The following is a 56,505-nucleotide window of genomic DNA, read 5'->3' on the forward strand; positions in this document are numbered from 1 at the left end:
AGCGGCAGGGAGAACTTGCCGGTAGACCAGATGTCAAACACCATGCCCTCAGGGATCAGGGTCTTGTCCAGCGTCACGGTCACTGTTGCGCCTTCCGGTACAGAGTAGGTCTTTTTGCCGGTGGTCTCGTCAGTAGTAACAGTCAGGGTATCGGTCACATCCTTGTCACCGTTTTTCACGGTAACAATGCCGCCGGTCACGGTCAGCGGGTGGCAGTCCAGAGCATTGGGGTCGAACTCCCAACCGGCATAGAGGGTGGTGTCCTCCATAATTGCGGTATCTTTCACATTAAAGAGCTTGCTATCCTTGCCATCTTCGGTGTACCAGCCGGTGAACTTGTAACCCGCACGGGTGGGATCATGGATGGCAGTCAGTTCGTTTGCCAGGGTCTCAGTGATTTTTTCGGTCCTATAAACCGGCACCACAGCGTGGTCGGTCAGGTTGCCATCGTAGTCGTTCAGTTCGCCGCCATTGGCATCAAAGGTCACCTTGCAGAGGTAAAGAAAATTGCGGTTTTTCAGTTTACCATTGTCATTATAAAGGTACCAACTGTTATCATTGTCTGCAAGCAGATCTTTTGCGTGGTCCCAGTCGTTGTTGTAGTAGATGACACAATCAGTCGGACAATCTCTCAGACTGGCTTCGAAAGACTTAAATCCAGCAGGGAGTATAATGCATTTCAGATGGGAGCAACCTTCAAAGGTTTTGCGATAGTAAATATTCTCACTGTACCCGTTTTTAATTTCTTTTACATTTTCCGGGATGGTGATCTCGCTCAGGTTGGAGCAATGCCAAAAGGCACCCCCGCCGATCGTCTCAATATTCTCACCTAACGAAAGCGTTGTAAACTTACAACAACCAAAGGCTACGTCTCCGATGGAAGTAACGCCTTGTGGAATGTCGACGGAGCGAATGTTGCGACCAATTTGGTACGAGTTGTGGGGGTAGGGAGAAGCACTCGCATAGCCGGAAAATGAATATGCTCCCAAACCGGTTACAGGGTGGTGGTCCAACTCTGAGGGTATGTCGATGTCGTAGGGGCCATTGTTTGCTGAATCAACATTGCCTTCTGAATCAACAGGGCCAAGAAATTCTGTGATGGTTGCATTACCGTCATTTACCTTATAGGCATACTTGTAATCGCCAACGATCTCTTCTGGGTCAGGTGACGATGACGTGTCTGCTGCAAATGCCGTGACTGCCGACAGGGGCAGCATGGTGATCATCATGCAGACCGCAACCAATAAGCTGATCAAACGCTTGGGTTTCATAATTCTTTACTCCTTTCAATGATTTCCCAAAAACTCTCTCTATTTCAGCCAAAACAAAAGAGCGCCGCACCGGCCAAACGGCTGGTACGACGCTCTGAACCCTTGTAGGCCCGCTGTGCGCTCGCTCTCCTGAAGGGAAGCCGACGCATCTTCACAAGGAGGTGCAAGGTTTCGTATTACCTTACCCGGAGAGGATAACGTGCAGCTGGCTGCCATGTTACAGGCCCTGTAGCTTTGCGTCGCAGCCTTTCGACTGGTTTGCCGATTCTTCAGTTTTTAGCGGGAATAGCATATTGCACAGGATAAGATACTCTTTTTTTTTTTTGTCAATATGACGAAAATAGATTTGGAAAAGTACACAAAAAGGAATGTACAATGTGGAAAACAGAATGAAAACAAAATCGTGCGGCGGCGCAAGATCTGCCTGATCTTATGGAGGACGCGGCAAAATGAAAATGCCCCTGACCGAAAGAAGCCGGTCAGGGGCATTTGGGGTTGCTGCAACGGTCAGGGTCAGTGCCTGCGCTCGTACTTCAGGCGTTCCCGCAGCTCGTCCAGAGAACGGTGCTTTTCGCCGTGGCGCAGCTTGGGGTAAGCGCGGAGCATACGGCCCTTGCCAAAGTACTTGGAGCTCCGGGTGCGGGCGCGCATCTCCTCGCTGCGGGCCTGCAGCTCTTCGGCCAGCTGTTCCAGACGGAGCAGCTCTGCCGTGCGCTCTGCGGTGCCCTTGGCAGCCAGCTTGACGGCAGTGGCGGCCTCAGAGGCATTGAGCCGGGCCTCCTGCGAGGACTTGCGGGCGGCCTCCATGGCCTCGTCGGCCTTGGCGCGCAGGGCGGCAGCGGCATCTCGGGGGCTCAGTTTGGCGGCATTGTTCCGGGCCTCGGCAGCCGCCAGCTTGAGCTGCAGGCGGCTCTCGTCCATCTTCTGGTCCACATCCATGGCGGTGGTGCCCAGCAGCTCGGTCATGGCATCGGACACGGCGTGCATACTGTCGGCCACCTTTTCCAGGGCATCCAGCTCACGGGCCAGGTCAGAGGCCGCAAAGGCGGTCACCACCACGTCGGCGGCGTAGCAGGCGTACAGGATGCACATGAGGACAAAGCCCACCATCTGGGGGACCATCTCCACAAAACCCGCGATCACGGGGTGAACGGCCTTCATCACCACAACGGTGCCCACGCCCCACAAAAGGGAGAACTCCAGGCAGATATATCCGCCGATGTTGAAGGGGAAGTCGCTGTAATCCCACCACCGGGTGTGGTAGAGCTTGTAGAGCGCCCAGCCGCCCACCAGCTCCAGCACGCTGGGCAGGATCACGCCGCCGAGATAGAGCAGCAGCAGGTTGTCTGCCAGCGGCGAAAGGGTGAACAGCACGATGATCATGCCAAAGCCGTAGATGGGGCAGACCGGGCCGTTCAGAAAGCCGCGGTTCACCAGCTGGCCGGTGGAAACGGCGGCATAGATGACCTCCAGGCACCAGCCCAGGCAGGAGTAGATCAGGAAAAACGCCAGGATCTGATACAGCGAAAAGCCGCAGACCATGGTGTTGACAAAAAAGGACATCTTACTCCTCCTTTGCGGCGGCGGCGGCTTCCTCCGCAGCCTTCCTCTTTTTCAGGATCTTGGGCTCGATCCAGGTCACGGCGGCATCGCCGGGCAGCTTTCTGGCGATCAGGGCCTTGATCTTGATGCCCATCTCGGTGAACATCCCCTCGTGCTCGGTGCGGATGTTCCACTCCGGCTCGTTTTCGTGCAGGTCAAAGGTCTTCCAGGTGATCTCGTAGCCGGAAGCGGGGAAATACTCCAGGCTGTCGCGGAACAGGTCGTCGTCATCGGTCTTGAAGTAGATCTCGCCGCCATCCTTGAGGAATTCGCGGTACTGGATGAGCTGGCGGGGATAGGTGAGCCGGTGCTTGTTGGAGGAAGCGTTCTTGCTCCACGGGTTACAGAAGTTGATGTAGATGCGGCTGACGGTATCCTCAGCGGTGAGCACGCCCTTGATGCGCTCGATGTCGGTGCTCATGATCTTCACGTTGTCGATGGGGTGGCCTGCCTCGGTGTAAGCGGCCTCGATCTTGCGCTTGGCAAGAATCAGCACCTTGTCGGTGATGTCGATGCCCAGATAGTTGTTTTCCGGGTGGGCGCAGGCCAGCTGGGAGATAAAGCCGCCCTTGCCGCAGCCCAGCTCCAGCACAAAGGGCTGCTCCGGGCGGGCATACTGTGCGTGCCACTTGCCGCCCCAGATCAGGGGCTCGTGGACGTGGAAATCGGCGGCCATCAGCTCATCGTGGGCGTAGGGTTTGAAACGCATTCTCATAGTTTGTTGTTCTCCTTAAAATTAACGTGGCTCGCCCTCTCAGGCGCTGACGCGCCAGCTCCCCCAAAGGGGGAGCCTTTGGCAAAAACGGATGGTTTTCCGCACTGCCAAAGCCTCTCCCTTTGGGAGAGGTGGCTTTGCGAAGCAAAGACGGAGAGGGCGAGGATGCTTACCGGTCTTTCTTCTGCAAAAATTCTTCCACCTGTTCCGGCTCTGCGGCGCAGCTTCCCTGACAGATGCCGGGTTTGCCGCCGCCGCGGCCATTGAGGGCGGCGTTCAGGGCTTTGGTCAGGGCACGGACATCACCGCCCGCCTGGGCGATACAGTAGCCGGTGCCCTTTTCGTTGGGGGTCAGGGCCGCGCACAGGCCGGTGGTGGCTTCGGTCAGGCGGCTAGCCAGCCGGTGCAGGCCGTCCGGGTCCAGCCCCGGCACGATGCGGATGGCATCCGCACCGGGCGTTGCCTGCGCGGCCAGCGCGTCAAAGAGCTGGCTGCACAGCCCGAAGTGGGTGAATTTCAGGGCGGTGTACTCGTCATACACCCGGTGCACGGCGTTGGCTGTCTCGCTGGCCTTGGCGCTGAGCAGGGCACCGATCTCTGCCTGCCGCGCCCGCATGGCCTGCGCGGCTTCCAGCGCGCGCCCGCCGCAGACGATGCTCAGGCGCACGCCGCCCTTATAGTTTTCAGCGGCCAGGATCTTGATCTGGCCCACCGCACCGGTAAAGGCGGTGTGGGTGCCGCAGCAGGCACAGACATCCGCCCCGGGGATGGTCACGATCCGCACCTGCCCCTCGATCTCCTTTTTGGAGCGGTAGGTCAGGGCGGCCAGCTCCTCCCGGGTGGGGTAGGTGATGTTCACCGGCACATTCTCCCAGATGATGCGGTTGGCGGCAGTCTCGGCCGCTTTCAGCCCCTCGGCGGAGATGGGGATGTTCGTGTCCATCCGCACGGCATCGGAGCCGATGTGGAAGCCCACGTTCTCGGCCCCGAACATGCTGTGCAGGATGCCGGAGAGGATGTGCTCGCCGGTGTGCTGCTGCATCTTATCGAACCGCCACGCCCAGTCGATGGCCTGAGCGGCTTCGGCCCCGGGCACCGCCCCGGCGGGCAGGGAAGTGACCGTATGCCAGATGACACCCGCCTGCTCGTGGACATCGGTGACGGTCAGCACCGTGCCGTCGGCAAGGGTCAGGGTGCCCCGGTCGGCAGGCTGGCCGCCGCCTTCGGGGTAGAACACCGTGCCGTCCAGCGCGATGCGCCCGCCGCCGGTCCGGCTGTCCGGCTCTGCGGCTAAAATATGCCCCACCGCCTCCCGGCGGTAGGCATCGTGTTCATAGTATTTTTCGGTTGGCTGCATAAGCACCTCCTAATATAAAAACAAGTATACCACGTTTTTTGCCTGTGGAAAATAGTCTGCAGTTATGTTATGATAGAAAACAGACAAGCCCCAGCAAAAAGTTTGAGACGAGGAAGGATTTACAATGCGTGAAAGTGGTATTCTGATGCCGGTGTCCAGCCTGCCCGGCCCCTACGGGATCGGCTGCTTTGGCAAAAAGGCAGAAAAATTTGTGGATTTCCTTGCGGCGGCAGGCCAGAAGATCTGGCAGATCCTGCCCCTGAGCCCCACGGGCTATGGGGACAGCCCCTACCAGAGCTGCTCTGCCTTTGCGGGCAACCCTTATTTCATTGATCTGGATGCTCTGAAAGCCGAGGGGCTGCTGACGGCTGCCCAGCTCAAGGCCGAGCCTTGGGGCAAGGACCCGCTGAACGTGGATTACGGCACCCTGTACACCAGCCGCTACAAGGTCCTGCGTGCCGCCTATGCCGCCTGGCGCAGGCAGTGTGCAGGCCGGCACGGCTGTGCCCATTACTATCCGGATGCGTACTATGCCTTCACGCTGGAAAACGAGGGATGGCTGGAGGATTATGCCCTCTACATGGCCCTCAAGACCGCCAACGGCATGAAGAGCTGGACCCAGTGGCCCCGGGAGTACCGCAAGCGGGAGCCGCAGGCGCTGGAAGCTTTTAAGGCAGAGAACGAGGAAGAGATCGGCTTCTGGAAGTTTCTGCAGTACGAGTTCAGCATCCAGTGGAAGAAGCTGAAAGCCTACGCCAACGCCAACAACGTGCAGATCCTGGGCGATATCCCCATCTATGTCTCGGCAGATTCCGTGGATGCCTGGGTGGGCGGCCCGCTGTTTGAGCTGGATGCAGACGGCGGCTTTGCCCGGGTGGCAGGCTGCCCGCCGGATTACTTCTCGGCAGACGGCCAGCTCTGGGGCAACCCGCTGTACAACTGGCCCTACCATAAGCAGACCGGCTATGCCTGGTGGATCCAGCGTGTCCGCCATGCGCTGGGCATCTATGACCTGCTCCGCATCGACCACTTCCGTGGTTTTGACACCTACTGGGCCATCCCGGCAGACAGCACTACCGCCAAGACCGGCAAGTGGGAGACCGGCCCCCGGATGGAGCTGTTCAACGCGCTGGAAGGTGCGCTGGGCAAGCTGCCCATCATCGCCGAAGATCTGGGTGAGCTGTTCCCCAGTGTGCGGGAGCTGCTGGCAGACAGCACCTTCCCGGGCATGAAGGTGCTGCAGTTCGCGTTCGGCGGCGGGGACAGTGAGTACCTGCCCCACAACCACGTCAAGAACAGCGTGGTCTACCCCGGCACCCACGACAACACGACGCTGACCGCCTGGTGGGACGAGAGCGCATCGGCCAAGGAGAAGGCTGTGGCCGCCGCCTACCTGCATCTGACCGGCTGTCAGCCCACCGCAAAGGAGGTGGCCGCTGTCAAAACAGAGGCGGCCCGCACCGCGCTGCTCCGGGCTGCGCTGGGCTCTGTGGCCGACCGTGCCATCATCCCCATGGCCGACTGGCTGGGCCTGGGCGAGGAAGCCCACCTGAACAGCCCCGGCAAGCTGGGCGGAAACTGGAGCTGGCGCGCCGCCGATGGGTTCGACACTGCCGCGCTGGCCAAGCGCATTCTGGCGGAGTGCGCCGTGTACTGCCGTACAGAACCGGGCCGGAAACCTGGAGCGTGTTTAGCAGTTTGACGAAAATGTAAAAAATTACGTTAAAGTTTGTGCGTTTTGCTGGAAACGCCCGGCACGAGATGGTATAATTCCGGTAATGAGGGCTGCGCTTTCAGCGGCCGTGTGGCAAAGCTGTGCCGGAAGGGAGAGAGTCCGGCACCGGATAGTGGGGAAAAACGCATGAAAAAAGAATGGACGGAACAGGATCTGCGCGCCTTTGCAGAAAACGCACAGACCGCCTTTGAAGACGTGACCCTGACGGAAGCCGATGAGGAGACCGCGGACACCTGGCAGGACGATGGCCTGCAGGTGGATTATGTCCTGCGCAATGGGCAGGTGGACTGCGTGCTGCGCCGCCTGATCGAGGCGGACGGCAAGCTCTGGCAGCTGCAGATGACGGCTCCGCTGGCGGGCAGCGACCTGCCGGAGGATCGGATGACCGCGCGGGAGCGGGAGCTCTGCCGGGACGATATGAATCACGATTTTCTGACCGGCGTGTTCAACCGCCGCTATTTTGAAACGGAGTTCTGCACCCGGCTGGATGAGTGGACGGATGCCCACCGCTGTGCTTCGCTGGCGCTGGTGGCGCTGGACGATGAGGACGGGATGCGCGCCCGGCAGGGCGATGCCGTGATGAACCAGCTGGTCTGCTTTGTGGCCAACCAGTGGAAAAAGCACTACGACCGCCCTGCAGAGCGGGTGGTCTGCCGCCTGACGGACACGCTGTTCGCCATCGGCTGCGCGGATAAGAACTGCGCAGAGCTGGCCGAGGAGCTGAACGGCATCTATGCCGAGATGCCCCGCGCGTGTGTGGCATCGGTGGGCCTGATGCGCCGGGTGCCCTTTACCCAGTCCATCGGCTGCGCCTGCACCGGCGAGGTGCGGGGCAAAAACTGGGACGCACTGTATCAGCTGTGTGAGCAGCGCCTGAAGGCGGCCCAGACCGCCGGCGGCGACCAGATCTGCAGCAAATAAACCGAATGCATAAAATCCCCCTTTGCGGTACAAGCTAGTGCCACAAAGGGGGATTTTTGTATGGAAAATCAGAAAAATGATAACCTGAATCTGCTGGAAGCGGTGGTGCAGAACACGGAGATGGGCAAGAACACGCTGGAACAGATCGTGCCCATGACCGAGGACCCTGCCTTCCGGGCCGAGCTTCTGCGGGAGCGGAATCTCTACCGGGAACTGAATCAGGAGGCCCACACTGCCATTGAGGCCTGCGGCGGCACGGCTCAGGGCCAGAGCATCATGGCAAAGCTCAACACCAAAATGGGCATCGGGATGAAAACGCTCACCGACAGATCCACCCGCAATCTGGCCGAAATGCTCAGCGAGGGAAGCAGCCAGGGCGTGATGGACTGTATCAAGAGCCAGAAAGACTATCCCGATGCGGCCCCCGGCTCCAAGCGCCTGATGCAGAAACTACAGGATCTGGAGGAAGAGAACCGGCTGAAACTGGAGCAGTTTCTGTAAAGGCCGCTCCGGCTGCTCAGAGTGCTTCTACCATGGCCGCCACGATCCGGGTGGCGGTAGCCACGTACTCGGCGATGCTGAACTTCTTCACCACCAGCACCTCGTGGCCGTCCTCGTCGGCGTTGTCGCTCATGGCGCGCAGGATGACGCAGGGCACATCGTTCTTGGCGGCGATCTGGCTCACGGCAGCACCCTCCATCTCAACGCAGTCGGGGGCGCATTTGGCCTCAATGGCGGCCTTGGTCTCGCTGTCGCCCACGAACAGGTCGCCGGTGGCGATCTTGCCGGTCAGGGCCTTGACCCCGGCCTCGGCGCAGGCTTTTTCAGCGGCGGCGATGAGGGCCGGGTCACCGGCGTACTCCTTCAGGTAGGGCGGGTTCTGGCAGATCATGTCCAGCTGGGCATCGTGGTAGAGCACCGTCTTGCCAATGACCACATCACCAATGCCGATCTTGCTGGTCATGTTGCCTGCAATGCCGGAGAAGATGATCTTCTCGGCACCGTATCGGGTGATGAGCACCTGAGTGGTGGCGGCGGCATTGGCCTTGCCCATGCCTGCACAGCAGACCACGACCTGCTTGCCTGCCAGCGTGCCCCTGTGGTACTCCACGCCGCCGTAGGGCTCCACGGTGACATTTTCCAGTTTTGCACACAGCTGATCGACTTCATCGGGCATTGCGCCCATAATTCCGATAATCATATAGATGTCCTTTCTCCCGGGCAAAAGTGTCTCCCACGCGCCGCGCGGGAGACACTTTTATCATACATCAGACGTTGAACAGGAACTCGATCACGTCGCCGTCCTTCACGACGTACTCCTTGCCCTCGGTGCGCTGCAGGCCCTTGGCCTTGACAGCGGCATAATCGAAGTTGTTGGCTTCCAGGTCGCCATAGCCGATGACGCTGGCGCGGATGAAGCCGCGCTCAAAATCGCTGTGGATCTTACCGGCGGCCTGAGGAGCCTTGGTGCCCTTGCGGATGGTCCAGGCACGGCACTCCTTTTTGCCGTCGGTCAGGAAGGAGATGAGGCCCAGCAGGTCGTAGCTGGCAGTGATCAGGTTGTCCAGGCCGCTGGCCTCGATGCCCATCTCGGCCAGGAAAGCCTTCTTCTCTTCGGGGGAGTAGTCGGCAATGTCCTCTTCGGTCTTGGCGCAGATGGGAATGTAGCGGGCCCCCTCCTCGGCGGCGCGGGCGGCCACCAGCGGGACATAGCGGTTATTCTCAATGCCCTCCATCAGGTCATCCTCGCCCACGTTGCAGGCGTAGAGCACGGGCTTGGAGCTCAGCAGGCCCATCTCATGCAGCACGGCCTGCTGCTCGGCATCCCCCTCGTCAAAGTCAAAGCTGCGGGCGGGCTTGCCTGCGCTCAGGTGGTCGGCCAGCTTCTGCAGCCAGGCGGCTTCAGCGGCAGCGCCCTTGTTGTTGCCGCTCTTGGCAGCCTTGGCCATCCGGCCCGCGCGGTTCTGAACGACCTCGAGGTCGGAGAGGATCAGCTCGTAGTCAATGGCATCGATGTCAGCGATGGGGTCCACGGCCTCGGCCTTGGTCACGTCCTCCACCACATGGATGATGTTGTCGTCATCAAAGCAGCGCACCACATGCACGATGGCATCGCACTCGCGGATGTGGCCCAGGAACTTGTTGCCCAAGCCTGCACCCTGGCTGGCACCCTTGACCAGACCGGCGATGTCTACAAACTCAACGATGGCAGGTGTCTTTTTATTGGTCTGCCAGATCTCAGCCAGCTTGTCCAGCCGCTTGTCCGGCACGGCCACGATGCCGCTGTTGGGCTCAATGGTGCAGAAGGGGTAGTTGGCGGCTTCCGCGTTCTTGGTGGAGGTGATGGCGTTGAACAGAGTGGACTTGCCGACGTTCGGCAGACCGACGATACCTAACTTCATATAAAATACGCTCCTTACACGTTTTTTGGCATAACGATACAACTATCATTATACGCGATGAAAACCCGGAGCGCAAGGGGATGGGCGCAAAACAACGGATTTACACGGCGGGAGTTCTATATTATACTGTTCTTAAAATACGAACCGATTTCCGGAAGGGAAGGCAGGAGGATGTTATGGAACGCAACGACCCGCGCTATCAGGCTTATGTGGAGATCCTGAAGGAGGAGCTGATCCCGGCGATGGGCTGCACCGAGCCCATCGCGCTGGCCTATGCGGCGGCAAAAGCCCGCGAGGTGCTGGGGGTGCTGCCGGACAGCGTGCAGCTGCAGGTGAGCGGCAGCATCATCAAGAACGTGAAAAGCGTCATCGTGCCCAACACCGGGCACCTGAAGGGCATGGAGGCGGCGGTGGCGGCAGGCATCATCGCCGGTTCCGCCGAGAAGGAGCTGGAGGTCATCTCGGAGGTCAGCGAGGAAAAGAAGTCTGCCATCCGGGACTATCTGCAGACAGTGCCCATCACCATCGAGCACACCGAGCAGGGGCATGTGTTTGACATCGTCGTCACCGAGCGCTGCGGGCAGGACTACGCCCGAGTGCGCATCGCGGACTACCACACCAACATCTGCCGCATCGAGAAGAACGGCACGGTGCTGTACGAGGTGCCCCTGCTGGACGAGACCGTGCAGGAGGACACCCGCGCCGACCGCAGCCTGCTGAACATGCAGGACATCTGGGACTTTGCCGAGACCGCCGACCTGCGGGACGTGGCAGACCTGCTGGAACGGCAGATCCGCTACAACAACGCCATTGCAGAAGAGGGCCTGCTGGGCGACTACGGTGCCAACATCGGGCGGGTGCTGCTGACCACTTACGGCAACGATGTCTCCAACCGCGCAAAAGCCAAGGCCGCCGCCGGCTCCGATGCCCGCATGAACGGCTGCGAGCTGCCGGTCATCATCAACTCCGGCAGTGGCAATCAGGGCATCACCTGCTCGGTGCCCCTCATCGAGTACGCCAAGGAGCTGCACAGCGGCAAGGAAAAGCTCTACCGCGCCCTCATCATCTCCAATCTGGTGGCCATCCACGAAAAGACCGGCATCGGCACCCTGTCTGCCTACTGCGGCGCGGTCAGCGCGGGTGCGGGTGCAGGCGCAGGCATCGTGTACCTGTGCGGCGACGGCTATCAGGCTGCCATCCACACGGTGGTCAACGCCCTTGCCATCGTGTCCGGCATCGTGTGCGACGGAGCCAAGGCTTCCTGCGCCGCAAAGATCGCATCTTCGGTGGATGCGGCGCTGCTGGGCTACAACATGTACAAGTGCAATCAGGAGTTCAAGGGCGGCGATGGCATCGTGATGAAGGACATCGAGACCACCATCAAGGGCATCGGACGTCTGGGCAAGGACGGGATGCGGCAGACCAATGAGGAGATCATCCGGCTGATGATGAGCTGAGCGGCGGAGCCTGCGTCCCAAAAATCATACAAAACCTTCTTTATTTTGTCATAACTCTTCCGTATAATAAGAAGTGGAATACTTTGTCACAAGGCCCGAAAGGGCCGGAACATACAGAATTGGGGAGGAAACCACTATGGCCAACGAAAAGATCCTCGTCGTGGACGACGATACCAACATCTGCGAGCTGCTGCGGCTTTATCTGACCAAGGAGGGCTATCAGGTCACCACTGCGAACGACGGCGAAGAAGGTCTGGACAAGTTCAACCAGGTCAAGCCCGATATGGTGCTGCTGGATGTGATGATGCCCAAGATGGATGGCCTGGAGGTCTGCCGCCGCATCCGCAAGCTGGGCAACACCCCCGTGATGATGCTGACCGCCAAGGGCGAGACCTTTGACAAGGTGCTGGGCCTGGAGCTGGGCGCGGATGATTACATGGTCAAGCCCTTTGATACCAAGGAAGTCGTGGCCCGCATCAAGGCGGTGCTGCGCCGCTGCACCACCACCACCGCCCAGACCGAGAGCACTGAGGGTGTGATCGAGTTCGACAACCTGCGGCTGGACATGAACAGCTACGAGCTGCGGGTCAAGGGCAAGGTGGTGGAAGCTCCCCCCAAGGAGCTGGAGCTGCTGAACTGCCTGGCCTCCCACCCCAACCGTGTTTACACCCGCGACCAGCTGCTGGACGAGGTGTGGGGCTTTGAGTACTACGGCGACAGCCGCACCATCGATGTTCATGTCAAGCGCCTGCGCGAAAAGCTGGCGGGCGCTTCCGACAAGTGGGAGCTCAAGACCGTCTGGGGCGTGGGCTATAAGTTCGAGGTGCGTCAGTAATGCGCAAAAGTATTTCGGTCACCTTCTTTTCGATGGTGGCCACCCTGCTGGTGCTGGGCACGGCGGTGCTGGGCTGCTCCGAGTGGCTGCTGTTCAGCCGTTATTTTGCCCAGGAGCGGTACGACACGCTGGACAGCGTGGCGGATGTGACCCAGCGCGCGGCGGATTATATCGTGCAGCAGGCGGCTCTGCCTAAGGGGGCCGAGCTGGATGCCCTGAACACCAAGCTGGAGATCATCGGCGAGAGCGCCGAGGCTTACCTGTTTTTTACCGATGAAGAGGGCAGGGTCCTCATTGCCTCCAACCCCGAGATGGTGGGAACAGATATTGTGGGGCCGGAGCTTATGAAAAAAGTTGCCGGGGATCAGCCCTACCACACCCTGAGCACGCTGGATGGTGTGCTGACCGAGAAGAGCTATGTCTCGGTGCGGCACATGCAGGATGCCCAGGGCAACAACAGCGGCTATCTCTTCCTCTGCTCCTCCGGCGCGCGACTGACCGACTTCAAGGAGGAGTTCTGGTCGAACTTCTTCTTCTCGGCCTGCATCATGCTGCTCTGCGCCAGCGTGCTGACCTCCTTCCTGATGCGGAAGCTGACCGACCCGCTCCAGAAGATCACCGATGCCGCCCAGCGGTTTGGCGGCGGGGACTTCTCTGTCCGTGTTGAGGGCGTGGATGGTGAGGGCGAAGTGGTGGATCTGGCCCGCACCTTCAACCAGATGGCGGAGAACATCCAGTCCAACGACAATTCCCGCGGCCAGTTCATGGGCAACATCGCCCACGAGCTGCGCACCCCCATGACCACCATCAAGGGCTTTGTGGACGGCATTCTGGACGGCACCATCCCGCCCGATATGCAGAACCACTACCTGCAGCTGGTCAGCGAGGAGACCGGCCGCCTGGCCCGGCTCATCCAGAACATGCTCGATCTCTCCAAGCTGGAAAGCGGCGAGTATCAGGTGAACGCCCGGATGTTCAACATCTGGGAGACGCTCACCGGTGTGGCCCTTTCGGCGGAGCAGCGCATCAACGACGGCATGATCGATCTGGAAGGCCTGACCATGGATGAAAAGGTGCTGGTCTACGCGGACCCCGACCTCATCCATCAGGTGGCTTATAACATTCTGGACAATGCCATCAAGTTCACCCCGGCGGGCGGCACCATCAAGTTCCATGTGGAGAAGCTGGGCCCCGAGGTGGAGATCTCGATCTGGAATTCCGGTCAGGGCATCAGCCCCGAGGCGCTGCCCTATGTGTTCCAGCGCTTCTACAAAGAGGACAGGTCCCGCGGCCTGCACGCCCGGGGAGCCGGTCTTGGCCTGAATATCTGCAAGGTGCTGGTCAACCTTTCCGGAGGCCAGATCCGTGTGGAAAGCCAGCAGGGCGAGTGGTGTCAGTTCGTGTTCACCCTGCCCGCCACGCCTCCCAACCCCAGCGGCATGAAGCGCCTGCCGGACGAATCCGGTCAGCCCGTGCCGGTGGAGGACCCCGCCAGCATGAAGCCTGTCAACTGAATCCGCGGCCAGACTGTCCCCCTGAAACGGGCGGGGCGGTCTGGTCGTTTTTGGTTTTGGAATGGATTTTGGATGTATCCGGGGGCAGGTTTGAGACTTTTCCGTGAAAAACACGGCTCCGGGTTTGATTTTTTGCGTGTTTTCATGTAAACTAAGAATAACCATGCCCGCCCTGCATTCCGGCCCCAAAACAGGTGCTCTGGCAGAACGGATGGTGTAATCTTTCTGAAAAATAACGGAGAGTATAAAACACAATGACGATCATTAGTCCTTCGATCCTTTCGGCTGATTTCAATCAGCTTGGCGCAGACTGCCGCATGGTGCTGGATGCCGGTGCGCAGATGCTGCATTATGACGTGATGGACGGCCACTTTGTGCCCAACATCAGCTTTGGCGTGCCGGTGCTGAAAAGCCTGCACAAGGGGATGCCCGCAGCATTCTACGATGTCCACCTGATGATCAGCCACCCGCTGCAGTATGCAGAGCCTTTCATCAAGGCGGGTGCCAGCCTGTACAACTTCCACCTCGAGTGCGAGGACGACATCCAACAGACCATCGATGCGGTCAAGGCACTGGGCTGCAAGGTGGGCCTGACCATCAAGCCTGGTACTGCGCCGGAGGCGCTGGCCCCGTATCTCGACCAGCTGGATCTGGTGCTGGTGATGAGCGTGGAGCCCGGCTTCGGCGGGCAGAAGTTCATGCCCTCGGCGCTGGAAAAGCTGCGCTGGCTCAAGGAAGAGCGAGCAAAGCGGAGCGCCCGCTACCTGCTGGAAGTGGATGGCGGCGTGGATGACACCACCGCCCCCCTGTGTGTGGAGGCGGGGGCCGATATTCTGGTGGCGGGCAGTGCCGTGTTCGGCGCAGCCGACCCGGCTGCGGCAGTGCGCCGTCTGGCCGCCCTGTGAGAGGTGCCTTACCATGGATGAACGTTTGATCCAGCAGCAGGAGCAGGAGCTTGCAAAGACTGGGCGGTACTATCTGCACGTCTGCTTTATGACCATCCCGCTGCTCTGCATGGCCTGCTTCCTGTACGGTCTGCGGCCCCTGCTGCTCTGCGGCGCGGCGCTGCTCACCGGCAATCTGTGTGACCGCCTGGTCTCCCTGCTGCGCCGCCGCGTGTATCGGGCCGGGGATTTCTCCAACGAGAGCTTTGCTCTCATCATCGCCCTGCTCATGCCCGCCACGGTGGACTGGTATGTGGTCATTATGGCGGTGCTGGCCGGTGTCCTCATCGGCAAGGAGGTGTTTGGCGGCTACGGCAGCTATCCCTTCAACCCCGCTGCTGTGGGCTACGCCGTGGCGGCGGTGTCCTGGCCGGAGCAGGTGTTCCGCTACCCCCAGCCCTATATCAACATCCCCCTGTGGGATGCCACCGACGTGCCGGTGTCCAGCACCATCTCGGATACCCTGCGCAGCGGCGGCAGCCTGAACATCAGCGCAATTTCGCTGGTGCTGGGCGAGTACGCCGCCCCCATGGGCACCGGTGCCGCCCTCATCCTTCTGGCCTGTGGGCTTTTCCTCTGGCTGCAAAAGGATGTCCGTCTGGGCGCTTCTGTCAGCTTTGTGGTCACCTGTGCCCTCATCGCCTTCCTCTTCCCCCGTCAGGTGGGAGTAAACGGCGTGGACATCGCCCTGCGCCTGCAGTGCGTGCGGGACGAGCTGCTGACCGGTGCCATGCTGTTCAGCGCGGTGTTCCTGCTCAACGAGCCCTACACCTGCGCCCATCACCGTCTGGGCCGCATCCTGTACGGTGTGCTGGTGGGTGCGATCACCATGGGCTTCCGGTATTACGGCGTGTATGAGACGGGTGTCTGCTTTGCCCTGCTCACGGTCAACAGCATTTCCGGCTGGATGGACCGCACCGAGAGCCGCCTGTATCAGCTGATGCACCGCCCTGCGGCCGGAAAGGAGGGTGCTGAATGAAACGTTCCATTGCAGAACTGATCACCCGCGATCCGGAGAAATTTGCCCACCATGACCGGGTGTTCAAAAACAACCCCGTTGTCATGCAGGGCATGGGTCTGGCTCCGCTGGTGGTGCTTGCCACCACAGGCAAAAATGCTTTGATGCTGGCCGTGGCTGTGGCCCTGCTGCTCACGCCTTCCCGGATGCTGGCCTGTCTGGTCAGCCGCCTGTTCCCCCTGCGGGACGAGCAGCCCGCCCCGGAAGAGCTGGAGAAAAAGCTGCTGCCCCGGGCGCTGGTGTACAGCGGCAGTGCGGCGGTGGTCTACCTTGCCGCTTATCCCATCCTGAACGCCGTGTTCGGCACCGACCTGCTGATGCTGGGCATCTACCTGCCCATGCTGGTGGTGGAGCCTCTGCTGACCTACCGCTTTGGCCGTGTGCAGGAAACCATGCGTAAGGCTGTCTCCAAGGGTCTGCGCATCACGGTGGGCTACGCGCTCATCCTGTTCATCGTGGGCTGCCTGCGGGAGTGGCTGGCACTGGGCAGTGTGTTTGGGATCCAGCTCAGCCGCTCTGTCCTGCCCATGGCATCCATGCCGGCAGGCGGCTTCATCGTGCTGGGTGTGGTGTGTGCCGTCTGGCGCGCGCTGGCCCGCAAACACAAGGAATACCTGAAAACTGAGGCGCGCGGCACTCTGGCTGCGCACCCCCGGAAGGAGGTGCAGGATCAGTGAGTGCTGTGATGAATACCATCGGTGTGGCCTTTGCCTACGCCGTGCTGGCCCTGTTTGCCCAGAACGCTATCTTTACCCGTGGTCTGGGCGTGTCGCGCCTGATCCAGCTGGTGGGTGACGAGCGCACCAGCAGCTGGTGGTTTGCCCTGCTGCTCTGTGTTACCCAGACGCTGGTGGCCCCACTGGCGTATTTTGCGGGCAGCCAGATCGTGGATCTGCCCTACCGTGCCCAGCTCCGCCCGCTGCTCTACCTGGCCTGTGTGGCGGTGGTCTGCATCTTTGAACACGCCATCCTGCGGGCGGTCAAGGGCCCCCGCAGCGGCCTGCTTATCCGCATCCTGCCCATTGCCGCCGTGAACAGCGGCGTGCTGGGCACCGTGCTGGTGGAGCGCACCCAGAGCTTTACGCTGGCGCAGTCCATCGGCTTTGGCCTGGGCAGCGGCCTGGGCTACCTGCTGGCTGTGATGCTGGTGACCGAGGCGGGCAACCGCCTGCGCAGCAAGGCCATCCCCGAAGCATTCCGCGGCCTGCCCATCACCCTGATCTATATCGGTGTGCTGGCGCTGGCCATCTACGGCTTTACCGGCCATTCCGTGATCCTGTAAGTTGACCCCAAGGAGGGTGGTTGATTATGGCAAGATATCCCAAACGCCAGAAGGTCAAGCGCTACCGGCGCAGCTTTTACACCCGCGAGATGCGGCTGAAAAAGGGCATCGGCATTGCGGTGCTGGTGGTGGCCGTGCTGGCAGCGGCCTGGGTGGCCGCGCCCCATGTGCTGGACTGGGCCACCCACACCTGGTATACCGTGGTGCGGGATCGTGACCTCTCCGCATCCAGTGCTGTCAGCGAGAGTGCATCCTCCGGGACGCAGAGCACCGCTGCCAGCGAACCGGCAGCTTCCTCGGTGCCGGAAAAGGAGCCGGAGCCAGAGGTCAAGGGCACTGATATTGTGACGGGCCTGTGGGCAGAGGTGGATGTGACCACCCTGACCGACGAGGCCGCCATCCACTCTGCTGCCCGGCAGCTCAAGGCACAGGGCATGACCTATGCCATCCTGACCCTGAAGGACACCGCCGGGCAGGTGTATTACGCCTCCCAGACGGCGGTGGGTGCCGCCAATGCAGCCCCCACGCAGGTCGAGCTGACGAGCGTGGCATCCATCTTCAAGGAGGAGGGGCTGGTGCCGGTGGCTGCGCTGACCGCCTTCCGTGACCCTGCCGGTGCCCGGGCCGACCACGCTCTGGCCATCCGGTATCAGGGGCAGGAGTACCTCTGGCTGGACAACAAGGCTTCCGCCGGAGGCAACCCCTGGCTGAACCCCTACGCTGCGGAGACCGTGCAGTATATCGGTGATCTGATCGCTGAGGTACACGCCGCCGGGTTTGATCAGGTGCTGCTGGAAAATGTCCAGTTCCCCTCGTCCACCAGCGCCAAGCAGGACTATGGCACCACCAACGGTGTAGATCGTGCCGGGCAGCTGACTGCGGATATCGCCGCCTGGCAGGCCCGCTTCAGAGATACGGTGACGCTCTGGTATGGTTATTCGCTGGCCGAGGTGACCGGCTCCTCCAGCCAGCTGGGAGCCCCTGCGGCCCAGCTGGGCGTGAAGAACCTGCTGGTGAAGGTTCCGTCCTCCTCTACGCTGGATGCAGCGGCCCGGGAGGAGCTGACCCTCTCCCTGACCGAGGCAGGTGTGGAGCATGTGGTCATCCGGGACGATGCCGCCAGCTATTTTGAGTGATCCCTGCGTTTTTGTGAGAGGGAGGGAAGTATTATGAACAAAACACCCTGTTTTTCCCCGGCGCACATCCTGCTGCCGTCGGAACAGATCCCGGTGGGGCAGTGGGGCTGTGTGGCCTGCGATCAGTTCACCAGCGACCGCTCCTATTGGGAAAAGGCTGCGCAGGCCGCCGCAGGCGGCCCCAGCACACTGGACCTGATCCTGCCGGAGGTCTATCTGGAAGAGGATGACGTGGATGCAAGGATCAGTGCCATCCATGCGGCCATGGACGATTACACCCGGAACGTGCTGACCCGCGCGGTGGACGGCTTCATTTATGTGGAACGCACTGAGCAGAGCGGCCGGGTGCGGCAGGGCCTTGTGGGCAGGATCGACCTGGAGGCATACAGCTATGCCGAGGGTGCGGTGCCTGCCATCCGCCCCAGTGAGCACACCGTGGAAAGCCGCATCCCGCCCCGCATGGCGGTGCGCCGGGGGGCAAGGCTGGAAACGCCCCATATTATGATGCTGGCCGATGACCCCGGCTGCACCCTCATCGAGCCCATCGGCGAGAAGAAGGAGCAGCTGCGCAAGGTCTACGAGGGCGACCTGATGCTGAACGGCGGCCACATTGCCGGCTGGGCAGTGGAAGATCCCGCCCTGCTGGCACAGATCGACAGCGCCCTGAACGCTCTGGGCAGCCAGGAGGCCTTTGATGCCCGGTATCCCCAGGCAAAGGGCGGCGCGCCCCTGACGCTGGCCGTGGGCGACGGCAACCATTCGCTGGCTTCTGCCAAGGCCTGCTGGGAGGAGCTGAAAAAGACCCTGACCCCGGAGCAGCAGCTGACCCACCCGGCCCGCTGGTGCCTGGCTGAGGTCTGCAATGTCCACTCTCCGGCCATTGAGATCGAGCCCATCCACCGCGTCCTTTTCAATGTGGACTGCGGTGCCGTGCTGCTGGCCCTCATCGCGTGGAGTGATTCCCACGCGGCAGGCATCTGCTTCGGCGATGCAAAACAGCAGTCCTTTACGCTGGCAGGCCCCCATGTGGCCAATGTGCTCAGCTTTGAACATCCCGTTGCCCCGCTGACCGTGGGCACCATTGACGCATTCATTGAGTATTTCATGGCCCGCCACATCGAGGCCCGGGTGGATTATGTCCACGATGAGCCCGCTGTCCGCGCCCTGTGCAGGCAGGGGGGTGTGGCTTTCCTGATGCCGCCCTTTGAGAAAAGCGATCTGTTCAAGGGCATCGTTATGGGCGGTGTGCTGCCCCGCAAGACCTTCAGCATGGGGCACGCAGAGGAAAAGCGCTATTATATGGAATGCAGAAACATTTTAGGTGAAGAATGACATTTAACGAACTGAATCTTTCCGCGCCTGTGCTGCGTGCTGTGGCACAGGCGGGCTATGAATCCCCCTCGCCCATTCAGGCGGCGGCCATTCCGCCGGTGCTGGCCGGGAGGGACTTGATGGGCTGCGCCCAGACGGGTACCGGCAAGACGGCTGCCTTTGCGCTGCCCATGCTCGACCGCCTGACTGCCAGCGCACCCCGCAAAAAGGGTGCCATCCGCGCCCTGATCCTGACTCCTACCCGGGAGCTGGCTTTGCAGATCGGCGAGAGCTTTGAGGCCTACGGCAAGTATCTGACCCTGCGCAGCACCGTCATCTTTGGCGGTGTGGGTCAGGCTCCGCAGGTCGCAGCCCTGAAAAAGGGCGTGGACATCCTCATTGCCTGCCCGGGCCGCCTGAACGACCTGGTGGGGCAGGGGCTGCTGGACCTTTCCAACATTGAGATCTTTGTTCTGGACGAAGCCGACCGGATGCTGGATATGGGCTTTGTCCACGACGTGAAAAAGGTGATCGCCAAGCTGCCCAGGCAGCGCCAGAACCTGATGTTCAGCGCCACCATGCCCAAGGAGATCGAGCAGCTGGCCGCAGGCATCCTGCATGACCCGGCCTTTGTCAAGGTAGACCCGGTGTCCAGCACGGTGGACCGCATCCAGCAGAGCCTGTATTTTGTGGAGAAGGGCAACAAGAAGTTCCTGCTGCCCTGGCTCATCAAGAACCTGAAGCCCGAGGTGGTGAACGCGCTGGTGTTCAGCCGCACCAAGCACGGGGCCGATAAAATCGCAAAAGACCTGAACAAGCAGGGCATCCCCGCTGCCGCCATCCACGGCAACAAGAGCCAGACCGCCCGCGTGACGGCGCTGGAGGATTTCAAGGCGGGCAAGACCCGGGTGCTGGTGGCGACCGATATCGCCGCCCGCGGCATTGATATCAGCGAGCTGTCCCATGTGTTCAACTACGACCTGCCCGAGGTGCCCGAGACCTACGTCCACCGCATTGGCCGCACGGCCCGTGCCGGTGCCGACGGCACTGCCGTCAGCTTCTGCGCCCCGGAGGAAAAGGAATATCTGGCCGGGATCGAAAAGCTGAACCGCCGCCAGATCCCGGTGGTCTCCGGCCATCCCTGGGACGGCGTGCCCGCCCCTGTCAAGGCTGCACCCCCGGTGCGGGGCAAAAAGCCCAAGGCGGAAGCGGAGCAGCCCGTGAAGGCAGAGCAGCCCGCCAAGGCCGAAAAGCCCGCTGCCCCCAAGAAGGAAAAAGCGGCTGCAAAACAGCCCGGCCCCAAGAATACCGAACCGAAAGAAGGAACATCCATGGAGGAAAACCAGAAGCGCACTTCCGGCGGCCGCAGTGAGAACCGCCGCTCCAATAACAGCCGCACCCGCCGCGAGGGCAATGCCCCGCAGCCGGCCAACCGCGGCAGCAACGCCCAGCCCAAATTCGACCCCCACTTTGTGAGCGCCCCGGAGGCTACTCCTCTGCGCCCGGTCAAAAAGGCTCCGGCTGCGCAGCCTGCCGCAAAGCAGACTGCTCCGGCCCAGAATGGCCAGCGTCAGCGCGGCGGTCAGCCTGCCCGTGCCGAGCAGCACACCGACCGCAATGATCCGCGCACCGAGCAGCGGGCAGAACGGAACAGCCGCAATGCCCGCCCGGCCCAGAACAGCCAGAGTCAGCAGGGCAGCCGCAATAACCGCAATGCAGTGCAGAGCAGCCGCCCGGACCGCCCCGCCAAGAGCGAGGCACCCCGCGGCCGCAGCCGGAACGCCGCCCCCGCACGGGACGAGGACCCGGGCCTGATGCTGATCAGCCGCCGCCCGCCCCAGCAGAAGTTCACCAACTTTGAAGAGTATATGACCGCCCACGGCGGTGCCACCGCACCCATCGAGGATCACACCGATGAAACCTGAGCCGTTTGCCCCCTGGCAGTGCCCGCTCTGCGGCGAACCCCTGACCGGGGACACTGCCCTGAAATGCGGCAGGAACCACAGCTTTGACCGGGCGAAAGAGGGGTATTGGCACCTGCTGCCGGTGCAGAGTATGCGCACCAAGGCCCCGGGCGACAGCAAAGAGATGGTCGCCGCCCGCCGTGCCTTCCTGAACGCCGGGTATTACGGCATCTTCGGCCGGGCGCTAGGGGAACTGTGCCTTGCGTATGGTGTCCCCACCGGGGCAGATGCACCGCTCCATCTGCTGGATGCGGGCTGCGGCGAGGGCTGGTACGACCGCTGCATTGCACAGGCCTTTGCGCAGGCGGGCAGGCCGGTGCAGCTGGCGGGCTTTGACATTGCAAAGCCTGCGGTGCGTCTGGCCGCAAAGGCACTGCCTGCCGCAAAATACGCGGTGGCATCCAGCTTTGCCCAGCCTGTCCGCACCGGATGGGCCGACCTGCTGCTCAACTGCTTCTCGCCCTTTGCACAGGAAGAGTTCCGGCGCGTGCTGCGCCCGGGCGGACGGATGATCTATGTCGTGCCCGGTGCAGAGCACCTCTACCAGATGAAGGCTGTCCTCTACGACACGCCCTATAAAAATCCGGTGCAGGAGGTGGCCTATGAGGGCTTCCGTCCCATTGGGGAGCGGGAGGTCTCGGGCAGCATCACGGTGCCTGCCGGGCAGCTGGAGGCGCTGTTCGCCATGACCCCCTATTACTGGAAAACGCCACGGGATGGCGCGGCCCGCCTGGCCGCCCTGCCCGAGCTGACCACGGACATCGCGTTCCGCTTCCTTGTGTTTGAAAAAGAGTGATCGAAAAGCCCCCGGCCTGTGAGGATACAGGCCGGGGGCTTTTTGCGTGCAGAAAACAGGGTTACATTGCGATCCAGCCCAGCGCGTTGGCGACCGAGCTGGCCAGGATGATGGCCGCGAAGATGGGGCAGAGATACCGGAGCATAAAGTTGAACACCGGTTTGCGGCGGAAGGGCTGACCTTCCTGCGTGACCTCTTCCTCGATCTTTTCCACACCGACGATCCGGGAGACCAGCAGGCAGGTGGCAATGGCCGCAATGGGCATCATCACCGAGTTGGTCAGGAAGTCGAAGAAATCGAGGAACTGCATCCCGAACACGGTCACACTGGCAAGGGGGCCGTAGCCCAGCGCGGAAAGGCTGCCCAGTGTGATCATAATACAGCCGATGAGGATGGTGGAGCGGGTGCGGTCCCAGCCCAACTCGTCCTCAAAGGTAGAAACAGCACTCTCGGTCAGGGCAATGGAGCTGGTGAGGGCCGCGAACAGCACCAGCACAAAGAAGAGCACGCCTACGGCAGTGCCCATGCCCATGCTGGCAAAGACCTTGGGGATGGTAATGAACATCAGGGCCGGGCCCGCCTGCAGGGTGTCAGGGTCGCCGCCCGAAAAAGCGAACACGGCGGGAATGATCATCAGGCCCGCCATGATGGCAATGGCGGTGTCGAAGATCTCCACGTTTTCCGTGGACTGCTCAATGGACACGTTCTTTTTCATGTAGGAGCCAAAGGTCACCAGGATGCCCATGGCAATGGAGAGGGAGTAGAACATCTGCCCCATGGCGGAAACCACGGTCATCCACGAGAAGTTGGCCGGGTTGGGCACCAGAAAATACTTTACACCCGCCAGTGCGCCGGGCCGTGTGACCGAGTAGACAGCAATGACCACCGAGAGCACCACCAGCACCGGCATCATCACCTTGGAAACGCGCTCCACGCCGTTGCGCACGCCCGCAAAGATGATGCCCAGCGTGATAAAGGTGAACAGCAGGAACGCGATCTCGGCCAGCAGACCGTTGGAGATGAAGCCGGAGAAATACCCGTCCGATGCCAGCGCGCTGCCGTGGCCGGTGAGATACTGGGCCAGATAGTGGATGACCCATCCGCCGATGACCGAATAATAGGGAACGATCAGGATGGGGATGACGGCGTTGATCCAGCCGCCGAACGCCAGCCCCTTCCCCTTGCCAAAATGGCTGTAAGCGCCCACCGGGCTTTTGTGGGTCATCCGGCCCAGCGCCGTTTCGGCAATGATCATGGTGTAGCCAAAGGTGACAGCCAGCAGGATGTAGATGAGCAGAAAAATGCCGCCGCCGTATTTTGCGGCCAGATACGGGAAGCGCCAGATGTTTCCCAACCCGACCGACGCACCGGCGGCGGACAGCACGAATCCGAGTTTGCCGGAAAACGCACTGCGCTTGTGTTGAGTTTCCATGTTCTTTTCCTCTTTTCCAGTTGATAAAATCAAGTGTAACATAGAGAAAACAGGATTTCAACGAATCGCAGGCGTTTCACCGGTGGAGAGATTTCAGGCGGAAGATGAAGAAAAGTGAATCACTTTCGGGTAAAGGGTTCCATACCATGCTCCTCGGGGGTGTAGTATTCCATCAGGGAAATGTAGTTTTCCGGGTGGTGGCAGAACGCCGCGCGCAGAACACTGTCCAGCTCACCCCGGGCGGTGAGCAGACGGATGATGTACTGGGCCACCATCTGCACCACATCGGTCTCGATGCCGTAGCACAGGCCGACCGCCAGCACCGGGATAAGGATCTGCCGGGCCAGCAGGGGCACGTTCTGGCCGTAACGCTCAAGGATGGGGCGGCTCATGGTGGAGGCGGCCCAGACGCTGCCCACGATCTGCCAGTAATCGATCTCTTTCATGTGGGAAAGGCTCTGCAGCCGCTCCACGATCTCACCGTCGCTGAGGATGTAGCCATCGACCACCTCTTTTTCGGAGCGGAGAAAGGCACACTGGATCATGTCCATGATGGCGGCTTCGTATTTCTGGTGGAAGTTTTCCCGGGAAACGCAGAACTTGGCCACGATGTCGATGAGGGCACTGGTGTCCTCGGCGGTGGCAAGACTGCTGATCACCAGCGGCGTGGGGCCGAATGCCGCCCCCAGTGCGTCCAGGTCGGCCAGCTCTTCGGCATTCCGGGTGGCGGGCAGAAAGCGGTCACAGCCGTTGCGGTGGTAGCCCCAGGCAGCGGGCAGCACCCGGGCCACCGCGTCGCCGCTGGAAATGATGCTGAAGATGTTGCTCTCGGGCCAGTTTTCCAGCAGGGTGCCGTCCGGGGCGTGATTGGCATCGAAATCCTGCTGCAGGTCAGGTCGGTCGGCGGCAGTCAGGGCTGCAGGCACCGCAAAGCCGTAGGCATAGATGCTCTCCCGCCCCAGCTGGGGGAGCTCCCGGGCGATCTTTGCCGCCAGCAGATTTGCAATGATGGAACCGCGGCTGTAGCCGCCCAGCCAGAGCTTGAAGGCACCGCCCTGCCCTGCCCGGGCCAGATAGGCCTTGAGGGACGCAAACACCGCCGCCACAGGCGTGACAAAGCCGGTGTGCGCGCTGGTATTGCCTATGTGGAAGTTGCTGGCCCACTCGCCGCCGTAGCCGCCGCCCCGCAGGACAAGCGCCACAAGGGTGGTGCGCTGGCCGTTCAGGGGCAGGGTCTTGCGGGCCAGCGAGTAGCCCACAAAGTCCCCGGCCCGGCCGGTGTCGAGGTCGTAATTGTAGAACAGCGCGTCCTCAAAGCCCAGGGTCTCGTAGGCGGCGGCAATGTGGGCTTCCCGCCCCACAGAGCCGTTGACCCAGTATTCCGCATCGCTGGCCACGGTGTTGGCCGCAGCGCAGACCAGACCCAGCGTTGCCAGCGCCAGCTGGTGGTCATATTGGGTGGCCGGGTGGGTGAAAAAGCTGTCGGAGTAATAGAACGCGTGGGTCAGGTCACAGCCGCTCAGGTCGCTGCGGATGCCGATGGTGTAGCGGCCATCCGGCACTGCATGACCCACGGAGCCCTGCCCGGCGGCCTGGACCATCAGCCCGGGCAGCAGAGTGCTGCCGGCCGCAAACCCCAGCACCTTGCAAAAACTTCTTCGATCCATAATTTTTCCCCTCAAAAACCAGAATGGATTTTTTCTTAGTATACCGTATCCCGGGCGGGGATACAATCCAAAGTTTTCCGGGCGGCAAAAAACGGGCCGGTGTTGCGCACACCGGCCCGTTATGTTACACTGTTGTTCAGTCCAGATCCTTGCAGCACTCCACGATGTGGTGGAACATCTGCTCCACGGCGGGAGCCATGGCGGTGGGGCGCTGGACGGCCAGACCCACCACGCGGTCCTCTTCTGGCTCGATGGGGTAGATTTTGACCGCTGCCGTGCAGTTGCGCAGCAGCATCCGGGGCATGATGGAAATACCCAGGCCTGCCTCGACCATGGCAATGTTCGACTGGTCGTCGATGACATGGCAGCGGCGCTCCGTTGAGATGGAATACTTCTTGAGGAACTGACGCATCTCCGCGTCGGTGGCATCCCACTGCACCACAAAGTTCTGCCCGTTCATCAGGGCGGGGGTCATCACGCCGTTGGGCGGCTCGGGCCAGTCCATGGGGGTGATGCAGAGCAGCGGCTCGTGGAACAGCTCGGTCAGAACAAACTCCTCCCGGCAGTTGTTGGAGAGGAAGGCAATGTCCACCTGACCGGTGCGCAGCCACTCCTTGACATCGTCGTAGGTGCCCTGATAGACCTCGACTTCGATCTGGGGGTAGTGGGCCATAAAGCCCTTGAGGATGCTGGGCAGCAGCCCGGAGCAGATCGAGTTGAAGGCACCCAGCTTGACCTTGCCCTTTTCCAGGCCGTTCAGGCGGGCAATGCTCTGCTGCAGGGCCTCGTCGCTGTTCAGCACCGCACGGATGGAGGGGTACAGCGAAGCGCCGTAGCTGGTCATGGTAACGCCGTTTTTGCCGCGATTGAATAAGGTAAAGCCCAGCTCAGCCTCCATCACGGCGATGGCGTGGCTGATGGCTGAGGGGGTCAGATGTAGCTGCTGAGCCGCCTTGTTAAAGCTGCCCTGCCGTGCAACTGCGTCGAAAATCTCATAAGAAAACAGCGTCATTCCCAATGCCTCCTTCCGGTCTGATCTGGTTCGGAGACGCTCGATCCTCTGTGAATCTTTTTCATCTTTGGTTTGAGATAGTTCAATTATCTTCTTGATTTTACTATCCTGCGCCCGTCCTGTCAAGCATTTTGGGCGGATTTGTGCACGCTCTGTGTGGATTTTGCCGCAGCAGACGGAGGAAATGCCACCTTTCCTCCGTTATAGTTCTTATAACGATTTTTTACAAACTGACCGAGGTGTTTTTTTATGACCGCACTTTCCCCGCGCTGCAGCCTCAGCGGCACCGCTCTGAAGACCATTGCCTGCATCACCATGCTGGTGGACCACATCGGCGCGTCCTGCATCGAGGCAGGGATCCTTACGCCCGGGCTGGACATCGGCACCCTCTCGCGGGACACCCTTTCCGCCTATCCGCTGTACCGGCTGGACATGGTGCTGCGCTTCACCGGGCGGCTGGCGTTTCCCATCTTCTGTTTTCTGCTGGTGGAGGGCTTTGTACATACCCACGATGTGAAAAAATACGTCCGGAGGCTGTTCCTGTTTGCCCTCATCAGTGAGGTGCCCTTTGACCTTGCATTTTTCCGCACGCCCTTTGCACTGGACCATCAGAATGTTTACTGGACGCTGGCACTGGGCGTGCTGGCCATGGCAGGCCTGAAGCATTTTGAAAAGCCGGACGGCTCTGCCAGCTGGAAAGGACTCTTGTGTGCGGCAGGCTGCACGCTTGCGGCGCTTCTGGCTTGTACGGACTACGACGGCATCGGTGTGCTCATCATCTGTGCGCTGTACCTGACCCGTGGCGACCGCAAGCGGCAGTGCATCGTGGGAGCCGTGCTGTTTGCCTGGGAACTCACCGCACCGCTGGCCTTTGTGCTGGTCTGGTTCTACAACGGACAGCGGGGCCGCTGCACCCCTGCCATGCAGAAGGTGTTTTACTGGTTCTACCCCGTGCACCTGAGCGTGCTGGCTGCGGTGACGAATCTGATCTTGTAATAGAAAGGCCGCTTTCACGGAACGAATTCCGAGGAGGCGGCCTTTTGGTTTCTGAAAATGGAAAAAGCCCGGTGATTTCAAAGAATCATCGAGCTTTTTCTTGGCGGAGTAGGAGGGATTTGAACCCTCGCGCCGTTGTTTAGACGACCTACGCCCTTAGCAGGGGCGCCTCTTCGGCCTCTTGAGTACTACTCCAGAGCAAAGTGTGTTGCACTTATTCAATAAAAATGGCGGAGAGAGTGGGATTTGAACCCACGGTACGTTGCCGTACGGCAGTTTTCAAGACTGCTTCCTTAAACCACTCGGACATCTCTCCTCGTGGGCACCCGCACACGCCGTACCGAATGCCTATTTAATTTACCAGATTTCAGCGGCGCTGTCAAGCCCAAAATCAAAATTTCCGCTCGTTGTGCGCATTTTTGTGCGGAGCGACAACTTTTCTTCGAGAAAAAGCGGGATTTCCTCTTTACTGAAACATCTTTTTGTTGTATAATAAATACAGATAAAACCTTACCGGACCCGGTACAAGCAGAGGAGTGTTGAACAATGTCGTTTCCGGAGCTGTTACGGCAATGCCGAAAGCAAAAGCACATGAGCCAGGCGGAGCTTGCTTCCCTGTTGGGCGTGACTCAGCAGGCCGTGGGAAAATGGGAGAGCGGAAAGAGTTCCCCGGACCCCACCACCGTGGCAAAGCTGGCGGAGATCCTGGACACGACCGCGGACTATCTGTTGGGTCTGTTCGACCCCACCGCGGAGGGCCAGACCGAAGAGCGCTTCTTCGGCAGCTATGTGTACAGCCTGATCCCTGTCATCGGCACGGTCAAGGCGGGCTACGGCGCGCTGGCCTATGAGGAAGACTACGGCAAGGAGTATGCCCGGGTCAAGGACCCTTCCAGCTACTTCTATCTCGTTGTGCGCGGCGACAGCATGGAACCCCGCATCCACGATGGTGACCTTGCCCTGGTGCACCGTCAGGACACGCTGGAAAACGGCGACCTGGGCGTGCTGATCTACGGTGACGAGGGCGAGGGTACCCTCAAGCGCTACCTCCAGCGCGGCAACTGCGTGGTGCTGCAGCCCTTCAACCCGGCCTATAAGGAAATGGTCATCAAGGGTGAGGAGCTCAACCACCTGCACATTGCAGGCCGTGTGGTGGAGACCAAGGCGAAGTGGTAAAAACGCCCCACCAGCGCCTGAAAAAGAAAAGCCATCCTGTATGGCTTTCTTTTTTATACCCATTTTTCGGAGGTGTCCCATGGAACAGAGCCTGATGGATAAGCTGACGATTCTGGCGGACAGCGCAAAATATGATGTGGCCTGTACCTCCAGCGGCGCTTCCCGGGCAGCAGGAGCCGGCGGGGTCGGCAGCTGTTACGCCCCGGGCTGCTGCCACGCCTTTACTGCCGATGGCCGCTGTGTCAGCCTGCTGAAAGTGCTGATGACCAACTGCTGCTCCTTCGATTGCAGCTACTGCGTCAACCGCAAGTCCAACGATGTGCCCCGGGCCACCTTCACCCCCCGGGAGCTGGCCGAGCTGACCATTGAATTCTACCGCCGCAACTACATTGAGGGTCTGTTCCTTTCCAGTGCCGTGCTGGTGAGCCCGGACTATACCACCGAGCGGATGCTGGCGGTTCTGCGCCTGCTGCGGGGGGAGTACCGTTTCGGCGGCTACATCCACGCCAAGGCCATTCCCGGCACCAGTCCGGAGCTGCTGGAACAGCTGGGCTTTCTGGCCGACCGCCTGAGCGTGAACATTGAGCTGCCCAGTGAGCGCAGCCTGAACCTGCTGGCTCCGGACAAAGGGCGGCACTCCATTTTCCGGCCCATGAAGCAGATCGCGGTGGAGGGGGCCGCCAACCGGGAAGAGGTGGCGCTCTACCGCAAGGCCCCCAGATTTGCCCCGGCGGGCCAGAGCACCCAGATGATCGTGGGTGCTTCCCCGGAAACGGATTATCACATCCTGCAATTAACGGAAGGATTATACAATAAGTATCACCTGAAACGGGTGTTTTACTCCGCCTACATCCCTGTGACCGAGGACACCCGCCTGCCCGCGCTGGATACCAAGCCGCCGCTGCTGCGGGAGCATCGGCTCTATCAGGCAGACTGGCTGCTCCGCTTTTACGAGTTCAAGGCAGAGGAACTTCTGGACAGGGACAACCCCAACTTCAACCCCTATCTGGACCCCAAGTGCAACTGGGCGGTGCAGCATTACGGGCTGTTCCCGGTGGACGTGAACCGCGCCCCCTTTGAGATGCTGCTGCGGGTGCCGGGCATCGGCCCCAAGAGCGCCCGGCGCATCTGGCACGCCCGCAAACAGGCCGCGCTGGGGCTGGACGAGCTCAAGCGGATGGGCGTGGTGCTCAAGCGGGCGCAGTATTTCATCACCTGCCGGGGCTTTGCGGGGGCGCACCCGGGCCGCGGCAGCGCCGGGCGGGAGCGCATCACCCGGGCGCTCATCGACCCCAACGTATTCAGCGGCGGGGTGGAGCAGCTGAGCATGTTCAGCCCGCCCGCCGTGGATCGGCTGGTGGAGCAGGGCGTGCCGCCCCGCACAGCCCAGAAAATGGTGCGGGAGGAGGCAGTGCAATGTCTGGCCAGAGCCCTGTAAGCCCCACCCGGAAGCTCCACGATGCCGACGTGGTCTACCTCTATGATGGCAGCTTCGAGGGCTTTCTCTGCTGTGTGTTTGAGAGCTTTGCCCAGCATGAGCTGCCCTTTGCGGTCTGGACCCCGGAGCGGGAGACAGCTACCCTCTACCCTGTGAAGGAGATCTCCACTGACCACGCAACGGCCCGGCGGGTCTTTGCCAGCTTCCGCGCCAAGCTGGGCGAAGAGACGGAATCCCTTGTCACCCGGGATTTTCTCTCGGGCTGGGAGGATAAGGAGCTGCGGCTCATCCGATTTCTGCATCTGGCCTTTGCGCTGGGGCCAGGCACCGTCAAGCGGCGGGGCCACCCGGAGGTGGCTCCGCTCTACCAGATGAAACAGAGCCTGGACTGGGAAGTGGACAAATTTCAGGGCTTTGTCCGTTTTCAGGAGCACGATGGGATGCTGGGTGCAGTCATCCACCCCAAAAACTATATTCTGCCCCTCCTGCGCGGGCATTTCTGTGCCCGCTTCCCGGAGGAGAACTTCCTGATCTATGATGCTGTCCATCAGGCGGTGCTGCTGTACCAGAACCACAAGGCTCAGCTCATGGAGCTGGCCGAACCCCTCACCCTGCCCCCACCTGATGAAAAGGAGCAGCAGTTTCAGGAGCTCTGGCGGCAGTTCTACAAAACGCTGGAGATCAAAGCCCGCCACAACGAAAAGGGCCGTATGACCCATTGCCCCAAACGCTTTTGGGCGGATATGACCGAGATGAAAGAGGAATTGAAATGAAAACGGAAACAAAGACCGGACGCTGGAAATATGCGGCCATCGTGCTAATTGTGACCCTGCTGGTGGGGCTGTTCTGGAGTTATGTAAAAAATGGGCCGAAGGGCGAAATCTATCTTTACGGAGAAGAACACAGCAAGCAGAGCATTCTCGACAAGGAACTTTCCATCTGGGGCGAGTATTACGAAAAAGGAATGCGGGATCTGTTTGTGGAATTCCCGTATACGGATGCACAATTTCTGAACCTGTGGATGCAGGCCGACGATGATGAATTGCTGGATCTGCAGTTCAAGGACTGGGGAGGCACAGAAGGCGGCACCGAGGTCGAGAAGAATTTTCTGAAACAGATCAAGGAGCAGTATCCTGAGACCGTGTTCCACGGCACCGACGTGGGCCATACCTGGGAAAGCACCGGGCCGCGGTATCTGGCCTATCTGGAAGCCAATGGGCAGAAGGACAGCGAAGAGTACCGGCGTGCGCAGGAAAACATGGAACAGGGCAAACGGTACTATGAGATCAAGGCGACGGATGAAGCTTCTTCGGTCCGATACCGGGAGGATCGGATGGTGGAGAACTTCCGGCGCAGCTATCAGGAGCTGGAAGCGGTACGCCGCACCGATATCATGGGTATCTATGGAAGTACACATATTGTGGAGTCGGAGTATCGGAACTCGGACTTTCGCATGGCAAAACAGTTGAGCGAGAACTATGGGGAACATCTCCATACCAAAGATCTGACGCAGGAACCGGAACGGATCGACGCGCTGGAAGTCAACGGAAAGACCTACACAGCATCCTATTTCGGTGAGCAGGATATTTCGATGGTAAAGGGCTACAAGATCCGAAAGTTCTGGCGGTTGGAAGACGCATACGAGGACTTTAAGGATCTGCCGACACCCCGTGAGATTCTGCCAGCCGACAACTACCCTGTAAAAATCCAGGCTGGGCAGGTGTTTGCTGTGGAGTACCTGATGTCCGACGGCTCGACCGAGTGGAAGTATTATATCTCGGACGGCACAGTACAGAACGGCCAACTCATCACAAAGCGGATGAAGATGGAATAAGCAGGCTCCCGGCCCCGGAACTTTGACGAATTTACAAAAAGGTTGCATCTGCGTGGTTGAAACCCGCAAAACCTATGGTATACTATAAGGGATATCCGGGCAGGCATTTCTGCCCCACACACCCCCGCTGCGGGGTCAACACAAAAGGAGTATTGTAGCGTTATGGTTCGCATTACTATGGAAGACGGCGGCATCATCGACATTGAGCTGAATGAGGAAGTCGCCCCCATCACCTGTGAGAATTTCAAGAAGCTGGTCAGCGAGGGCTTCTATAACGGCCTGACCTTCCACCGTGTCATCCCCGGTTTTATGATCCAGGGCGGCTGCCCGCTGGGCAACGGCACCGGCGGCCCGGGCTGGAACATCAAGGGCGAGTTCGCTGCAAACGGTGTGAACAACCCCATCAAGCACACCCGCGGCGTGATCAGCATGGCCCGCAGCATGAACCCCAACAGCGCCGGCAGCCAGTTCTTCATCATGCACAAGGATGCTCCCCATCTGGACGGCCAGTATGCCGCTTTCGGCAAGGTCGTTGCCGGAATGGAGGTTGTGGATAAGATCGCTTCCGTCCGCACCGACTGGAACGATAAGCCCACCACCCCCGTCAAGATGAAGACCGTTGAGCTCATCGAGGGCTGATCTTCTGCGCTTCTGTCCCACATCGCCTGCCCGTGAAGCGCCCCGTCAAGGAGACAGAAAAAATAATATAAGTTTTTGTTCGCCGTTTCCACAAGGGAACGGCGAATTTCTTTGTGCAAATCGGCGTTAGGACGCTCGATTCATGGCACGGACGTGAGCTTGCAGCGTCCAACGCGGGACTTTTTTTGATACTTTACTTCCGCTGTATCGTGATTGTTCTTGCTTGACATGAAAATACCCCCAGAGTACGCAGAGTTTTCTTTTTACTCTGTCTACTCTAGGGGTAGTATATCATGTTGAGGATACAGGCCGGGGGCTTTCCATATAAGCGTCAGAAAGAGATGAGAGGTTTACTTTTTTTCGCCCTTGGGCAGCAGACCGGCGCGCTCCAGAGCCGGGCGCAGGGCCAGATACAGGATGACCACGCAGATGGTGGAGGCTACGCTGTTGACAAAGGTGACACCACCGGCGATCTTGGACAGGGCCTGTGCCACGGTGTACTCCTGGCCAAAGATGTAAATGTTGCGGAAATAGCCCAGGAACGGGTCGGTGATGACGTTCAGCAGCAGGCCGGAGCCGCCTGCCACGATGACCTTGAGCAGGTAGCCCTTGCTGTGGCGGTCAAGATCGCGCAGCTTGAACACCTTGTGGGCCACGGCACCGCAGGTGATGCCGATGATGAACTTCAGCACAAAGGTGGTCACGGCATAGCCCGGGTCACCGGCCAGGATATCGGCCAGAGCCAGGCCGATCGCACCGGCCAGGCCGCCGGAAACGCCGTCCAGCAGCAGGGCGGTCAGGGCGGTGAAGGTGTTGCCCAGATGGAACGAGGAGCCGCCGTAGAACGGCACACGGAAGAACAGGTATGCCACCAGGCTCAGCGCGGCCATAACGCCGGTCAGGGCCAGCTCCTTGGTGGTAAAGGTGCGCTTGTACAGCACACTGCCGAACAGGATGACGACGATCACCACAGCCAGCAGCAGCCACATTGCAGTTGTAGACATGATTTTTTCCCTCCGATTTCTTTCGGGGCGAACCCCCTCTATCCTGCTCTGCAGGATCGTTCGCCCGTTTCAAGACCACTTACCCATAAAACTACTTGACATTTGGGTGTGTGGTTGGTATGCTCCTATTATACGCGAAACTGGCACCATGAAAATACCCAGAATAAAGTTTTTTTGTGGGGTCAGTTTGGCAAAGCATCCAAAAAGGGGAGAGGTCTTATGTTTCATCTGACAACTGCACTGGATGCCGCCAGCGGGGTGCCGCTGTACGAGCAGCTCTATGAGAGCCTTGCCGCCGAGATGCGCAGCGGGGCCATTCCGGCGGGCACCCGGATGCCCGGCAAGCGGCGGCTGGCGGCAGAGCTGTCGGTGTCTGTCAACACGGTGGACGCGGCATATCAGATCCTGGCGACCGAGGGCTACATGGAGCCGCGGGAGCGCAGCGGCTTTTATGTACAGGAATATCTTGCCCTGCCCACCCGGCCCGAGGAAGTGCCGCCCCCGGTATCTGCCGCTCCGCCGGAAGCAGCCGAGCCGCCCGTCCGGTTCGATCTGTCCACCCGGGGCGTGGACCCGGGGCTGTTCCCGTTCCGCACCTGGGCCCGGCTGCAGAAAGAGCTGCTCTATTCCTCACCCCAGCTGCTGACCCATGGCGATGCACAGGGGGACGTGGAGCTGCGGCAGGCGCTGGCGGACTATCTGGAGGAATACCGGGGCGTGCGGTGCACCGCCGAGCAGGTGGTGGTGGGTGCCGGTATGGAGTATCTGCTGAGCCTGCTGGCTCCGCTCCTGCCCGGCAAAACGGCGGTGGAAAACCCCGGCTACCAGCGCGCGAAGCAGGTGCTGGAAAACAACGGCGTGGCGTGTTGCTGCCTGCCTGTGGATGCGGACGGCCTTTCTGTTGAGGCATTGTCCGGCTCGGGCGCGGCGGTGTGCTATGTCACGCCCAGCCACCAGTTCCCCACGGGCGTGACCATGCCGGCGGGCCGCCGCACGGAGCTGCTCCACTGGGCCTCCCGCTGCCCGGGCCAGCGGTATATCATAGAGGACGATTACGATTCGGAGTTCCGCTTTGATACCCGCCCCCTGCCCAGCTTGCAGGGCATGGCCGGGGCCGACGGCCCGGTGGTCTACCTCTCCACCTGTTCCCGCAGCCTGGCCCCCGGCATCCGCATCGCTTACATGGTGCTGCCCCGGCAGCTGCTGCCCGCCTGGCGGGCAAAGTACCGGATCTATTCCGGCACCGTCAGCCGGTTTGAGCAGCAGACCCTGGCCCGCTTCATCCGCGAGGGCTACTTCACCCGGCATCTTGCCCGGGAGCGCGTGGCCTACAAGGCCCGGCGGGATGCGCTGGCTGCCTCTCTGCACGCTGCTTTTGCGCCGGAGGAGCTGACCCTGACTGGCCTGCACACCGGCCTGCATCTGTTGGCAAGGCTGAAAAATGCCCCGCCGGATGCCGCCCTTCACGCCGCCGCAAAGGCGCAGGGCGTGGCCCTGAGCCTGCTGAGCGATTATGACCTGACCGGCGGGGAACAGGATTTTTCCGGTACGTTTGTGCTGGGTTATGGCTCCCTGAGCGAGGCATCATTCCCCGAGGCGGGCGAAACGCTGAGGAAGGTCTGCACCGCCGCCCGGGAAGCGTCTGTGACCGTGTAAGTGCCCGCTTTTGCATCCCACGCCCCGGGCAGGGCCTCGGCGTGGGGGAGGGCGCTGTTGTTGGCCAGAAACTCCAGGACCGTGCCCAGCAGGGTATAATCCTGTGCTGCAAAGTCGGTGAGCAGGGCCGCGCTGCTGGCCCGCAGAGCATCCGGCAGGGTGGCGGGCAGCAGGGCGAGGTCCTGCCGAAAAAAGGCTTCCCACACTGCCGCCCGGGCAGCGGCCCGGCGGGCAGGCGGCAGGGTGCCGTCCGCATCCCAGCCGGAGAGCAGAGCGTGGGCCTCCTTGGCCGAAATGCTCTGCACGGCGGCGGAAAGCCCGGTTTCGGCCAGCTCATCGGCAGTCAGTGCCCCCGAAAACCCCACCCGCACCGGCCCGTAACGGGAAGCAGTCTTTTCCAGCACGGCGGGGGACAGCGCCAGATAAAACATATCCTCCGGCAGGCCCAGCACCTCCAGAAGCGCCTGACGGCACCGGGCGGGCCCCGCCGCTCCGTAGCAGTGGGCAAGGCTGGCAGTCTCTCCGTTGAAGGGAACCGTCAGCTCCCCCGGCACGGCCAGCAGGTTCAGACTGTTCTGAGCGGCGTTCAGGTAGACCAGCAAAAAGCCCGGCTGCTCCCCGGCGGTGCAGAGAAGCAGGGTCATCCGGTGCTCGGCCCGGGGTAACTGGATGGGCACCCCGCTCTGGGGCTGGGCGGTCTGGATGCGGGTGCGCACCATCTGCCGGGTGAGCAGGACTGTGCCGCCCACCAGCGGCAGCAGCACCAGAAGTGCCGCCCCCAAAGCCACCCAGAAGGGCCTCCAACCGTTCTTGTGCATCCCATGTTCCTCCGTTCCGTTTTGGAACAGGATGGGCCGGGATGTTCTTTTTTATACGGAAACCGCTGCCCGGGCATGAAAACGCCCCCTGTGCCATACAGTAGAGCACGGGGGGCGTTTGTGTATGTGGGAGAGCCTGGTGCGGGTGAATGCGGTGGTCAGCGGTGTGGTATGGGGGCCGGTGGGGCTGGCGCTGCTGTTTGGCACCGGCTGCCTGCTGACGGTGCGCACCGGATTTTTCCAGCTGCGGTATTTCGGGTACTGGATGCGCCACACCATCGGGGCCATCTTCCTGGACCGAAACGTGACCGCCCACACGGACGATGAAGCCATCAGCCAGTTCCAGAGCCTTTGCACGGCGCTGGCGGCGACCATCGGCACCGGCAACATCGTGGGCGTGGCGGCGGCCATTCTGGCAGGCGGGCCGGGGGCTGTGTTCTGGATGTGGGTCATGGCCCTGCTGGGGATGATGACCAGTTATGCCGAGAACGTGCTGGGCATCTGCTACCGCCGCCGGGATGCCGCCGGAAGATGGTGCGGCGGGCCCATGTACTATCTGGCCGAGGGGCTGGGCGGCGGCTTTGGCCGGGCACTGGCGGTGCTGTTTGCCTGCTTTTGCGTGCTGGCCAGCTTCGGCATGGGGAACATGAGCCAGATCAACTCCATTGCGGGCAATCTGCAGGCGGTGTTCCGGGTGCCGCCGGTGGCAACGGGCATCGTACTGGCCCTGCTCACCGGGCGGGTCATACTGGGCGGGCTGAAGCGGGTGGCCGCAGTTACGGAGGCCATCGTCCCGCTCATGGCCCTGTTCTACCTGTTCGGGGCGCTGACCGTGGTCTGTGTCCATTGGGCGGCTGTCCCGGCGGCATTCGCGGCCATCTTCCGTGGGGCGTTTGGCTTGCAGGCCGCCGGGGGCGGGGTGCTGGGTTACGGCATGGCCCGGGCCATCAGCTGGGGATTCAAGCGGGGAGCCTTTTCCAACGAAGCAGGACTGGGCGCGTCGGTGCTGGTGCACTGCGCGGCCAACGTGGAAGAGCCTGTCCAGCAGGGAATGTGGGGGATGTTCGAGGTGTTTGCAGATACCATGGTGGTCTGCACCCTCACGGCCCTTGTGGTACTCACCAGCGGCCTTGTGGATCTGGACACCGGTGCGGCGCTGACCGGTGTGGAGGGCACCGCACTGGTGGGGCAGGCCTTTTCTACGGTGTTCGGGGCGTTCGGGCCGCAGTTCATCGCGGTGTCGGTCCTGTTGTTTGCCTATTCCACTACGCTGGGGTGGAGCCATTACGGCACCCGGGCAGTGGTGTATCTGCTGGGGGAGCGTGCCGCCGCAGGATATAAACTGGTGTTTGCGGCCATGGTGCTGGTGGGTGCTGTGATGAAGCTGGATCTGGCCTGGGCGCTCTCCGATACCTTCAACGGCCTGATGATGCTGCCCAATCTTGTGGGCGTAGTGGGGCTTTCGGGGGTGGTGGTCCGGGAGACACAAGCGTATCTGAAACAAAAATGACCCTCTCCGTCCCTGCAGTCTGTCTGTCAGATGCGGGATGGAGAGGGTCATTCTTTATCGCTTCTTTTTATTCGGCTTCGGGGCAGGCCGCTTCAGGCTCCGCACCGCGTCCCGCCCGGCGGCGATGCCGCTGCCAAAGGCCCAGTGCAGGTTGAAGCCACCGCAGCTGCCGGCGCAGTCCAGCGTTTCACCCACAAAGTAAAGGCCGGGGCAGCCCTTGAACTGGAAGCTGGAGGTCACTTCGGTCAGGCTCAGGCCGCCGCCGGTGGTCTGGGCTTGCTTCCAGCCGCAGGGGGTCAGGCCCTCGAACAGCCAGTGCTTGGCCGCGTTGGCCAGCACCTGCCAGGCGGCATCCGGCAGGGTGTCCACCGGTTTTTCAGGCAGCTTTGCCGCTGCCCACAGGGCGCGGCCCAGTTTGGGATTGAGCAGACCTGTCCAGAAATCCGCAGGTGCCTTGCCCGGCAGCAGGGGCACCCGGGCCGCAAACAGGGCGGTCAGGGCAGTCTCATCCAGCATGGGGAAGAGGTCCAGCTCAACGGCCGGGCGCTTTGGCCCCCGCCCCGGGGCCAGATGGCCGGACAGCTGCATGATGCAGATGCCCGAAAGCCCGTAGTCCGTGAACTGCACCTCGCCGTTTTCCACAGCCACGGTGCAGTGATGGTCGAGGTCCAGCAGGGTGGCGGCGGCCTTGGCCCGGATGCCGGCCAGAGATCGGTTGGGCTTTGCTGTCTGCAGGGCAGTCAGGCAGGGGTACAGCGGCTCCAGCTTTCCGCCGCACTGGGCGGCGAATCGGGTGCCGAAGCCGTCGGTGCCGAACTGCGGCCCGGCATTGCCGCCCATGGCGCAGATGACGGCATCGGCCCGCAGGGTCTGGTCCTGACCCTCGGCATCCTCGCACAGGATGGTGTAGCCGCTGCGGTTCTGACTCAGGGTCTGCACAGTGCAGCCGGTACGCACCTCCACGCCCAGCCGGGCAAGGTGGCCTTCCAGCAGGGCCAGCACGTCTGCGGCCTGGTTGGAGTAGGGGTACACCCGCCCGGCCTCATCGGTGCGGGTGTACAGGCCCAGCGCCGCGAACCATTCCAGCGGTGCGGCGGCATCCACCGCGGCCAGCAGGGGCCGCAGGGCGGCGGGGTCAGCGGTGAAATACTGCTCCGGTGCAATGCCGGTGTTGTCCAAATTGCAGCGGCCATTGCCGGTGGCCAGCAGTTTTTTGCCGCACCTGGGGTTGCGGTCCAGCACCGTCACCCGCACTGCCCCTGCCGGGGCAGACTGGGCGGCGGCCAATGCGGCGGCAAGGCCCGCTGCACCGCCGCCCAATATCACGATCTGCTGCATAAGAGCACCCCCTCAGAAATCCATACATTTTATTATAACATACACAGCAGCAAAAGGATAGAAGAATACCCCAAATTTGCAGCGAATAATCTTTGACGAAAGCCTTGACAGAAAAAGCAGAATTTGGTAGTGTTGATTCGACGGAATTGCGTGGTTTCGCAGGCTGTGGAAATGCGGCCGGAAAAGGGCAGAGAGTTGGGACTCTGCTGAGGAGAAGCTGAATATGTGGAAGAAAAAAGAAAGATGGACGGCAGCTGCGCTGCTGCTGGCGATGGTCGTGGTGACAGGTCTGTGCTGGTACATCCTGTACATCCGGCAGCAGTTCTATGACGAAGGCACCCGCAACCTGCTGGAGACCTATGAGCAGGTGGATAAGTCGTTTACCATCTTCAGCCGGAGCAACTGGAACATGCTGAACGAGTGGGGCAAGAGCCTGCAGGCTGCCAATGAGGAGGGCCTGGCGGAGGAACGCCTGCGCAGCTATGAGGCCGAGCGGGAGATTTGGCGGTACAGCAGCGTGTATCTGTTCAATGAAAACTGCGAATATTGGAGCATCCGGGGCAAGCATGAAAAAGTGGATCACCTCTGGACGGCCTTTGAGGAGATGTACCGCACCGGCAAGCCTACGGTGTCCAGCTACATCATGCGGAGCGGGGAGCGCCGTGTGGTATACGCTGCGCCCATTGCGCCGGTGGAGATCGACGGCACCACCTACACCAGCCTTGCCGTGAGCTATCGGAATAAGACCATAGAGGAATTGATCGGCGGCAGTGCTTACGGCGGCCAGAGCGACTGCTACATCATCCATCCCGATGGCGATGTGATGCTCTCGGAGGAGCCCAAGAGCGAGATCGAGGACTGGATGGACAACCTGTTCGACTACCTGCAGAAGTATGCGCAGGTGGATGCGGGCACACTGACCCGGGCCCGGCAGGACGTGGCAGAGGGCCGCAGCGGCAGCCTTTCCTGCTGGCTTGAAGGCAAGAGCTATTATCTGGTCTACCAGCCTGTGGGCTTTCAGGATCTGTCCATTGTGGGCATCGTCGGCCGTGACGTGGTGGACAGTGGAATGCGGAAGATCCAGAACGCCACCATCCTGCTGCTGGCTGGGCTGTTCTTCTGCGCAGGCATCGTGCTGGTGCACGGTGTCCGCACCGATGCCCGCCTGCGCGTGGAGGAAAAGGAGCGCGCCCTCCGGCAGGAAGGGGAGGCCCGCCAGCAGATGGAGGACCTGGCCAACACCGACGGCCTGACCGGACTGTATAATGAACGCTATTTTGACGCATTGTTGAAAGAAAACGAGCTGAACGGGACACCGTTTGTCCTGTTCTACCTCGACCTTGACCGTTTCAAGCCTGTGAACGACCGTTACGGCCACGATGTGGGCGACCAGCTGCTCAAGGAGGTGGCCAGCCGCCTGCGGGGCTGCGTGCGGGAGAGCGATGCGGTGTTCCGCATCGGCGGGGATGAGTTCGCCCTCATCGTCAACGGAGCCGTAACGGAGGGGTTCTGCAAGAGCCGGGTGGAAAAGATCAAGGCAGCCATCCGGGAGCCTTACCGCCTGAAGGATGCAGAGGTGCAGATTGGCACCAGCTGCGGCTGTGCGGTCTACCCCTGCGACAGTGACGATGTGCGTGCCATCCGCATCCTGGCCGACCACCGGATGTATGAGGATAAGCAGCGCTCCGGCCGGAGCTGCGAGTGACGAGAACGATAAAAGATTTCTCCCAGTTTCTTTTGCTTTCTCCCAAAATGAGCGTATAATTGGGAGAAGGAAGAACGGGCTGGGAGAAGGAATGGGTGAATCATGCGTACATTTGATTATAAAAAGATTGCAGAATACTCCTGGGATAATGAGGTCTTGTCTTATGTTGCGAAGATCCATGAATGCAAGGGGCGGCAGGAACTATATCTGAAACAAAGGCCCGCTGAATTGGAGCGGCTGGTGGAGATCGCAAAGATCCAAAGTACAGAGTCCTCCAATCGGATCGAAGGGATCATCACGACCAATGCACGCCTGAAACAGCTGGTTGAAGATAAAACGACTCCACGTAACCGGGACGAAATGGAGATATTGGGATATCGGAATGTTTTAAATCTCATCCACGAGAACTATGCCTATATTCCGGTAGAGCCGGGGTACATCCTGCAACTGCACCGTGATCTGCTGAAATATACGAATTTGACCTATCGAGGACATTTTAAGACTACACCCAATGAGATCGATATGACCCTTCCCAGCGGGGAACGCCATGTGCTGTTCCGCCCGCTGGAACCATACGAGACACCGGGTGCTGTGGAGGCACTTTGCTGCACTTATCAGGATGTGCTGCACAGAGAACTCGTTGATCCCCTGCTTTTGATCCCCTGTTTTATCTTGGATTTTCTCTGTATCCATCCTTTCAATGATGGTAACGGCAGAATGAGCCGGCTGCTGACCCTTTTGATGCTGTATCAGAATGGATATGTTGTGGGGCAGTACATCAGCATTGAAAAAGCAATTGCAGAGACTAAGGATGAGTACTATGCAGCACTGGCGCAGGCTGATCAGCACTGGCATGAGGAGGAAAATGACCCGACACCGTTCATCAAATATATGCTGGCGGTGATCTGCTCCTGTTATCAGGATTTTGAGCAGCGGGTCGATCTGGTTGGCGGGGGACAGAAGCGCGTGACGGCGTACGAACGAGTGCGCAGTTATGCGATGGAAAAGCTGGGAGCCTTTACAAAACAGGAGGCCGCAGAGGCCTGCCCGGGCTTTGGTACAAGCTCGATTGAAAGCGCGCTGAAAAAACTGACAGAGGAGGGCGTTCTGGAGAGGATCGGCGCGGGCAGAAAGACGCAGTATGTGCGCAGGTAAGGCTCCGGCAGGAGCTGAATGAATAATTCCCTTCCTGTTTCCACAGAATAACCATACTTCACAGAAATCTGGAAGCAAAACCGGAACATGGAAAGGAAGGGAACCTTATGAAAGCAACCGGCATCGTGCGCCGCATCGATGAGCTGGGGCGGGTGGTCATCCCCAAGGAGATCCGCCGCACCCAGCGCATCCGCAGGGGAGACCCGCTGGAGATCTTTACAACGGGGGACGGTGAGGTCATCTTCAAAAAGTATTCGCCCATGGGGGAACTGAGCGGGGTGACGGCCCAGTATGTGGATGTGCTGAGCAAGTGCTTTGCCCTGACGGCCTTTGTCTCAGACCGGGACCGCATTCTGGCGGCATCCGGTGCGGGCAGGCGGGATCTGGCCGACCGCAGCGTGAGCCAGCCGCTGGAAAAGCTGATGGACAGCCGCAAGCCCTACCAGAGCGATGGCAGCCCCGAAAAGGCGTTGCTGCCCTGTGAGGGCTCACCCCGGGCGCTGCTGTGCGCTGTGCCCATCATTGCGGCGGGGGATGTCACCGGCAGTGTGGGCCTGCTTACGGAGGACCGCACTGCCCAGCCCGATGCCGCCCAGCTCAAGGCGGTGAACGTGGCGGCGGCATTTCTGGCAAAGCAGATGGAGGAATAATACCTTATAATAGAGAAGCTGCTGCACAGAGCGATGTGTGGCGGCTTTTTTAGGTTGCGAACCCTCTCCGTCATTGCTTACGCAATGCCACCTCTCCCAAAGGGAGAGGCAAGACATCACAGAGGGCAGATGCTGCTGAATCTGGGATAGCCCTTGGCTCCCCCTTCGGGGGAGCTGGCAAAGCCGTCAGGCTTTGACTGAGAGGGTGTAGCCAGCTTTATGACAGAATTATGAATCTTTCAAAACTTTTCTGAGAAGCTATTGACAGCGCCGCAAAATTGGATATAATGGTCTTAGCACTCAGGAAGAAGGAGTGCTAAAGAACAAAAAGCGAACGAAGGAGGCAGGCGCTATGACGATGGATGCACGCAAACAGCGTGTCTTGCAGGCGATCGTTGCGCTGTATGGCCTCGAGGGCGAGCCCGTGGGCAGCAGTGTGCTGGCAAACTACTTTGATATGGCAGTTTCCAGTGCCACGCTGCGCAACGAGATGGCCGCGCTGACCAAGCTGGGTCTGCTGGAGCAGCCCCACACCAGCGCAGGCCGTGTCCCCAGTGCCAAGGGCTACCGTTATTATCTGGATCATCTTCTCACCGATGACCAGCCGCTGGACCGTGTGACCCGCGCCCGTGTGGACGCGGTGTTCGCGAGCCTTGACCACGAGCCGGAAAAGCTGGCACAGGGTGCCGCCAAGGCGCTGGCCGCCATCAGCGGCTGCACCGCCGCCGTCAGCACCCCCTGTGCTGAGGATCTCTGCATCGCCCACTACGAGGTGGTGCAGGTGGGCCGCAGCGCCGCAGCGGTGCTGGCTGTGACCACTGCCGGTTATGTCCGCACCCGTGTGGCGCGGGTCCGCACCGGTCTTTCCCGGGAAAATGCAGCGGCGCTTGCCGCCCTGCTCAACCGGAACCTGACCTTTGTGGCTCCTGTTGATCTGTCGCCCCGGCTCCTTGCAGAGCTGTGCAGCCAGATCAGCCCGGAGCTGGTGCCGGTGATCAGCGCCGCCGCCGCCATCCTGCAGGATTCCACCCAGCCCCATGTGTATCTGGGTGGTGAGCAGTACCTGCTGGACTGGCCCCAGCTGGACGGCAAGGTGGGCAGCATCCTGAGCCTGCTGAACGACGAAGAGCAGGCCGCCGCCCTCATTGCACCCCCGGCAGAGCAGAGCGAAAGCATCCTGCTGGGCGAGGATCTGGAACCTCAGATCCCCGGCCTGTGCATCGTGAGTGACCGGTATCTGGTGGGCGGAGGCCTCTGGGGCTCCGTGGCCCTCATCGGCCCCACCCGGATGCCCTTCCAGAAGCTGATGCCGCTGCTCCACACCTTTGCCGATCAGCTTGGCGAAGGAATGAGCGGCAAACGAAAAGATACCCCGCAGGCAGCCGCACCCCGGCGGACTGTGATCTATAAGGAGGACCTGGAATGAGCGAAGAAACAAAAAAGACCCCGCAGGCAGAAGAACCTGCCGTGGAGCCCAACACCGCCGAGCAGGCCGCCCCGGAAACTGCACCTGAGCAGGCAGCGGCTCCCGAGACGAACGCTGAAGCGGCAGACCCCAAGAAAAAGGATGGCTTCTTCAACAAGAAGGCCCGGGAGCTGGAGGCTGTGAAGGCAAAGCTGGACGCGGCTGAGAAGAATGCCAATCAGGCCAAGGATCAGCTGCTGCGGATGGCCGCTGAGTATGAGAACTACCGCAAGCGCTCCACCCGTGAGGCTGACCAGAAGTTCAACGACGGCGTGTCCTTTGCCGTGAACCAGATCATCCCCATTCTGGATACGCTGGAGATGGCGGCCAACGCCCCCACCACCGACGAGAATTACAAGAAGGGCGTGACCATGACGCTGGACAAAGCCGCCAAGGCGCTGAGCGTCCTCCATGTGGAGGAGATCGAGGCGCTGGGTAAGCCCTTTGACCCCAACTTTATGAATGCCGTGCAGCAGATCCCCGCCCCCGATGGGCAGGAGAGCGGCACCGTGATCACAGTTTACCAGAAGGGCTACAAGCTGGGCGATAAGATCGTCCGCCATGCCACCGTTGTTGTGGCAGAGTGATTTTGCAAGACCCCGCAAGGGTTTTCAAATATAACATCCGCTTGGTAACATTTGAGCATCATATAAACAAAAAACGTTCTGAATTTGAGAGGAGCTTTCATTATGAGTAAGATCATTGGTATCGACCTTGGTACTACCAACAGCTGCGTGGCTGTTATGGAGGGCGGCGAGCCCGTTGTTATCGCAAACTCTGAGGGTGCACGCACCACCCCGTCTGTTGTCGGCTTCACCAAGACCGGCGACCGTCTGGTGGGTCAGGTCGCAAAGCGCCAGGCCATCACCAACCCTGAGAACACGGTGGCTTCCATCAAGCGTTATATGGGCACCGACCACAAGGTGACCCTGAACGGCAAAGAGTACACTCCCCAGCAGGTCAGCGCTATGATCCTGCAGAAGCTGAAGGCTGATGCCGAGGCTTATCTGGGCGAGACTGTCACCGATGCAGTCATCACCGTTCCTGCATACTTCAACGACAGCCAGCGTCAGGCAACCAAGGACGCAGGCACCATTGCCGGCCTGAACGTCAAGCGTATCATCAACGAGCCCACTGCCGCATCTCTGGCATACGGCATCGATAAGGAAGAGGACCAGAAGATCATGGTCTACGATCTGGGCGGCGGCACCTTCGATGTCTCCATCATCGAGATGGGCGACGGCGTGACCGAGGTTCTGGCCACCAACGGTGATACCCACCTGGGCGGCGATGACTTCGACCAGCGCATCATCGACTGGATGGCAGATGCGTTCCAGAACGAGAATGGCATCGACCTGCGCAAGGATAAGATGGCCGCACAGCGCTTGAAGGAAGCTGCTGAGAAGGCAAAGATCGAGCTGTCCAGCGCAATGAGCAGCCAGATCAACCTGCCCTTCATCACTGCTGACGCTACCGGCCCCAAGCATCTGGATATGACCCTGACCCGCGCAAAGTTCAATGAGCTGACCGCTGATCTGGTCGACCGCACCATGACCCCTGTCCGCAAGGCTCTGCAGGATGCAGGCCTGCGTCCCTCTGACCTGAAGAAGGTCCTGATGGTCGGTGGTTCCACCCGTATCCCCGCTGTCTACGATGCAGTCAAGAAGGAACTGAACTGCGAGCCCTTCAAGGGCATCAACCCCGATGAGTGCGTGGCTGTGGGCGCTGCCATCCAGGGCGGCGTTCTGCAGGGCGATGTCAAGGGCCTGCTGCTGCTGGATGTCACCCCGCTGAGCCTGGGCATTGAGACCCTGGGCGGCGTGTGCACCAAGATCATCGACCGCAACACCACCATCCCCACCCACAAGAGCCAGGTGTTCTCCACTGCCGCTGATAACCAGCCCTCTGTTGAGATCAACGTTCTGCAGGGCGAGCGTGAGTTTGCCCGCGACAACAAGAGCCTGGGTGTGTTCCACCTGGATGGCATTGCTCCGGCTCCCCGTGGTGTGCCTCAGATCGAAGTCACCTTCGATATCGATGCAAACGGCATCGTGAAGGTCAGCGCAAAGGATCTGGGCACCGGCAAGGAGCAGAACATCACCATCACCGCTTCCACCAATATGTCCAAGGAGGATATCGACAAGGCTGTGAAGGAAGCTGAGCAGTTCGCTGCCGATGATAAGAAGAAGCGTGAAGAGGTCGATATCCGCAACGGCGCTGATCAGATGGTGTTCCAGACTGAGAAGATGCTGAAGGAGAACGGCGACAAGATGCCCGCTGACGTGAAGAGCGAAGCCGAGGCAAAGCTGGCCGACCTCAAGACCGCTGTTCAGTCCGGTTCCATCGATGAGATCAAGGCAAAGCAGGATGAGCTGAGCCATGTCTTTGAGAAGATGTATCAGGCTGCCGCTGCTGCCCAGCAGGCTGCAGGCGCACAGCCCGGCCCCGATGCTGGCGCAAACAACCAGCAGAAGCCCAACGATGACGGCGTTGTGGACGCTGACTTCAAGGAAGTCTAAGTTCTGACACAAACGGCAGATGCCCGGCCAAACCGGCGGGCAGGCGTGCCGGATAAAAGCAAAAGCCGCTCCGGTTTTGCCGGGGCGGCCTTTGCTGGTTTTATAGAGGTATGGTTATGGCACAGGAAAAGCGCGATTACTACGAAGTGCTGGGAGTATCCAAAACGGCCACCGATGCGGAGATCAAAAAGGCTTACCGCAAGCTGGCCATGAAGTACCACCCGGACTACAACCCCGGCGATAAGGATGCCGAGGAAAAGTTCAAGGAAGTCAATGAAGCCAACGAGGTGCTTTCGGACCCGAAGAAGCGCCAGCTGTACGATCAGTACGGCTTTGCCGGTGTTGATCCCAGCTATGCAGCCCAGAATGGCGGCGGCGCGGGCGGCTTCAGCGGCTTTGGCGGCGATGGGGTCGATCTGGGCGATATCTTCGGTGATATCTTTGGCGGCGGTTTCGGCGGCTTTGGCGGCTCTGCCCGTCAGGCAAACCCCAACGCCCCCCGCAAGGGTCAGGATATCCGTGTGCGGATCACCCTGAGCTTTGATGAGGCCGTGCATGGCTGCAAGAAGAACATCACCATCACCCGCCAGCAGGAGTGCACGGAGTGCCATGGCAGCGGCTGCGCCGCCGGCAGCAGCCCCGAGACCTGCCCGGACTGCGGCGGCCGCGGCTATGTCATCCGGCAGCAGCGCACTCCCTTTGGCGTGATGCAGACCCAGCAGCCCTGCTCCCGCTGCGGCGGCAAGGGCAAGCTGGTCAAGAACCCCTGCAAGGTCTGCCACGGCAGCGGAAAAACTGCCGCCAGAAAAACGCTGGAGGTGTCCATCCCCATGGGCATCGACGACGATCAGAGCTTTGCACTGCGCGGCATGGGCGATGCCGGTGTCAACGGCGGCCCTGCCGGTGATGTGATCGTGATGGTCACGGTCCGGCCCAGCGAGGTGTTCCAGCGCGACGGCTATGATGTCTGGGTCACGGTGCCCATCACCTACAGCCAGGCGGTTCTGGGCGACAGCATCACCGTGCCTTCTATTGACGGCAAGGTGGAGTACACCGTGCCCGAAGGCACCCAGAGCGGGACTACCTTCCGTCTGCGCGGCAAGGGCATCCAGTATCTGAACGGCCGCGGCCGGGGCGATATGTACGTCAAGTGCGAGGTGGAGATCCCCAAGAAGCTGAACAAGGCCCAGCGGGATGCCCTGAAGAAGTTTGAGGGCACCCTGAAAGAGGAAAACTACGAAAAGCGCAAGGGCTTCTTCAAGAAGCTGAAGGATATGTTTGCTTAAAAACATAAGGCGTATCAAAAAAAGAGCGAAGATTCAACCGAATCTTCGCTCTTTTTGTTTGCAGTCAGATCAGCCCATATAGCTGATGTTCACATCGATCTGGCCGCCGTAGCCGGGGATGCGGGCGGTGCAGGTGCCCTGCCACATGTTGCAGGCAATGGGGCTGGAGGCCACGTTGTAGTGGGCGTTCCAGATGTAGTAGTTAGACAGCTGGCTCATATCCAGCCGCTTGCGGAACCAGGTGGTGGAGGCGTACACGCCGGGCTTGTAGCCCAGTGCCTTGACCTCTTCGCAGAAAGCCACAGCACATTTGGTGCGGTCTTCCACGCCCAGACCATCGGCACGGCCATTGCCTGCACCGGAAGCCTCGGTATCAAAGTAGATGGGGTAATCGAGCTGGCGGCCATTCAGCACATAGACGCAGGCCTGTGCTTCCTCGCGGGCCTCGTTCTCGTTGACGGCCTGGCTGAAGCAGTAGATGCCCACCCGCAGCCCGGCGTTGCGGGCGTTGGTGAAGTGCTCCTCAAACTTGGGATCTTGCACCAGCGCGCCGGAGCCGTAGCCGCGGTAGCCTACGCGGATGATGGCAAACTCCACACCTGCCGTTTTCACCTTGTCCCAATCGATGCTGCTCTGGTACTTGGAAACATCGATGCCGAAAGTGGCGGGCTGCTGCACGCCGGAGGCATCAAAATAATAGAGCTTGTTGTCGATGCTCTGGATGCCGGTGACGGGCTGGTGGGTGTTCTGGTCGTAATAATAGGTCTTGCCGTTTTCGGTGCGCCAGCCGGAATACTGGGGCGTTTCTTCCTCATCCTTGCCGAAGAAGAATTCCCACAGCCACTGCAGCAGGCCGTTTTCACCGGTCAGACAGGTGGGGTCGATGCTCTCTTCGTCCAGCGTGCCGCTGTCCAGTGCATCCCGGATCTCCTCAGGGGTCAGCAGAACGGTGCCGTTGATATCCTTGATCTGGGCCTCGGCCAGCATCTCCTCGCCGTTCTCGGAAGCGGCAGGCGCTTCCTCAGCTACGGGGGCGGTCTCCTCCGTTTCGGGCAGGATGGCGGCCTCCTCAGGAGCGGCCATCGGGTCCTCGGCAGCCAGCGCCTCAGTCTCTGTCAGGAAGTGGGGGAAGGAGTTCTCGTTCTCGATCTCCGAAGCATCCCCGGCCATGGGGTCGGCGGGTGCGGCTTCCGGTTGCACAGCGGGCTCCGCAGCGGGGGCAGTGCTCTCTGCCGGGGCGGCGGTGTTCTCTGCCTTGGTCACGGGTGCGGCAGGGGTGCTGGCTGCGGCCTGCTCCTGAGAAGAAGCGCTCTCCTCTTGCTGGGTGCTCTCGGCCTTTGCCTCGCTCCTGTCACTCTTATGATCGAATTTGGGCAGAGTCACTCTGCCCTCAGTCTGCAAGGCGGCGGGCTCGACCGTCAGGCCCGCAGGCTGGGATGCCAGCAGAAAGGTGGTGCCCGCACCGCCAATGGTGATGGCTGCCGCCATCACAAGGCACGCAACAGCCTGGCCGATGCTGCGGCCGGTGCCGTTCTTGCTTGATTTTTTGAAAGATGTTGGTTTCATGCCGCTTGCTCTGCCTCCAAGCTGGACCGGGCAGGATACACGAACTGCACCGGCCCGCCAATATAGTCTCGCATAATTGCGGATAAAGCTATTTTTACTCTCCCAGTATACACCCAAACCCGTGTCGCCGTCAATCAGTTCGCTGTGCTCCGGCATCGCGTCAGGCAGAAAAATCGGAAAGAAAAACACGCTCCACAGTAAAAACGAGCAGGAAGGCAGAATCATTGCATCCAAAGCTGTGAAATTTGTCGCTTTGGACGAAAAACGCGGCCTCCTCTTGCTGTCTTGACAGGTGTATGGTATGATACTTGACACGGAAAGCTCCCGCGCAATGGGCCGGGAGAGAAAGGTTAGGAAGAGTCTATGTCAAGTGTAAAGGACTTTTTGAAGCGGAAGGATATCGTTATCACTCCGCAGCGTTATCTCATCGAGGCTCTGGGTGCCATGGCACAGGGCCTGTTCGCCAGCCTGCTGATCGGAACCATCATCAAAACGCTGGGCCAGCAGACCGGGCTGGAGGTGCTGGTCGATCTGGGCGGCTATGCCTCGGCCATGAGCGGTCCGGCCATGGCCTGCGCCATCGGCTGGGCACTGCACTGCCCCCCGCTGGTGCTGTTCAGCCTGATCACTGTGGGCTACTCGGCCAATGCGCTGGGCGGCGCAGGCGGCCCGCTGGCTGTCCTGATCATTGCCATTGTGGCTGCTGAGATGGGCAAAGCCGTGAGCAAGGAGACCAAGGTCGATATCCTTGTTACCCCGCTGGTGACCATTTTTGTGGGCGTGGGCCTTTCCATGCTCATCGCGGCTCCCATCGGTGCCGCCGCCAGCCAGGTGGGCACCCTGATCATGTGGGCCACTGAGCAGGCCCCGCTGGTCATGGGCATTCTGGTGTCTGTCATCGTGGGTGTGGCGCTGACTCTGCCCATCTCCTCTGCCGCCATCTGCGCGGCTCTGGGCCTGACCGGTCTGGCGGGCGGCGCTGCTGTGGCAGGCTGCTGCGCCCAGATGGTCGGCTTTGCCGTGATGAGTTATAAGGAGAACGGTGTGGGCGGCCTGGTCAGCCAGGGCCTGGGCACCAGTATGCTCCAGATGGGCAATATCATCAAGAACCCACGCATCTGGATCGCCCCCACGCTGGCCTCGGCCATCACCGGCCCGCTGGCGACCTGCCTGTTCCACTTTGAGATGAACGGCGCGGCGGTCTCCTCCGGCATGGGCACCTGCGGTCTGGTGGGCCAGATCGGCGTGTACACCGGCTGGGTGAACGATATCGCCGCCGGCACCAAGGCCGCCATCACCCCCATGGATTGGGCTGCCATGGTCCTCATCTGCTTTGTTCTGCCCGCAGTCCTGAGCGTTCTCTTCTGCGAGATCGAGCGCAAGCTGGGCTGGATCAAAGAGGGCGATCTGAAGCTGAACTAAACTCCCTCCGTCATCGCTTACGCGATGCCAGCTCCCTCAATGAGGGAGGCTAAAAGGCTCCCTCATTGAGGGAGCTGGCACGGCAAAGCCGTGACTGAGGGAGTTATAAAGGTTTCCCGTCCAACACGGCTTCAGCCAGCGTATCATCTTCATATCGGAGTTTGAGCGAGAAAAAGGGTCTGTCCTCCTCGAGCAGGCGGAAGAAGATCTTGTCGCCCTCCCAGATGGGCAGCTGCTCCACCTGCTCTTTGGGCACCCATTCCAGAATGCCCTCGTTCCGGGCGGCATCCTTTACCAGTGTGCCCGTCCAGGCATCGGCGGTGTAAAGGAACATGTATTCGGTCAGCTCGCCCAGAAGAAAGGTCACCACGCCCCGGCAGCGGTAGGAGGTCAGGATGAGGCCGGTCTCCTCCTGCACTTCCCGCAGCAGGCAGTCCTCCGGGCTTTCAAACGGCTCAAACTTGCCGCCCACACCGATCCATTTGTCGTGGTTCAGGTCGTTCTTCTTGGTCACGCGGTGGAGCATCAGGTAGGCATTATCCTGTTCCAGATAGCACAGGGTGGTGTTGCGCATGGGGAATTTGGGATCCATCAGCAATTCTCCGTTTCTGTCAGCATTACAAAAAGCGTCCCACAGGGAGCCCCCTGTGGGACGCTTTTATCGTTTCTTATTTCCGTGCAGCCCGGCCTTTTCCGGCGTTGTTCAGCTTCCGCACCAGATCATTCTGGTGCTTGCGCTGGGAGGGCGTGGGCTCTGGGTCCCGCTTTTCCTCAGCACGGGCGTTGGTCTGCGCGGTGTCGGGGTCAACGCGCACCAGGTTCCATTCCTGATTGCCGCCCGAGACGTAATTCCAGATCTGGGCCTGTGCACCGTTGGAGGTGTTCATGCCCACAAGGTCGATGTACTTGTCGGCCAGCACATTGCGGATGCGGGTGCGGCCGTTCCGGGTGGACTCCAGCTCCCAGCACTGGCTCAGCCCGCTGGTGCGGCCCCACTGGTGCAGCCAGGTGCCCTCGACCACGCCGCCCAGGGCCAGATCGATAAACTTGCCTGTAAAGCGGTTCCTGATCCGCCAGCGTCCCTCGCCAGCGTCCACGAACTGCCACTGCTGCCACGGATGCCCGGCGTAGTCCCACAGACGGATGGCCGCGCCGTTCTCCGTGTTGAAGTTCTTGATCTCCAACACCTTCCCATTGGGTGCCTTGATGAGGTAAAACTCATTTTCCAGTAAAACGACCTGAGATGCTTTTGCCATACGTCCGTGTCTCCTTTCCGGTAAAATCTGGTTTGACGCTTCTATTATAGCGGATTTCCCGGTGCGCAACAAGATTGATTCTTGACGAATATTTTTCTTTTTATTGTGCATTTTGCACTTTCTGCAGCTTTTGACAGAGCCACGGCCCGGCGTACCACAGCACCAGACAGACAAGCCCGATCAGCCGGATCTGCGTGTTGGTGCAGTGGGTGTTCAATTCCAGCCCGATGCCGAAGGAAAGGAGATTGGCGGTCAGCGCATAGAGGATGGGGTGAGGCTTTTTGCCCTCCGGCCAGGGCAGATACCGGTTGTAGACAAAGGCTTCCACGGAGAACACCAGCACCTCTAGTGCAAAATAAAGGAAATTGCCCCACATCGGCCCGAGATAAAGCGTGCCGTAGCACAGCCCGAGGTTCAGGATGATCTGCGTGGCAAGGTTGACCTTACCGATGAGATCACGCTGGGCGGGGCCGCGCAGCCCGAAAAGCAGGATGCCCCACGTCAGCTCTAAAATCAGGGTGATGAGCACCCGGGCGGCAAAGGAGGAAAGAATGTCGGAATCGTTGCGGTTGTGGTAGACCCGCAGGCCGTCTTGGGAATCGAGAAGCACCTGCCACTCGCTGGAAAAGGCATAGCGCTCTACCGGCTCCTCGCTGCGGTAGAATGTACCAGTCTCTATATTATAGAGCAGAACATAGAACTTGTTGGGCGGGTAGTAGCCCCAGACGAACTCTGCATCGGCATCGCCGGGGTATTCCTGAAAATAGCCCAGAAAGTAGTAGCCCTCGGGGGCGGGGTAGTTCCGGAAGGCCTCCCAGGCCTCCCGGGAACCCATTCGCTCCCGGTAGTCTGCCGGGGCGGTCCAGGGGCCGTTGAGGGCCGTATTGCCCAGCAGGGTGACCGCATAGCGCTGGCCCGGTGTGTAATAGAGCTTGAGCGTGACCGAGGGCTTGGGGCCCATGTCTGCAAAAACGGGCAGGGAAAGGGTCAGCACCAGCAGGGCCGAGAGGAAAAAAGCAAAAATTTTTTTGCGAAAAATTTTCTTCATGGCGGTGTCCTCACTTCAAAAAACAAAAAATTCCGACACGTCTTTCCTTAACCTGTAAACGTATGAAAAACAGCTGTTATTGCAGGGCGCTCTGCACAAAATTACAGATGGAGCTTTGTGCACCATTTCCTGTTTTTCTTACAAGTACAAAACGCCTGTTTTCGGCCTCTTTCAGGGCAGAATAGGAACAATTTGTTTCCGGCTCACGGCCAATTCAGGACACTGACTTTACATTTATAAAGCAAAGCAAACTTTACTGCTTTATTTACATGAACAAAACGGCTTTCAAAAGAAACTTTAATTTGTTTCACGTTTTTGGATATTGACTTTATATCAAAACTGCGGTATAGTAAGGATGCGGAGAGCGGAAAACGCCCCGCCGACACTTGAGCTTCAGGCGTAAGCCTGTGAGAAAAATATAGGAGGTTTGACTTATGTACTATTACATTCTGGGTTGCGGCATTGCTTGTCTGGTTCTGTTCGGCATCAACAGCATGGATACGGTGGATGTCAAGCCGGCCGAGATCTTGGGTAAGGTCATTCTGTGGCCCGTTGCCCTGATGGAAGCAGTTGTTCGTTACAGCTCCACGCATCACAACATCAAGACCGCGCTGTAAAACATCTCGTTCCAAACCAACGAAGAGCAATCAGGCGGCTGCGCTTTCAAAAAGGAAGGCGCAGCCGCCTTTTTGTTTTGCACTTTACGGCGTTGTATGGTACAATAACACCAGAACTTTTAGGGAGGGAAATTGCTATGACCAATGAGACCTTACATACCCTTGAGACCCGCCGCAGCTGCCGCGCCTACAAGCCGGAGCAGATCACGAAAGAGGAGCTGGAAGCCGTTCTGCGTGCAGGCACCTTTGCCCCCAGCGCTATGAACCGCCAGAGCGCAAAGATCGTGGTGGTGCAGGATGCCGAGACCCGCGCCCAGCTCACCCGGATGAATGCTGCCGTGATGGGCAACACGGGCGACCCCATGTACGGTGCCCCCACCATTCTGGTGGTGCTGGCGGATGCCAACGCCCGCTGTGGTGTGCAGGACGGCAGCCTTGTGATGGGCAACCTGATGAACGCTGCTGCCGCCATCGGGCTGGGCAGCTGCTGGATCAACCGCGCAAAGGAAGAGTTCGAGACCGAAGAGGGCAAGGCCCTGCTGAAAAAGTGGGGCATTGAGGGGGACTATATCGGCGTGGGCCACTGCATTCTGGGCTACCCGGCAGAGGAGCCCCGGCCCGCCGCCCCCCGCAAGCCGGATTATATCGTATACGCATAAGGAGCACTATGAAACCCGATTACAAGCTGGTCGCAAAGGCCAAATACATTCACGCCAACGCTGACCTTGCCAGTGAGATCTGGCACGAGGTCTACAAGCGCTATTACCCTGCAAAGCAGCTGGACACACTGGTGGAAACGCTGCAGAGCGCCGATGCCATTGAGGCAGATATCGACAACGATGTGAATTATTTCCTCGTGGTGCTGGGCGGCAAGACCATCGGCTACTTTGCCTGGAAGATGGAGAACACGGCCCTGCACTTGCTCCACCTCTACCTCAAGCCCGAGTACCGGGGCAAGGCACTGGGCCGGGATATCCTGGCCACCTGCGAGCGTCTGGCCCGGGGTGAGGGCCGGGGCCGCCTGTACTGCGAGGTGCACACCAAGTGCCTGCCGGTGCTGCAGTTCTTCAAGACCAAGGGCTACCGCGTGCTGGGCCCCGCCGAGGCAGAAGCTGCGGGCATTCCCATGCAGCTGACCACGCTGGAAAAAATGCTGTAAATTTCCCGTTGATTTTTTGCCGCGTTTGCACTACAATAGAGTAGTGTATTGAAGTGCCCCGCGCGGGCCAGACCCAACCTGAACGATAGGGGAGGAACAAGCCATGGCAAAAGATCATCCCACCGGAGAGTCCGGCCTGTATTCTGCATTGCTGGAATTGAAAACGCCTGAGGAGTGCTACCGCTTTTTACAGGATGTGTGCAGCTACGCCGAGCTCAGTGCAATGGAGCAGCGGTATAACATTGCGGAGAAGCTGGTCAACAAGCAGAGCTATACCAGCATCATGGGCAACATTGGTGCATCCAGCGCCATCATCAGCCGGGTGAGCCGGGTCATCAGCAAGGATGACAGCGTGCTGCGCCGCCTGCTGGAAGAAAAGGCGGAACAGCCCGCCGAAGAATAACACGGACCGCGCGCCGCGGGGCAGGGGAGCACCCGCCCTGCGGTGCGCTTTTTTAGAAGGGAGTCTGTAAAGATGAGTAAGGCAGTTGTATTTTTTGCCGATGGCACCGAGGAATGCGAAGCTCTGCTGGTGGTAGACCTGCTGCGCCGCGCCAAGGTGGAGGTCATCGTGGCCTCTGCCATGGGCCGCAGGGAGCTGGTGAGCAGCCATAAGATCCACCTGACCGCCGATGCGCTGGCCGAGGAAGTGGATTATTCCGATGTGGACATGGTCGTTCTGCCCGGCGGGATCCCGGGCACACCCAACCTTGCCGCCAACAAGACGGTCACCGAGACCTGTGCCGCCTTTGCAAAGGCGGGCCGGAAGGTGGCCGCCATCTGTGCCGCCCCCAGCATCCTGGCCTCTCTGGGCCTGCTGGAGGGCAGGAACGCCACCGCCCACGCTGGCTTCCAGGATCAGCTGGCCGGTGCCATCGTCCACGATGAAGAGATCGTGGTGGATGGCAACATCACCACCAGCTATGGGCTGGGCGGTGCCATCCCCTTTGCACTGGAACTGGTGCGCCAGCTGGCCGGTCAGGCAGAGGCGGAGCGTATCCGGAACGCCATTGCGTATCGGCACTGAGAAAGGGAATATGATATGCGCTTTATTACCTGCCGCTTGCCGGACGGCGTGGAAGACCCGGCGATTTTATCGGAGGATGGGCGGCAGGTCTGGCCGTTGAGCTGGCTGGGCCTGAGCTATGAGACCCTGAGCGAGGCCATCCCGTTTCTGACCCCGCAGGTGCGGTATGGGCTGTCGCTGGCCATTGCGGGCATTCCTGCTCTGCCTGTGGAGGCCGTCACGCTGGAAAGCCCCATCCCGGCCCCGGCGCAGGATGTCATCTGCCTGGGCATCAATTATATGGCCCACTCCGATGAGGCGGAGAAATACTCTGCCGCTGCCTTTGCCACCAAACACGAGGATGCCATCTACTTTTCCAAGCGCGTGACCCGCGCCGTGCCGGACGGCGGCCCCATCGAGGCCCACACCGATCTGGTGAAAAAGCTGGATTACGAGTGTGAGCTGGCTGTGGTGCTGGGCAGGGATGCCAGGGATGTGCCCGCCGGTCAGACCCGGGACTACATCTTCGGCTACACCATCCTGAACGATGTCTCGGCCCGGGATGTGCAGACGGCGCACAAACAGTGGTACTTCGGCAAGAGTCTGGACGGCTTTACCCCCATCGGGCCCTGCATCGTCACGGCAGATGCCTTTGCCGACTACCCGCCCAGGCTGGGCATCCGCAGCTTTGTCAACGGCGAGAAGCGGCAGGATTCCAATACCGCCCTGCAGATTTTTGACATCGACCATGTCATTGCCGAGCTTTCGCAGGGCATGACCCTGAAAGCGGGCACCATCATTGCCACCGGCCCCCCGGCGGGTGTGGGCATGGGCATGGACCCGCCGCAGTTCCTCAAGCCCGGGGATGTGG

Annotated in this window: 52 protein-coding genes, 2 tRNA genes and 1 riboswitch (1 of these 55 only partly in view); of the genes, 36 read left to right on the plus strand and 18 right to left on the minus strand. The window is 60.3% G+C overall.

The features are described from left to right. From J3353_RS08025 to J3353_RS08040, 4 genes are all read right to left on the minus strand, one after another. Window positions 1–1,271: leucine-rich repeat protein (locus tag J3353_RS08025; protein WP_207684619.1), on the minus strand; the 1,271-nt coding region annotated here is incomplete at its 3' end. Between the two features lie 197 nt (window positions 1,272–1,468). Next, a riboswitch (cyclic di-GMP riboswitch) is annotated at window positions 1,469–1,544 on the minus strand. 240 nt (window positions 1,545–1,784) lie between these two features. Then, entirely contained in the window at window positions 1,785–2,834 is a 1,050-nt protein-coding gene (locus tag J3353_RS08030) for a putative ABC transporter permease (protein WP_207684620.1), read from the minus strand. 1 nt (window position 2,835) lies between these two features. Then, a complete protein-coding gene (gene trmB / locus J3353_RS08035; RefSeq protein WP_207684621.1) occupies window positions 2,836–3,588 on the minus strand; it encodes a tRNA (guanosine(46)-N7)-methyltransferase TrmB in 753 nt (250 codons plus the stop codon). A 169-nt stretch (window positions 3,589–3,757) separates the two neighbouring features. Continuing rightward, a complete protein-coding gene (locus J3353_RS08040; RefSeq protein ID WP_207684622.1) occupies window positions 3,758–4,945 on the minus strand; it encodes an alanyl-tRNA editing protein in 1,188 nt (395 codons plus the stop codon). 124 nt (window positions 4,946–5,069) lie between these two features. Between J3353_RS08040 and malQ the strand changes: the two genes are divergently transcribed. The 3 genes from malQ (at window position 5,070) to J3353_RS08055 (ending at window position 8,102) form a co-directional block, all read left to right on the plus strand. Then, window positions 5,070–6,647 carry a 4-alpha-glucanotransferase gene (gene malQ, locus J3353_RS08045; RefSeq protein WP_207684623.1) on the plus strand — a complete coding sequence of 526 codons (1,578 nt, stop codon included), beginning with the start codon at window positions 5,070–5,072 and terminating at the stop codon, window positions 6,645–6,647. A gap of 159 nt (window positions 6,648–6,806) precedes the next feature. Further along, entirely contained in the window at window positions 6,807–7,601 is a 795-nt protein-coding gene (locus J3353_RS08050; protein ID WP_207684624.1) for a diguanylate cyclase domain-containing protein, read from the plus strand. 60 nt (window positions 7,602–7,661) lie between these two features. After that, entirely contained in the window at window positions 7,662–8,102 is a 441-nt protein-coding gene (locus tag J3353_RS08055) for a hypothetical protein (RefSeq protein ID WP_005934706.1), read from the plus strand. 16 nt (window positions 8,103–8,118) lie between these two features. Here J3353_RS08055 and J3353_RS08060 read toward each other — a convergent pair whose 3' ends face one another. Both J3353_RS08060 and ychF read right to left on the minus strand, forming a co-directional pair. Then, complete coding sequence (locus J3353_RS08060; RefSeq protein WP_098924142.1) at window positions 8,119–8,802, minus strand: 5'-methylthioadenosine/adenosylhomocysteine nucleosidase; 684 nt, start codon at window positions 8,800–8,802, stop codon at window positions 8,119–8,121. 67 nt (window positions 8,803–8,869) lie between these two features. After that, the gene (ychF, locus tag J3353_RS08065) at window positions 8,870–10,003 is read right to left on the minus strand and encodes a redox-regulated ATPase YchF (RefSeq protein WP_097771383.1); all 1,134 of its coding nucleotides are present in this window, start codon (window positions 10,001–10,003) and stop codon (window positions 8,870–8,872) included. 176 nt (window positions 10,004–10,179) lie between these two features. Here ychF and J3353_RS08070 point away from each other — a divergent pair, with 176 nt between their 5' ends. The 11 genes from J3353_RS08070 (at window position 10,180) to J3353_RS08120 (ending at window position 22,260) form a co-directional block, all read left to right on the plus strand. Further along, window positions 10,180–11,460 carry a serine dehydratase subunit alpha family protein gene (locus J3353_RS08070; protein ID WP_207684625.1) on the plus strand — a complete coding sequence of 427 codons (1,281 nt, stop codon included), beginning with the start codon at window positions 10,180–10,182 and terminating at the stop codon, window positions 11,458–11,460. A 136-nt stretch (window positions 11,461–11,596) separates the two neighbouring features. After that, window positions 11,597–12,295: a response regulator transcription factor gene (locus tag J3353_RS08075; protein WP_005934701.1), complete on the plus strand. Its 699-nt coding sequence runs from the start codon at window positions 11,597–11,599 to the stop codon at window positions 12,293–12,295. Then, entirely contained in the window at window positions 12,295–13,809 is a 1,515-nt protein-coding gene (locus J3353_RS08080; protein WP_207684626.1) for a cell wall metabolism sensor histidine kinase WalK, read from the plus strand. Before J3353_RS08075 ends, J3353_RS08080 begins: the two co-directional genes overlap by 1 nt. Before the next feature lie 254 nt (window positions 13,810–14,063). After that, on the plus strand, window positions 14,064–14,714 hold the full coding sequence (gene rpe / locus J3353_RS08085) for a ribulose-phosphate 3-epimerase (RefSeq protein WP_005934699.1): 651 nt from the start codon (window positions 14,064–14,066) through the stop codon (window positions 14,712–14,714). A 13-nt stretch (window positions 14,715–14,727) separates the two neighbouring features. Continuing rightward, entirely contained in the window at window positions 14,728–15,732 is a 1,005-nt protein-coding gene (locus tag J3353_RS08090; RefSeq protein ID WP_207684627.1) for an RnfABCDGE type electron transport complex subunit D, read from the plus strand. After that, window positions 15,729–16,448 (plus strand): Rnf-Nqr domain containing protein, encoded by a 720-nt coding sequence (locus tag J3353_RS08095; RefSeq protein ID WP_097773173.1) that lies wholly within the window; start codon window positions 15,729–15,731, stop codon window positions 16,446–16,448. Before J3353_RS08090 ends, J3353_RS08095 begins: the two co-directional genes overlap by 4 nt. Next, window positions 16,445–17,053: an electron transport complex protein RnfA gene (locus J3353_RS08100; RefSeq protein WP_227610946.1), complete on the plus strand. Its 609-nt coding sequence runs from the start codon at window positions 16,445–16,447 to the stop codon at window positions 17,051–17,053. The genes J3353_RS08095 and J3353_RS08100 overlap by 4 nt, the downstream gene beginning before the upstream one ends. Window positions 17,054–17,079: 26 nt before the next feature. After that, the gene (locus tag J3353_RS08105) at window positions 17,080–18,189 is read left to right on the plus strand and encodes a putative glycoside hydrolase (RefSeq protein WP_207684628.1); all 1,110 of its coding nucleotides are present in this window, start codon (window positions 17,080–17,082) and stop codon (window positions 18,187–18,189) included. A gap of 33 nt (window positions 18,190–18,222) precedes the next feature. After that, a complete protein-coding gene (locus tag J3353_RS08110) occupies window positions 18,223–19,521 on the plus strand; it encodes a DUF1015 domain-containing protein (protein WP_098924151.1) in 1,299 nt (432 codons plus the stop codon). Continuing rightward, window positions 19,518–21,425, plus strand: a complete 1,908-nt coding sequence (locus J3353_RS08115) for a DEAD/DEAH box helicase (protein WP_207684629.1) — start codon at window positions 19,518–19,520, stop codon at window positions 21,423–21,425. Before J3353_RS08110 ends, J3353_RS08115 begins: the two co-directional genes overlap by 4 nt. Continuing rightward, on the plus strand, window positions 21,415–22,260 hold the full coding sequence (locus tag J3353_RS08120; protein ID WP_156062260.1) for a putative RNA methyltransferase: 846 nt from the start codon (window positions 21,415–21,417) through the stop codon (window positions 22,258–22,260). Before J3353_RS08115 ends, J3353_RS08120 begins: the two co-directional genes overlap by 11 nt. 61 nt (window positions 22,261–22,321) lie before the next feature. On the opposite strand, the gene J3353_RS08125 is transcribed toward J3353_RS08120, so the two are convergent. The 3 genes from J3353_RS08125 to J3353_RS08135 all read right to left on the minus strand — a co-directional run bounded on the left by J3353_RS08125 (window position 22,322) and on the right by J3353_RS08135 (window position 26,371). Beyond that, window positions 22,322–23,692, minus strand: coding sequence for a sodium-dependent transporter (locus J3353_RS08125; RefSeq protein WP_207684630.1), 1,371 nt, complete (start codon window positions 23,690–23,692; stop codon window positions 22,322–22,324). Window positions 23,693–23,811: 119 nt separating this feature from the next. Then, window positions 23,812–25,359, minus strand: a complete 1,548-nt coding sequence (locus J3353_RS08130; protein ID WP_207684631.1) for a lipase — start codon at window positions 25,357–25,359, stop codon at window positions 23,812–23,814. A 136-nt stretch (window positions 25,360–25,495) separates the two neighbouring features. Then, a complete protein-coding gene (locus tag J3353_RS08135; protein ID WP_117506045.1) occupies window positions 25,496–26,371 on the minus strand; it encodes a LysR family transcriptional regulator in 876 nt (291 codons plus the stop codon). 249 nt (window positions 26,372–26,620) lie between these two features. On the opposite strand from J3353_RS08135, the gene J3353_RS08140 reads away from it, so the two are divergent. Beyond that, a complete protein-coding gene (locus J3353_RS08140; protein ID WP_207684632.1) occupies window positions 26,621–27,367 on the plus strand; it encodes a TraX family protein in 747 nt (248 codons plus the stop codon). Window positions 27,368–27,468: 101 nt separating this feature from the next. On the opposite strand, the gene J3353_RS08145 is transcribed toward J3353_RS08140, so the two are convergent. Together J3353_RS08145 and J3353_RS08150 are read right to left on the minus strand one after the other, a co-directional pair. Continuing rightward, a tRNA-Ser gene (locus tag J3353_RS08145) sits at window positions 27,469–27,562 on the minus strand. 33 nt (window positions 27,563–27,595) lie between these two features. After that, window positions 27,596–27,683, minus strand: a tRNA-Ser gene (locus J3353_RS08150). Between the two features lie 230 nt (window positions 27,684–27,913). Here J3353_RS08150 and J3353_RS08155 point away from each other — a divergent pair. The 5 genes from J3353_RS08155 (at window position 27,914) to J3353_RS08175 (ending at window position 32,454) form a co-directional block, all read left to right on the plus strand. Further along, window positions 27,914–28,543 carry a LexA family transcriptional regulator gene (locus tag J3353_RS08155; protein ID WP_005934683.1) on the plus strand — a complete coding sequence of 210 codons (630 nt, stop codon included), beginning with the start codon at window positions 27,914–27,916 and terminating at the stop codon, window positions 28,541–28,543. Window positions 28,544–28,622: 79 nt separating this feature from the next. Beyond that, complete coding sequence (locus J3353_RS08160) at window positions 28,623–29,981, plus strand: putative DNA modification/repair radical SAM protein (RefSeq protein ID WP_035394627.1); 1,359 nt, start codon at window positions 28,623–28,625, stop codon at window positions 29,979–29,981. Next, a complete protein-coding gene (locus J3353_RS08165) occupies window positions 29,960–30,754 on the plus strand; it encodes a TIGR03915 family putative DNA repair protein (protein ID WP_207684633.1) in 795 nt (264 codons plus the stop codon). Before J3353_RS08160 ends, J3353_RS08165 begins: the two co-directional genes overlap by 22 nt. After that, window positions 30,751–31,815 (plus strand): hypothetical protein, encoded by a 1,065-nt coding sequence (locus J3353_RS08170; RefSeq protein WP_207684634.1) that lies wholly within the window; start codon window positions 30,751–30,753, stop codon window positions 31,813–31,815. Before J3353_RS08165 ends, J3353_RS08170 begins: the two co-directional genes overlap by 4 nt. Window positions 31,816–31,977: 162 nt before the next feature. After that, the gene (locus tag J3353_RS08175) at window positions 31,978–32,454 is read left to right on the plus strand and encodes a peptidylprolyl isomerase (protein WP_005934679.1); all 477 of its coding nucleotides are present in this window, start codon (window positions 31,978–31,980) and stop codon (window positions 32,452–32,454) included. A gap of 350 nt (window positions 32,455–32,804) precedes the next feature. Here J3353_RS08175 and J3353_RS08180 read toward each other — a convergent pair whose 3' ends face one another. Next, complete coding sequence (locus J3353_RS08180) at window positions 32,805–33,458, minus strand: ECF transporter S component (protein WP_117533782.1); 654 nt, start codon at window positions 33,456–33,458, stop codon at window positions 32,805–32,807. A 219-nt stretch (window positions 33,459–33,677) separates the two neighbouring features. On the opposite strand from J3353_RS08180, the gene J3353_RS08185 reads away from it, so the two are divergent. Next, window positions 33,678–35,114, plus strand: coding sequence for a PLP-dependent aminotransferase family protein (locus tag J3353_RS08185; protein WP_207684635.1), 1,437 nt, complete (start codon window positions 33,678–33,680; stop codon window positions 35,112–35,114). Here J3353_RS08185 and J3353_RS08190 read toward each other — a convergent pair. Beyond that, window positions 35,021–35,932 carry a hypothetical protein gene (locus J3353_RS08190; protein ID WP_207684636.1) on the minus strand — a complete coding sequence of 304 codons (912 nt, stop codon included), beginning with the start codon at window positions 35,930–35,932 and terminating at the stop codon, window positions 35,021–35,023. The genes J3353_RS08185 and J3353_RS08190 overlap by 94 nt on opposite strands. 124 nt (window positions 35,933–36,056) lie before the next feature. On the opposite strand from J3353_RS08190, the gene J3353_RS08195 reads away from it, so the two are divergent. Next, on the plus strand, window positions 36,057–37,442 hold the full coding sequence (locus J3353_RS08195; RefSeq protein WP_207684637.1) for a sodium:alanine symporter family protein: 1,386 nt from the start codon (window positions 36,057–36,059) through the stop codon (window positions 37,440–37,442). 54 nt (window positions 37,443–37,496) lie between these two features. Here the strand turns inward: J3353_RS08195 and J3353_RS08200 are convergent, their stop codons facing one another. Further along, the gene (locus J3353_RS08200; protein ID WP_207684638.1) at window positions 37,497–38,780 is read right to left on the minus strand and encodes an aminoacetone oxidase family FAD-binding enzyme; all 1,284 of its coding nucleotides are present in this window, start codon (window positions 38,778–38,780) and stop codon (window positions 37,497–37,499) included. A 223-nt stretch (window positions 38,781–39,003) separates the two neighbouring features. Here J3353_RS08200 and J3353_RS08205 point away from each other — a divergent pair, with 223 nt between their 5' ends. From J3353_RS08205 to dnaJ, 7 genes are all read left to right on the plus strand, one after another. Then, window positions 39,004–40,485, plus strand: a complete 1,482-nt coding sequence (locus tag J3353_RS08205) for a diguanylate cyclase domain-containing protein (protein WP_207684639.1) — start codon at window positions 39,004–39,006, stop codon at window positions 40,483–40,485. 102 nt (window positions 40,486–40,587) lie between these two features. After that, window positions 40,588–41,640 (plus strand): Fic family protein, encoded by a 1,053-nt coding sequence (locus J3353_RS08210; RefSeq protein WP_154277121.1) that lies wholly within the window; start codon window positions 40,588–40,590, stop codon window positions 41,638–41,640. Between the two features lie 107 nt (window positions 41,641–41,747). Beyond that, window positions 41,748–42,290, plus strand: a complete 543-nt coding sequence (locus tag J3353_RS08215) for a stage V sporulation T C-terminal domain-containing protein (RefSeq protein ID WP_005934668.1) — start codon at window positions 41,748–41,750, stop codon at window positions 42,288–42,290. Window positions 42,291–42,642: 352 nt separating this feature from the next. Further along, entirely contained in the window at window positions 42,643–43,716 is a 1,074-nt protein-coding gene (gene hrcA, locus J3353_RS08220) for a heat-inducible transcriptional repressor HrcA (protein ID WP_097771359.1), read from the plus strand. Continuing rightward, window positions 43,713–44,342, plus strand: coding sequence for a nucleotide exchange factor GrpE (grpE, locus tag J3353_RS08225; RefSeq protein WP_207684640.1), 630 nt, complete (start codon window positions 43,713–43,715; stop codon window positions 44,340–44,342). Before hrcA ends, grpE begins: the two co-directional genes overlap by 4 nt. Before the next feature lie 102 nt (window positions 44,343–44,444). Beyond that, entirely contained in the window at window positions 44,445–46,274 is a 1,830-nt protein-coding gene (gene dnaK, locus J3353_RS08230) for a molecular chaperone DnaK (protein WP_005934665.1), read from the plus strand. 116 nt (window positions 46,275–46,390) lie between these two features. Continuing rightward, window positions 46,391–47,560 carry a molecular chaperone DnaJ gene (gene dnaJ / locus J3353_RS08235; RefSeq protein ID WP_097773189.1) on the plus strand — a complete coding sequence of 390 codons (1,170 nt, stop codon included), beginning with the start codon at window positions 46,391–46,393 and terminating at the stop codon, window positions 47,558–47,560. A 69-nt stretch (window positions 47,561–47,629) separates the two neighbouring features. On the opposite strand, the gene J3353_RS08240 is transcribed toward dnaJ, so the two are convergent. Further along, window positions 47,630–49,126, minus strand: a complete 1,497-nt coding sequence (locus J3353_RS08240) for a glycoside hydrolase family 25 protein (protein ID WP_242700904.1) — start codon at window positions 49,124–49,126, stop codon at window positions 47,630–47,632. A gap of 363 nt (window positions 49,127–49,489) precedes the next feature. On the opposite strand from J3353_RS08240, the gene J3353_RS08245 reads away from it, so the two are divergent. After that, on the plus strand, window positions 49,490–50,548 hold the full coding sequence (locus tag J3353_RS08245) for a PTS transporter subunit IIC (protein ID WP_154277124.1): 1,059 nt from the start codon (window positions 49,490–49,492) through the stop codon (window positions 50,546–50,548). 103 nt (window positions 50,549–50,651) lie between these two features. Here J3353_RS08245 and J3353_RS08250 read toward each other — a convergent pair whose 3' ends face one another. From J3353_RS08250 to J3353_RS08260, 3 genes are all read right to left on the minus strand, one after another. Next, on the minus strand, window positions 50,652–51,140 hold the full coding sequence (locus J3353_RS08250; RefSeq protein ID WP_207684642.1) for an 8-oxo-dGTP diphosphatase: 489 nt from the start codon (window positions 51,138–51,140) through the stop codon (window positions 50,652–50,654). Window positions 51,141–51,216: 76 nt separating this feature from the next. After that, window positions 51,217–51,804: an RICIN domain-containing protein gene (locus tag J3353_RS08255; protein ID WP_035394617.1), complete on the minus strand. Its 588-nt coding sequence runs from the start codon at window positions 51,802–51,804 to the stop codon at window positions 51,217–51,219. Between the two features lie 100 nt (window positions 51,805–51,904). Continuing rightward, on the minus strand, window positions 51,905–52,852 hold the full coding sequence (locus tag J3353_RS08260; protein ID WP_207684643.1) for a hypothetical protein: 948 nt from the start codon (window positions 52,850–52,852) through the stop codon (window positions 51,905–51,907). A 434-nt stretch (window positions 52,853–53,286) separates the two neighbouring features. Here J3353_RS08260 and J3353_RS08265 point away from each other — a divergent pair, with 434 nt between their 5' ends. From J3353_RS08265 to J3353_RS08290, 6 genes are all read left to right on the plus strand, one after another. Beyond that, window positions 53,287–53,469 (plus strand): hypothetical protein, encoded by a 183-nt coding sequence (locus J3353_RS08265; protein ID WP_005934654.1) that lies wholly within the window; start codon window positions 53,287–53,289, stop codon window positions 53,467–53,469. Window positions 53,470–53,606: 137 nt separating this feature from the next. After that, window positions 53,607–54,128 carry a nitroreductase gene (locus tag J3353_RS08270; RefSeq protein ID WP_005934653.1) on the plus strand — a complete coding sequence of 174 codons (522 nt, stop codon included), beginning with the start codon at window positions 53,607–53,609 and terminating at the stop codon, window positions 54,126–54,128. 8 nt (window positions 54,129–54,136) lie between these two features. Further along, window positions 54,137–54,628: a GNAT family N-acetyltransferase gene (locus tag J3353_RS08275; protein ID WP_005934652.1), complete on the plus strand. Its 492-nt coding sequence runs from the start codon at window positions 54,137–54,139 to the stop codon at window positions 54,626–54,628. A 103-nt stretch (window positions 54,629–54,731) separates the two neighbouring features. Beyond that, window positions 54,732–55,031 (plus strand): YerC/YecD family TrpR-related protein, encoded by a 300-nt coding sequence (locus tag J3353_RS08280; protein ID WP_005934651.1) that lies wholly within the window; start codon window positions 54,732–54,734, stop codon window positions 55,029–55,031. Between the two features lie 72 nt (window positions 55,032–55,103). Continuing rightward, a complete protein-coding gene (locus J3353_RS08285; protein ID WP_207684644.1) occupies window positions 55,104–55,655 on the plus strand; it encodes a DJ-1 family glyoxalase III in 552 nt (183 codons plus the stop codon). A gap of 15 nt (window positions 55,656–55,670) precedes the next feature. Then, window positions 55,671–56,505, plus strand: the 5' portion of a protein-coding gene (locus J3353_RS08290; RefSeq protein ID WP_207684645.1) for a fumarylacetoacetate hydrolase family protein. It continues 50 nt past the right edge of the window; the window shows 835 of its 885 coding nt (coding positions 1–835); the start codon lies at window positions 55,671–55,673; its stop codon lies off the right edge, out of view.

The sequence above is a fragment of the Faecalibacterium sp. Marseille-Q4137 genome (genome assembly GCF_017377535.1).
Lineage (GTDB): Bacteria > Bacillota > Clostridia > Oscillospirales > Ruminococcaceae > Faecalibacterium > Faecalibacterium duncaniae.

Coding starts and splice junctions, on each gene's coding strand:
- J3353_RS08030 (WP_207684620.1), bottom strand. CDS start 2,834: ATGTCCTTTTTTGTCAACACCATGGTCTGCGGCTTTTCGCTGTATCAG.
- trmB (WP_207684621.1), bottom strand. CDS start 3,588: ATGAGAATGCGTTTCAAACCCTACGCCCACGATGAGCTGATGGCCGCC.
- J3353_RS08040 (WP_207684622.1), bottom strand. CDS start 4,945: ATGCAGCCAACCGAAAAATACTATGAACACGATGCCTACCGCCGGGAG.
- malQ (WP_207684623.1), top strand. CDS start 5,070: ATGCGTGAAAGTGGTATTCTGATGCCGGTGTCCAGCCTGCCCGGCCCC.
- J3353_RS08050 (WP_207684624.1), top strand. CDS start 6,807: ATGAAAAAAGAATGGACGGAACAGGATCTGCGCGCCTTTGCAGAAAAC.
- J3353_RS08055 (WP_005934706.1), top strand. CDS start 7,662: ATGGAAAATCAGAAAAATGATAACCTGAATCTGCTGGAAGCGGTGGTG.
- J3353_RS08060 (WP_098924142.1), bottom strand. CDS start 8,802: ATGATTATCGGAATTATGGGCGCAATGCCCGATGAAGTCGATCAGCTG.
- ychF (WP_097771383.1), bottom strand. CDS start 10,003: ATGAAGTTAGGTATCGTCGGTCTGCCGAACGTCGGCAAGTCCACTCTG.
- J3353_RS08070 (WP_207684625.1), top strand. CDS start 10,180: ATGGAACGCAACGACCCGCGCTATCAGGCTTATGTGGAGATCCTGAAG.
- J3353_RS08075 (WP_005934701.1), top strand. CDS start 11,597: ATGGCCAACGAAAAGATCCTCGTCGTGGACGACGATACCAACATCTGC.
- J3353_RS08080 (WP_207684626.1), top strand. CDS start 12,295: ATGCGCAAAAGTATTTCGGTCACCTTCTTTTCGATGGTGGCCACCCTG.
- rpe (WP_005934699.1), top strand. CDS start 14,064: ATGACGATCATTAGTCCTTCGATCCTTTCGGCTGATTTCAATCAGCTT.
- J3353_RS08090 (WP_207684627.1), top strand. CDS start 14,728: ATGGATGAACGTTTGATCCAGCAGCAGGAGCAGGAGCTTGCAAAGACT.
- J3353_RS08095 (WP_097773173.1), top strand. CDS start 15,729: ATGAAACGTTCCATTGCAGAACTGATCACCCGCGATCCGGAGAAATTT.
- J3353_RS08105 (WP_207684628.1), top strand. CDS start 17,080: ATGGCAAGATATCCCAAACGCCAGAAGGTCAAGCGCTACCGGCGCAGC.
- J3353_RS08110 (WP_098924151.1), top strand. CDS start 18,223: ATGAACAAAACACCCTGTTTTTCCCCGGCGCACATCCTGCTGCCGTCG.
- J3353_RS08115 (WP_207684629.1), top strand. CDS start 19,518: ATGACATTTAACGAACTGAATCTTTCCGCGCCTGTGCTGCGTGCTGTG.
- J3353_RS08120 (WP_156062260.1), top strand. CDS start 21,415: ATGAAACCTGAGCCGTTTGCCCCCTGGCAGTGCCCGCTCTGCGGCGAA.
- J3353_RS08125 (WP_207684630.1), bottom strand. CDS start 23,692: ATGGAAACTCAACACAAGCGCAGTGCGTTTTCCGGCAAACTCGGATTC.
- J3353_RS08130 (WP_207684631.1), bottom strand. CDS start 25,359: ATGGATCGAAGAAGTTTTTGCAAGGTGCTGGGGTTTGCGGCCGGCAGC.
- J3353_RS08135 (WP_117506045.1), bottom strand. CDS start 26,371: ATGACGCTGTTTTCTTATGAGATTTTCGACGCAGTTGCACGGCAGGGC.
- J3353_RS08140 (WP_207684632.1), top strand. CDS start 26,621: ATGACCGCACTTTCCCCGCGCTGCAGCCTCAGCGGCACCGCTCTGAAG.
- J3353_RS08155 (WP_005934683.1), top strand. CDS start 27,914: ATGTCGTTTCCGGAGCTGTTACGGCAATGCCGAAAGCAAAAGCACATG.
- J3353_RS08160 (WP_035394627.1), top strand. CDS start 28,623: ATGGAACAGAGCCTGATGGATAAGCTGACGATTCTGGCGGACAGCGCA.
- J3353_RS08165 (WP_207684633.1), top strand. CDS start 29,960: ATGTCTGGCCAGAGCCCTGTAAGCCCCACCCGGAAGCTCCACGATGCC.
- J3353_RS08170 (WP_207684634.1), top strand. CDS start 30,751: ATGAAAACGGAAACAAAGACCGGACGCTGGAAATATGCGGCCATCGTG.
- J3353_RS08175 (WP_005934679.1), top strand. CDS start 31,978: ATGGTTCGCATTACTATGGAAGACGGCGGCATCATCGACATTGAGCTG.
- J3353_RS08180 (WP_117533782.1), bottom strand. CDS start 33,458: ATGTCTACAACTGCAATGTGGCTGCTGCTGGCTGTGGTGATCGTCGTC.
- J3353_RS08185 (WP_207684635.1), top strand. CDS start 33,678: ATGTTTCATCTGACAACTGCACTGGATGCCGCCAGCGGGGTGCCGCTG.
- J3353_RS08190 (WP_207684636.1), bottom strand. CDS start 35,932: ATGCACAAGAACGGTTGGAGGCCCTTCTGGGTGGCTTTGGGGGCGGCA.
- J3353_RS08195 (WP_207684637.1), top strand. CDS start 36,057: ATGTGGGAGAGCCTGGTGCGGGTGAATGCGGTGGTCAGCGGTGTGGTA.
- J3353_RS08200 (WP_207684638.1), bottom strand. CDS start 38,780: ATGCAGCAGATCGTGATATTGGGCGGCGGTGCAGCGGGCCTTGCCGCC.
- J3353_RS08205 (WP_207684639.1), top strand. CDS start 39,004: ATGTGGAAGAAAAAAGAAAGATGGACGGCAGCTGCGCTGCTGCTGGCG.
- J3353_RS08210 (WP_154277121.1), top strand. CDS start 40,588: ATGCGTACATTTGATTATAAAAAGATTGCAGAATACTCCTGGGATAAT.
- J3353_RS08215 (WP_005934668.1), top strand. CDS start 41,748: ATGAAAGCAACCGGCATCGTGCGCCGCATCGATGAGCTGGGGCGGGTG.
- hrcA (WP_097771359.1), top strand. CDS start 42,643: ATGACGATGGATGCACGCAAACAGCGTGTCTTGCAGGCGATCGTTGCG.
- grpE (WP_207684640.1), top strand. CDS start 43,713: ATGAGCGAAGAAACAAAAAAGACCCCGCAGGCAGAAGAACCTGCCGTG.
- dnaK (WP_005934665.1), top strand. CDS start 44,445: ATGAGTAAGATCATTGGTATCGACCTTGGTACTACCAACAGCTGCGTG.
- dnaJ (WP_097773189.1), top strand. CDS start 46,391: ATGGCACAGGAAAAGCGCGATTACTACGAAGTGCTGGGAGTATCCAAA.
- J3353_RS08240 (WP_242700904.1), bottom strand. CDS start 49,126: ATGAAACCAACATCTTTCAAAAAATCAAGCAAGAACGGCACCGGCCGC.
- J3353_RS08245 (WP_154277124.1), top strand. CDS start 49,490: ATGTCAAGTGTAAAGGACTTTTTGAAGCGGAAGGATATCGTTATCACT.
- J3353_RS08250 (WP_207684642.1), bottom strand. CDS start 51,140: ATGGATCCCAAATTCCCCATGCGCAACACCACCCTGTGCTATCTGGAA.
- J3353_RS08255 (WP_035394617.1), bottom strand. CDS start 51,804: ATGGCAAAAGCATCTCAGGTCGTTTTACTGGAAAATGAGTTTTACCTC.
- J3353_RS08260 (WP_207684643.1), bottom strand. CDS start 52,852: ATGAAGAAAATTTTTCGCAAAAAAATTTTTGCTTTTTTCCTCTCGGCC.
- J3353_RS08265 (WP_005934654.1), top strand. CDS start 53,287: ATGTACTATTACATTCTGGGTTGCGGCATTGCTTGTCTGGTTCTGTTC.
- J3353_RS08270 (WP_005934653.1), top strand. CDS start 53,607: ATGACCAATGAGACCTTACATACCCTTGAGACCCGCCGCAGCTGCCGC.
- J3353_RS08275 (WP_005934652.1), top strand. CDS start 54,137: ATGAAACCCGATTACAAGCTGGTCGCAAAGGCCAAATACATTCACGCC.
- J3353_RS08280 (WP_005934651.1), top strand. CDS start 54,732: ATGGCAAAAGATCATCCCACCGGAGAGTCCGGCCTGTATTCTGCATTG.
- J3353_RS08285 (WP_207684644.1), top strand. CDS start 55,104: ATGAGTAAGGCAGTTGTATTTTTTGCCGATGGCACCGAGGAATGCGAA.